The organism is Mesorhizobium sp. WSM2561, assembly GCF_000513915.1.
Lineage (GTDB): Bacteria > Pseudomonadota > Alphaproteobacteria > Rhizobiales > Rhizobiaceae > Mesorhizobium > Mesorhizobium muleiense.
Genome location: NZ_AZUX01000048.1, coordinates 1 through 47,228 on the forward strand (window position 1 = coordinate 1; position 47,228 = coordinate 47,228).

General features: G+C 60.9%; 38 protein-coding genes and 5 pseudogenes. 15 read left to right on the forward strand and 28 right to left on the reverse strand.

All coding sequences use genetic code 11. The annotated features are described in order from the left end of the window. The 7 genes and pseudogenes from nodD1 to glmS form a co-directional block, all read right to left on the reverse strand. Positions 1–255 (reverse strand): annotated as a pseudogene (nodD1, locus tag M727_RS37825) (transcriptional regulator NodD1); the annotation flags it as partial. Positions 256–818: 563 nt separating this feature from the next. Continuing rightward, on the reverse strand, positions 819–1,307 hold the full coding sequence (locus tag M727_RS42550; RefSeq protein WP_198032715.1) for a hypothetical protein: 489 nt from the start codon (positions 1,305–1,307) through the stop codon (positions 819–821). Further along, complete coding sequence (cysN, locus tag M727_RS0128395; protein WP_027155461.1) at positions 1,234–3,171, reverse strand: sulfate adenylyltransferase subunit CysN; 1,938 nt, start codon at positions 3,169–3,171, stop codon at positions 1,234–1,236. The genes M727_RS42550 and cysN overlap by 74 nt, the downstream gene beginning before the upstream one ends. Positions 3,172–3,173: 2 nt before the next feature. After that, on the reverse strand, positions 3,174–4,079 hold the full coding sequence (cysD, locus tag M727_RS0128400; protein WP_027155462.1) for a sulfate adenylyltransferase subunit CysD: 906 nt from the start codon (positions 4,077–4,079) through the stop codon (positions 3,174–3,176). A 339-nt stretch (positions 4,080–4,418) separates the two neighbouring features. Continuing rightward, positions 4,419–4,613 (reverse strand): hypothetical protein, encoded by a 195-nt coding sequence (locus tag M727_RS41860; protein WP_156941661.1) that lies wholly within the window; start codon positions 4,611–4,613, stop codon positions 4,419–4,421. A gap of 26 nt (positions 4,614–4,639) precedes the next feature. Continuing rightward, a pseudogene (groEL, locus tag M727_RS0128410) lies at positions 4,640–4,956 on the reverse strand (chaperonin GroEL); the annotation flags it as partial. Positions 4,957–5,058: 102 nt separating this feature from the next. Continuing rightward, on the reverse strand, positions 5,059–6,885 hold the full coding sequence (glmS, locus tag M727_RS0128415; protein WP_027155465.1) for a glutamine--fructose-6-phosphate transaminase (isomerizing): 1,827 nt from the start codon (positions 6,883–6,885) through the stop codon (positions 5,059–5,061). Positions 6,886–8,173: 1,288 nt separating this feature from the next. Between glmS and hemN the strand changes: the two genes are divergently transcribed. Continuing rightward, positions 8,174–9,508, forward strand: coding sequence for an oxygen-independent coproporphyrinogen III oxidase (gene hemN / locus M727_RS0128425; protein ID WP_027155467.1), 1,335 nt, complete (start codon positions 8,174–8,176; stop codon positions 9,506–9,508). A gap of 690 nt (positions 9,509–10,198) precedes the next feature. Here the strand turns inward: hemN and M727_RS40700 are convergent. The 7 genes and pseudogenes from M727_RS40700 to panD all read right to left on the reverse strand — a co-directional run bounded on the left by M727_RS40700 (position 10,199) and on the right by panD (position 16,945). Continuing rightward, positions 10,199–10,795 (reverse strand): sugar O-acetyltransferase, encoded by a 597-nt coding sequence (locus tag M727_RS40700; RefSeq protein WP_084646940.1) that lies wholly within the window; start codon positions 10,793–10,795, stop codon positions 10,199–10,201. A 607-nt stretch (positions 10,796–11,402) separates the two neighbouring features. Continuing rightward, positions 11,403–12,386: a beta-ketoacyl-ACP synthase III gene (locus tag M727_RS0128435; protein ID WP_027155468.1), complete on the reverse strand. Its 984-nt coding sequence runs from the start codon at positions 12,384–12,386 to the stop codon at positions 11,403–11,405. Continuing rightward, the gene (locus M727_RS0128440) at positions 12,383–13,645 is read right to left on the reverse strand and encodes an adenosylmethionine--8-amino-7-oxononanoate transaminase (protein ID WP_027155469.1); all 1,263 of its coding nucleotides are present in this window, start codon (positions 13,643–13,645) and stop codon (positions 12,383–12,385) included. Before M727_RS0128440 ends, M727_RS0128435 begins: the two co-directional genes overlap by 4 nt. Then, a complete protein-coding gene (bioD, locus tag M727_RS0128445) occupies positions 13,642–14,280 on the reverse strand; it encodes a dethiobiotin synthase (RefSeq protein WP_027155470.1) in 639 nt (212 codons plus the stop codon). The genes M727_RS0128440 and bioD overlap by 4 nt, the downstream gene beginning before the upstream one ends. After that, positions 14,277–15,419 carry an 8-amino-7-oxononanoate synthase gene (locus M727_RS0128450; protein WP_027155471.1) on the reverse strand — a complete coding sequence of 381 codons (1,143 nt, stop codon included), beginning with the start codon at positions 15,417–15,419 and terminating at the stop codon, positions 14,277–14,279. Before M727_RS0128450 ends, bioD begins: the two co-directional genes overlap by 4 nt. Next, positions 15,416–16,414, reverse strand: a complete 999-nt coding sequence (gene bioB, locus M727_RS0128455) for a biotin synthase BioB (RefSeq protein WP_027155472.1) — start codon at positions 16,412–16,414, stop codon at positions 15,416–15,418. Before bioB ends, M727_RS0128450 begins: the two co-directional genes overlap by 4 nt. A gap of 77 nt (positions 16,415–16,491) precedes the next feature. Further along, positions 16,492–16,945: pseudogene (gene panD, locus M727_RS37835) on the reverse strand (aspartate 1-decarboxylase). Between the two features lie 95 nt (positions 16,946–17,040). Between panD and M727_RS41865 the strand changes: the two are divergent. Next, the gene (locus tag M727_RS41865) at positions 17,041–17,217 is read left to right on the forward strand and encodes a hypothetical protein (protein ID WP_156941662.1); all 177 of its coding nucleotides are present in this window, start codon (positions 17,041–17,043) and stop codon (positions 17,215–17,217) included. Between the two features lie 118 nt (positions 17,218–17,335). Here M727_RS41865 and nadC read toward each other — a convergent pair whose 3' ends face one another. From nadC to M727_RS0128485, 4 genes are all read right to left on the reverse strand, one after another. Next, the gene (gene nadC / locus M727_RS0128470; protein ID WP_027155473.1) at positions 17,336–18,217 is read right to left on the reverse strand and encodes a carboxylating nicotinate-nucleotide diphosphorylase; all 882 of its coding nucleotides are present in this window, start codon (positions 18,215–18,217) and stop codon (positions 17,336–17,338) included. 1 nt (position 18,218) lies between these two features. Continuing rightward, positions 18,219–19,760: an L-aspartate oxidase gene (locus M727_RS0128475; RefSeq protein WP_027155474.1), complete on the reverse strand. Its 1,542-nt coding sequence runs from the start codon at positions 19,758–19,760 to the stop codon at positions 18,219–18,221. After that, complete coding sequence (gene nadA / locus M727_RS0128480) at positions 19,757–20,731, reverse strand: quinolinate synthase NadA (RefSeq protein WP_027155475.1); 975 nt, start codon at positions 20,729–20,731, stop codon at positions 19,757–19,759. Before nadA ends, M727_RS0128475 begins: the two co-directional genes overlap by 4 nt. A gap of 64 nt (positions 20,732–20,795) precedes the next feature. Continuing rightward, positions 20,796–21,761, reverse strand: a complete 966-nt coding sequence (locus M727_RS0128485) for a membrane protein (protein ID WP_027155476.1) — start codon at positions 21,759–21,761, stop codon at positions 20,796–20,798. 391 nt (positions 21,762–22,152) lie between these two features. Here M727_RS0128485 and M727_RS0128495 point away from each other — a divergent pair, with 391 nt between their 5' ends. After that, positions 22,153–22,365: a cold-shock protein gene (locus M727_RS0128495; RefSeq protein WP_027155477.1), complete on the forward strand. Its 213-nt coding sequence runs from the start codon at positions 22,153–22,155 to the stop codon at positions 22,363–22,365. Between the two features lie 118 nt (positions 22,366–22,483). On the opposite strand, the gene M727_RS0128500 is transcribed toward M727_RS0128495, so the two are convergent. Beyond that, positions 22,484–22,945, reverse strand: a complete 462-nt coding sequence (locus M727_RS0128500) for a MucR family transcriptional regulator (RefSeq protein WP_027155478.1) — start codon at positions 22,943–22,945, stop codon at positions 22,484–22,486. A 350-nt stretch (positions 22,946–23,295) separates the two neighbouring features. Between M727_RS0128500 and M727_RS37840 the strand changes: the two are divergent. Together M727_RS37840 and M727_RS0128515 are read left to right on the forward strand one after the other, a co-directional pair. Then, positions 23,296–24,882: pseudogene (locus M727_RS37840) on the forward strand (MFS transporter). Positions 24,883–25,399: 517 nt separating this feature from the next. Continuing rightward, entirely contained in the window at positions 25,400–25,681 is a 282-nt protein-coding gene (locus M727_RS0128515; protein ID WP_027155479.1) for a hypothetical protein, read from the forward strand. A gap of 19 nt (positions 25,682–25,700) precedes the next feature. Here the strand turns inward: M727_RS0128515 and M727_RS41870 are convergent, their stop codons facing one another. The 4 genes and pseudogenes from M727_RS41870 to hemA all read right to left on the reverse strand — a co-directional run bounded on the left by M727_RS41870 (position 25,701) and on the right by hemA (position 29,686). Further along, positions 25,701–25,931 carry a hypothetical protein gene (locus M727_RS41870; RefSeq protein WP_156941663.1) on the reverse strand — a complete coding sequence of 77 codons (231 nt, stop codon included), beginning with the start codon at positions 25,929–25,931 and terminating at the stop codon, positions 25,701–25,703. Positions 25,932–26,115: 184 nt separating this feature from the next. Further along, a complete protein-coding gene (locus tag M727_RS0128525) occupies positions 26,116–27,351 on the reverse strand; it encodes an acetyl-CoA carboxylase biotin carboxylase subunit family protein (protein WP_027155480.1) in 1,236 nt (411 codons plus the stop codon). Between the two features lie 525 nt (positions 27,352–27,876). Further along, positions 27,877–28,199: pseudogene (locus tag M727_RS40705) on the reverse strand (transposase); the annotation flags it as partial. A gap of 275 nt (positions 28,200–28,474) precedes the next feature. Continuing rightward, positions 28,475–29,686 carry a 5-aminolevulinate synthase gene (hemA, locus tag M727_RS0128540; protein ID WP_027155482.1) on the reverse strand — a complete coding sequence of 404 codons (1,212 nt, stop codon included), beginning with the start codon at positions 29,684–29,686 and terminating at the stop codon, positions 28,475–28,477. 636 nt (positions 29,687–30,322) lie between these two features. Between hemA and M727_RS0128545 the strand changes: the two genes are divergently transcribed. Further along, a complete protein-coding gene (locus M727_RS0128545) occupies positions 30,323–30,982 on the forward strand; it encodes an FCD domain-containing protein (protein ID WP_245269034.1) in 660 nt (219 codons plus the stop codon). A gap of 12 nt (positions 30,983–30,994) precedes the next feature. Here M727_RS0128545 and M727_RS0128550 read toward each other — a convergent pair whose 3' ends face one another. Next, the gene (locus tag M727_RS0128550) at positions 30,995–31,747 is read right to left on the reverse strand and encodes an SDR family oxidoreductase (protein ID WP_027155484.1); all 753 of its coding nucleotides are present in this window, start codon (positions 31,745–31,747) and stop codon (positions 30,995–30,997) included. A 438-nt stretch (positions 31,748–32,185) separates the two neighbouring features. Here M727_RS0128550 and torT point away from each other — a divergent pair, with 438 nt between their 5' ends. The 6 genes from torT to M727_RS0128585 all read left to right on the forward strand — a co-directional run bounded on the left by torT (position 32,186) and on the right by M727_RS0128585 (position 40,679). After that, entirely contained in the window at positions 32,186–33,256 is a 1,071-nt protein-coding gene (gene torT / locus M727_RS0128560) for a TMAO reductase system periplasmic protein TorT (RefSeq protein WP_084646941.1), read from the forward strand. An 86-nt stretch (positions 33,257–33,342) separates the two neighbouring features. Then, on the forward strand, positions 33,343–34,827 hold the full coding sequence (locus tag M727_RS0128565) for a sugar ABC transporter ATP-binding protein (protein ID WP_245269035.1): 1,485 nt from the start codon (positions 33,343–33,345) through the stop codon (positions 34,825–34,827). Next, positions 34,824–35,798, forward strand: a complete 975-nt coding sequence (locus M727_RS0128570; protein WP_027155487.1) for an ABC transporter permease — start codon at positions 34,824–34,826, stop codon at positions 35,796–35,798. Before M727_RS0128565 ends, M727_RS0128570 begins: the two co-directional genes overlap by 4 nt. Then, positions 35,791–36,780 (forward strand): ABC transporter permease, encoded by a 990-nt coding sequence (locus M727_RS0128575; protein ID WP_036263782.1) that lies wholly within the window; start codon positions 35,791–35,793, stop codon positions 36,778–36,780. The genes M727_RS0128570 and M727_RS0128575 overlap by 8 nt, the downstream gene beginning before the upstream one ends. Positions 36,781–36,796: 16 nt before the next feature. Next, entirely contained in the window at positions 36,797–38,857 is a 2,061-nt protein-coding gene (locus M727_RS0128580; protein ID WP_027155489.1) for a hydantoinase/oxoprolinase family protein, read from the forward strand. Positions 38,858–38,885: 28 nt separating this feature from the next. Then, positions 38,886–40,679, forward strand: coding sequence for a hydantoinase B/oxoprolinase family protein (locus M727_RS0128585; RefSeq protein ID WP_027155490.1), 1,794 nt, complete (start codon positions 38,886–38,888; stop codon positions 40,677–40,679). Between the two features lie 45 nt (positions 40,680–40,724). On the opposite strand, the gene M727_RS0128590 is transcribed toward M727_RS0128585, so the two are convergent. From M727_RS0128590 to M727_RS0128605, 4 genes are all read right to left on the reverse strand, one after another. Beyond that, on the reverse strand, positions 40,725–41,408 hold the full coding sequence (locus M727_RS0128590; RefSeq protein WP_027155491.1) for a GntR family transcriptional regulator: 684 nt from the start codon (positions 41,406–41,408) through the stop codon (positions 40,725–40,727). 87 nt (positions 41,409–41,495) lie between these two features. Next, positions 41,496–42,809: an aspartate aminotransferase family protein gene (locus M727_RS0128595; RefSeq protein WP_027155492.1), complete on the reverse strand. Its 1,314-nt coding sequence runs from the start codon at positions 42,807–42,809 to the stop codon at positions 41,496–41,498. 35 nt (positions 42,810–42,844) lie between these two features. Then, positions 42,845–43,822 (reverse strand): transketolase C-terminal domain-containing protein, encoded by a 978-nt coding sequence (locus tag M727_RS0128600; protein ID WP_027155493.1) that lies wholly within the window; start codon positions 43,820–43,822, stop codon positions 42,845–42,847. Continuing rightward, positions 43,819–44,700 (reverse strand): transketolase, encoded by an 882-nt coding sequence (locus M727_RS0128605; RefSeq protein WP_051505782.1) that lies wholly within the window; start codon positions 44,698–44,700, stop codon positions 43,819–43,821. Before M727_RS0128605 ends, M727_RS0128600 begins: the two co-directional genes overlap by 4 nt. A 99-nt stretch (positions 44,701–44,799) precedes the next feature. Between M727_RS0128605 and M727_RS37845 the strand changes: the two genes are divergently transcribed. From M727_RS37845 to M727_RS0128620, 3 genes are all read left to right on the forward strand, one after another. Continuing rightward, on the forward strand, positions 44,800–46,179 hold the full coding sequence (locus M727_RS37845) for an aminotransferase (protein ID WP_036263785.1): 1,380 nt from the start codon (positions 44,800–44,802) through the stop codon (positions 46,177–46,179). 8 nt (positions 46,180–46,187) lie between these two features. Next, positions 46,188–46,409, forward strand: coding sequence for a hypothetical protein (locus M727_RS0128615; protein WP_156941664.1), 222 nt, complete (start codon positions 46,188–46,190; stop codon positions 46,407–46,409). Between the two features lie 210 nt (positions 46,410–46,619). Then, positions 46,620–47,228 (forward strand): aldehyde dehydrogenase family protein (locus tag M727_RS0128620; RefSeq protein ID WP_027155496.1); only part of this gene is annotated, 609 nt, incomplete at its 3' end.

A 47,228-nucleotide genomic window follows, 5' to 3' on the forward strand; every position in this document is an offset into this window, starting at 1 on the left:
AATGATGGAGAGCTGGACGTGTAGCAGCGCCTCGCGGACGGCGGGAGCAAGCCCCTCCGCACGGGGTGTTGGGACAAGTTCGCGGCCCCTCATCGTAAATAGCTCATCACGGAAAAAGTCGCGCAACCGGCCGACGGCCGCGCTCATGGCGGGCTGGCTCAGATTGATGCTGCGTGCGGCAGCGGTGAGNTTNCGCTCNTTCATNANNGCGTCNAGCGCGACGAGGAGGTTTAGATCAAGGCCTTTGAAGCGCACGTGTTCATTTATCCATAGCGTGGATGGGAACCATCGAAACAATCAATTTTACGGCTTTTATGGAGTGCTGTATAGAAAAATGTCAGTTCAGAAAATAGCATTCAGACATGTAAGAACCTGTCTAGAAAAGTTTTGGCGGCCAGAGCATCCGGAGACCCCCTTGGTTTTTTGGACGGACGGTGGTTGCCGGTAGGTGTGATTCTGTCGCCGATCACCCGGTTATCTTCCCCTGATCATAATTATAGTTCAATAGGTTAGTGGATGCGTGGATCTACCTCCACACAAAGCCCCCCGTGCTCCAATAGTGATCTCGTCGAAGGGGTTGAGCAGCTGGCGCGGTCGTGAATCCAACGGGTTGTCGAAACCTGATTGGAGAGACCTGATGTGGACGCCAGCTACTCGCTGCAGCATAGCCGCCAAAGCCTGCGTTACCAAACCGGTGCACACCGGCTGAGACGGGCCGTGCGCAGAGACCAATGACACGCCGACATAGAGGAAGTTCCAACCCACTCCGAGAAGATGAGGGCTCTCGCGACTGAAGCCCGTTCCGGTCAGCGACGTGGTTACATTGCCGGCGAGGGGACCACGCCCGTCACCATGATGCAGAAGACTTCCAAGCGGGCAATCAGAGATCCGGCGAAAAGGACGGCAGGAACATGCTGAGAAAGTCGAGTTGTCGACGGATTGCGCTGCGTAGTCTTCGAGTTTGTCTTCTCCGCGGCACTCCGCAACAGCTCTGCTTTGATGACCAGCACCGGCACCACACCGGCGGAGATTTCCTCTTCCGCCACACCGGCGATGCCGGCCAGCGCCTCGCGCAGCTCTTCAAGGATCACCCGCTCGGCGGCGCGGTCGGCCTCGGTCACGGGAGAGGCGTCGGCTTTCGACTCAAACACCATTCCGGCATCGAACATCGCCATGATGGCGCGGCTGGCCGCAAGCGCCAGACCTTCGAAAAGGGCCAGAATTGCCGCCTTGTCAGATGGATCCACTTTCGTCGTCAACAGGTCGTTGGACGATATTGCGTTCATGGAGCGATCTTTCGAGCGCATCTACCATCTCTTCCGGCGTTTTGCCGGTCGTTTGTAGCCGTATTTCGGCGTTTTCCGGCTGTTCGTAAGGCGAATCCAGGCCGGTGAAGTTCTTTATCTCGCCGCCGAGCGCTTTCGCATAGAGCCCTTTCGGATCGCGTGCGGCGCATTCATCGAACGGCGTATCGACGAACACCTCGATGAACTCGCCCTCGCCCATCATTTCGCGCGCCATGCGGCGCTCGGCGAGAAACGGCGAGATGAAGGAGACGATCACCATCAGGCCGGCGTCGACCATCAGGCGCGCCACTTCGGCGACGCGGCGGATGTTTTCGACACGGTCCTCGTCGGTGAAGCCGAGATCGCGATTAAGGCCGTGGCGGACATTATCGCCGTCGAGAATGTAGGTGTGGCGACCGCTTGCATGCAGCTTCTTCTCGAGCAGATTGGCGATGGTCGACTTGCCCGAGCCAGAAAGCCCCGTGAGCCAGAGAACCGCCGGCTTCTGGTGCTTGGCCGCAGCGCGGGCGCTCTTCGTCACTTCCAGCGACTGCCAGTGGATGTTGTCGGCGCGGCGCAGCCGATGCAGGATCATGCCGGCCCCGACGGTCGCATTGGTGATGCGATCGATCAGGATGAACGCACCGGTGGTGCGGTTTTCGGCGAAGCTGTCGAAGGCGATAGGCGACTGCGCCGAGATGTTGACGACGCCGACCTCATTCATCGCCAGCGATTTCGCCGCTTCCTGCGCGAAGTCATTGACATTGACGCGGTATTTCAATTCCGAAATGGTCGCGCTCGCCTGGTCGGTTTCGGTGCGCAATATGTATGAGCGGCCGGGCAGAAGCGCCTGCTCGTCGAACCAGACGAGGTTGGCGGCGAACTGGTCGGCGACCTGCGGCCGTGCTTCGGGCGCAACCAGGAGATTGCCGCGCGAAACCTCGATCTCGTCTTCCAGGACTATGGTGACCGCCTGCCCTTCCACCGCCCATTCGAGATCGCCGGCTTGTGCGACGATGCGCTTGACCCGCGACTGCTTGCCGGATTTCGCGACAACGACTACGTCGCCCTCCGCAACCGAGCCCGACGCGACCGTTCCCGCGAAGCCGCGGAAATCGAGATTCGGCCGGTTTACATACTGCACGGGAAACCGGAACGGCTGTTCGCTCGCTTCGCCGATTGCCACCATTTCCAGGTGATCGATCAGGGTCGGGCCCGCATACCAGCCGGTCAGCGTCGAGCGCCGGGAGACGTTGTCGCCGAAGCGAGCTGACATCGGGATCGGCACGATCGACGAGAAGCCGAGATCCTTCGCGAATTCCGTGTAGTCGGCGACGGTCTCAGCAAATACGTCGCGGTCGAAGCCAACCAGATCGATTTTGTTGACCGCGAGCACTACGTGGCGGATGCCGAGCAGCGAAGCGATGATCGAATGGCGCCGCGTCTGGCGCAGTACGCCCTGACGGGCATCGATCAGCACTATGGCGAGGTCGGCCGTCGAAGCGCCCGTCGCCATGTTGCGCGTATATTGTTCGTGGCCGGGCGTGTCGGCGACGATGAACTTGCGCTTCGGCGTGGCGAAGAAGCGATAGGCGACGTCGATAGTAATGCCCTGCTCGCGCTCGGCCTCGAGGCCGTCGACCAGCAGCGCGAAGTCGACGTCGTCGCCGGTGGTGCCGTGCTTGCGTGAATCGCGCTCGAGCGCGGCAAGCTGGTCCTCGAAAATCTGCCTGGTGTCGGAAAGCAGGCGCCCGATCAGCGTCGACTTGCCGTCGTCGACCGAACCGCAGGTCAGGAAGCGCAGCAGCGACTTCTCTTCCTGGTCGGCAATGAACTCGCGGGCGGTATCGGCCTCGACGAGATTTTCTGCCAGTAGGGGGCGCATTCTCAGAAATAGCCTTCGCGCTTCTTTTTTTCCATCGAGCCGGCCTCGTCCCGGTCGATCAGCCGGCCCTGGCGTTCCGAGGTTCGGGCAATCAGCATCTCATTGACGATGCTTTCGAGATCGCCGGCGTCGGAATCGATAGCCCCCGTCAGCGGATAGCAGCCGAGCGTCCTAAAGCGGACCAGGCGGTTCTCTATGACCTCGCCGGCCCGGAGCTTCATGCGGTCGTCGTCGCGCATGATCAGCATGCCGTCGCGCTCGACCACCGGCCGCTTCTCGGCGAAATACAGCGGCACGATCGGGATTTCCTCGCGCAAGATGTATTGCCAGATGTCGAGCTCGGTCCAGTTGGACAGCGGGAAGACGCGGATCGATTCACCGGGCGAGATCCGTGTGTTGTAGATCTTCCACATTTCCGGACGCTGGTTCTTGGGATCCCAGACGTGGTGCGCATTGCGGAACGAGAAGATGCGCTCCTTGGCGCGCGACTTCTCCTCGTCGCGGCGGGCGCCGCCAAAGGCCGCGTCGAAGCCGTATTTGTCGAGCGCCTGGCGCAGGCCCACCGTTTTCATGACATGGGTGTGGGTGTTCGAGCCGTGATCGAACGGGTTGATGCCGTCGCGCACGCCGTCTTGATTGACGTGCACAAGAAGGTCGAAGCCCAGTTTCTCGGCCATCGAGTCGCGAAACTCGATCATCTCGCCGAATTTCCAGGTCGTGTCGACGTGTAGGAATGGAAATGGCGGCTTAGCCGGATAGAAGGCTTTCATCGCCAAGTGCAGAAGCACCGAAGAATCCTTACCCACCGAATAAAGCATCACCGGTTTGGCAAACGTCGCCGCGACCTCACGGAAAATATGGATGGCCTCGGCCTCGAGGCGTTGCAGATGCGTCAAAGGTACATTCATGGCGGCGGGCTACACGCAAAATCTCGCGATCGAGGGAACTGATTCCCCCTGAAGTAACCTTATCGATGCAGTATTCCGCGAGATGGGTAAAATTGATTGTTTGGATAAAAGCCATCCAGGAAGCGAATAGTGGCAAACGTGTAGTGGCTCTCACCGAGAACAAAACAACCGCTGCTTGCGCTCGTGACAGTTTTGCGATGACCATTGGAAGATCTGCGGCATCGCCAGCACAAGGTTCATTTGTCTTGCTTGTTTACCTTCAGGCTGACGGGCCTCGCCTGGCCGTTCGAGTGGCTGTAGTCCAGTTACACTCTTCGAAGGTGGGGGTTCGACGCGTTGCTATATACACCGGGCGGGCGGCCGATAAATTCGGTAAAGATCGTCGGTGCCACGCCTTGCGAGATCGCCTGTGGCGAGTTCAATCAGCTCGCCCCCCTTGGTCAGATCTGCGGTGGATTGGGCATAGCCCATGATCACATTCGGACCGCGATAGATCAGCTCACCCTCAATATCTGCTTCAGCAATCTCGCCCACCTGAGCCGTCGCGCAGCAGAAGCGTCCCCGTCGACGATGATGATGTTCTCCTTGGAGATCGACATCCTCTTGGCGCGGCCGAGCATGTTGATGCCGACATTCTCGAGCTTGTGCCAAGGTCTTCCTAGATGACCCGGCCAACGGTCGGGACGGCGATGTCTTCCAGCATGGCCTTGCGGCGATCACCGGAGCCCGGCGCTTTGACGGCGGCGATCTTCAGGCCGCCCCGCAGCTTGTTGACGACCAACGTCGCCAGGGGCTCGCCTTCGACGTTTTCCGAGATGATGAGCAGCGGCTTCGGGGTCTGCACGACGGCCTCGAGGATCGGCAGCATGGCCTGCAGGTCTTCCAGATCGGTGACCAGCGGAGGATATGTCAGATCGCAACGCGGCGGCCGTCACAGCCGACATGGAGTCACAACGTCGTCACGTTTCCGGCCTGATGATTATTCGACAGTGACCGATTTTGCCAGATTGCGCGGCTGGTCAACGTCCGTCCCCATGAAGACGGCCGTGTGATAGGCAAGGAGTTGAACCGGCAAGGAGAAGATCATCGGTGCAATGATCTCGTCGACGTTGGGAAGCATGATCGTGTGCATCGTGTCGAGTTTGGATGCGGCCGCACCTCTTTCGTCCGTAATCAGGATGATGCGGCCGCCGCGTGCCGCCACTTCCTGCATGTTGGAGACGGTCTTTTCGAAGAAGCGATCGTGGGGCGCGATGACGATGACGCGCATGTTTTCGTCGACCAGCGCGATCGGGCCGTGCTTCAGCTCGCCCGCGGCATAGCCTTCCGCGTGGATATAGGAAATCTCCTTGAGCTTCAGGGCGCCTTCCATAGCCAGCGGGAAGCTGGTGCCGCGGCCGAGATAGAGCACGTCGCGGCATTTCGACAGCTCCCGGGACAGGAGTTCGATCATCGGCTGGAGGCTGTTCAGCACCTGGCCCATAATGCGGGGCATCTCGGCCAAGCTCTTGACGAGCGCCTGCTCCTCATCGTGGCTGACGGTGCCTCGCGCCTTGCCGGCACTGATCGCAAGCGCGGCGAGAACGGCAAGCTGGCAGGTGAAAACCTTCGTGGAAGCGACACCGATCTCCGGGCCGGCCAGGATCGGAAAGACTACGTCGGATTCCCGGGCAATCGTCGAGTCGCGAGTATTGACTACGGCGCCGATCTTCAGGCCATGCTCCTTGCAATAGCGGAGCGATGCCAGCGTGTCGGCGGTCTCGCCCGATTGCGAGATGAAGAGTGCTGCCGACTGCGGCGACAGTGGGATCTCGCGGTAGCGGAACTCCGACGCGACGTCGATTTCTACCGGCAGGCGCGCATAGCGTTCGAACCAGTATTTGCCGATCAGGCCCGCCAGATAGGCCGTGCCGCAGGCGGAGATGGCAAGGCTCGGCACCTTGGCGAAATCGATCGCGCTGGAAACGGGCGCGACGCGGTTGTCGATGAGGTTGACGTAGTGGCCGAGAGCCTGGGCTACGACAGCCGGCTGCTCGTAGATCTCCTTCTCCATGAAATGGCGATGATTGCCCTTGTCGACCAGATAGGCCCTCGCCATCGAGACCTGGCGCGGGCGGGTGACGACGTTGCCATCCATGTCGAAGATATGGACGCCCGACTTGCCGATCACCGCCCAATCGCCGTCGATCAGATAGGTGATTTCATTGGTGAAAGGGGCCAGGGCGATGGCATCAGAGCCGAGGAACATTTCGCCATTGCCATGGCCGATCGCCAGAGGGGGACCGTTGCGGGCCGCCATGATAGTCGACGGATCATCTTCGAAGAGAATAGCGACAGCATAGGAACCCCTCAGCCGCTTCAGCATCGCGTACATCGCCTCGCGCGGTCCCATCCCATCCCGGCGAAGTATTGCCAGGAGATGCGCGACGACCTCGGTGTCGGTCTCGGTCTGGAACTCGACGCCGGCAGCGGCCAGTTCGTCCTTCAACTCAGCAAAATTTTCGATGATGCCATTGTGCACCACTGCGATGCCGTCGGTGAAATGTGGGTGGGCGTTGCGTTCCGTTGGCGCGCCATGCGTCGCCCAGCGCGTATGGCCGATCCCGATAGTGCCGGTAAGAGGCTGTTCTTTCAGCCTTGCCTCGAGATTGACGAGCTTGCCCTCGGCGCGCCGCCGATGAAGCGCTCCACCGTCGATGGTCGCGACACCCGCCGAATCATAGCCCCGATATTCCAGACGTTTCAACGCATCGACCAGCCGTTCCGCGACCGGCTGCTGCCCGACGATGCCCACAATCCCGCACATACTCTCTTCGCGCTCCTTCCACGCCGATCGCGGCGTTCGCAAATTCCACACCTGAGCTCGCCACATCAGAAGGGCGCAGATCACATCAAACAGGCGATGATTTCTTCGGTGCGCATCAGCTGCTATCGTCGATCGACCGCGATACCCCTGATTTCATTAGATCAGCGATGTCTAATGCTACTCAACAGATTGGTGAAGTTGATTCTTTGGATCACACCCATTCGCGCCATGAATGCCTGGACAACGCCGCTGGTATTGCAACGTTTGGCGATCTCCTGGCCAACGGCGATCTCGTCCGCTATGGCCGCCGCATACTCCGGGACTACAATATTCTGCATGCTAGATAACTTGCGCCGGCCCATTTGCGCCTCTAAGGTGGTCTGGGGTTTGAAAGCCGGGGGCGGGCATGGCGTTCGTCGTTTGTGCGTTATCGCTCTTGGCGCAACGTCACTTTGTTGGCTCATGCCCAGGGCGCCTGCGATCCAAACTACACAGGTAATTGCGTCCCCATAGCCAGTGATGTCGATTGCTCATCCGGGACCGGCAATGGACCAGCGTATGTAAGCGGACCAGTCATTGTCGTAGGTTCAGATATCTATGATCTCGACCGCGATCACGACGGGATAGGCTGCGAAAACGGCTAGAGCCGCGCTATCCACCCGTAGGAATGACGCGAACTACCTCGCCAATCGCTTCGGCCGGTCTTTCCGATATTCCTCGATAGTTGCGCGCACACGGTTTGAACTACGGCGGGTCGCGTCCTCGCAGGCGCGATTTCCTAGCGGGTTTTCTTCTTCAATCCGCTGCCTCCAAAGTATCTCCGCAAACATGACTGAGACAAGTTCATCGGTGTCCATCGTGTCGCGGAGATTGGCACTTGCGGGCAGGCTGCGCCCGGCCGACGGGATAGGGGCGGCTGTCCAACAAGGATGCGGCCAATCGGGCTACGTCAGATTTTTCGAGGGATCGTACTTGCCTGTCCTGTTCCTCTCAACAAGTGAACAGAAACACTCCTTGGCATGCCGGCTGAAAGAGAGTCGCAGGTCAGTAGTGCTCAACTGCACTCGAGGCCCGACGCACATCAACCGAAGATGTCAATTTAGAGGGCCGGAACGGCACGCGGTGGCTCGGCGGCAATATGATTGTCAGGGGTAGCGACTGCTCCCGCAGTCAGCGGCTAGCGCCGAATTCAGATTTCTGGCTAAGGCGGACCGATTTGACATAGCGCAAAGACGCCATAGAGCGCAGCGGTCAGGATAATGCCGATCTGAGGAAGGAACAGGGACCATTGCAAAGCTCAATCCTGACAAAATATGGCAACGCTGGTCCGCCTTGGTATACCATCTATCCGGCTGCTCCGCAGTTCTCTGCAGCGGTCGGCGCCGAGGCTTGTGAGGAATGGCTAAGAGGCCTGCCGGCTGACGAGCCCGTGTCGCTCTATCTCCATATTCCGTTCTGCCGCTCAATGTGCTGGTATTGCGGATTCCCCACCACCGTCGCTTCCTGGGATTCACCGATCCTCGACTATCTGGCGGTTCTGCGTGAGGAGCTCCGTTTGGTCGCGGAGCAAGCGCCACAGGAGCTGCCCGTGAGCGACGTGCACTTCGGCGGCGGAACGCCGACCCTCATCGGACCTGCGGAGTTCCTGACCCTAGTGGAACTCTTGCGCCACCGTTTTGCGTTTAGGAAAACGGCTACGATCGCCGTCGAGATCGACCCGCGCACATTCACGGCCGAGATGGCCGAAGCCTTAGGGGCAGCCGGCGTGACCCGCGCGAGCCTTGGCGTGCAGAGCTTCGATCCCCTTGTTCAAAAAACGATCAATCGGGTCCAGAGTGAAGCGCAGACGACAGCCGCTGTCGAAAACCTACGCCGGCACGGAGTGAACCGCATCAATTTCGACCTTCTCTACGGTCTTCCCAAGCAGACAGTGCAGTCCTGCGTCCAGACCGCGGCCGCGGCGGCCGCCATGCGCCCCAACCGACTTGCGGTGTTCGGCTACGCGCATGTTCCGTCTTTTAAGAAAAACCAGCGCCTGATCGAGGAGGCCGCGCTGCCGGACATCGCTGCCCGCGCCGAACAGGCCGCGGCCGTGGCAGAGACGTTGGTTGCAGCAGGCTACCGCCAGATCGGACTTGACCATTTCGCCTTGCCGGACGACCAACTCACGCTGGTGCAGCAAGCCGGTCGCTTGCGGCGTAACTCCCTGGGTTACTCGGCCGACACCCCCAAAACCGTGATCGGCTTCGGTGCGTCGGCCATTGGCCGTCTCGGAGATGGTTATGTCCAGAACGAAGTTGCAACCCGTACCTACAGCCGCCACATCAGAGCTGGCAGTCTGGCGACAGCAAAAGGCTGCCGACTCACCGACGAAGACCGCGTCCGAGCCGCAATCATCGAGCGGCTAATGTGCGATTTGGAGGCCGATGTGCCGGCAATCTGTGCCGCCCACGGGTTTGACCCGGTCCCTCTTCTCAATTCAGCTGAACGCCTGGCCATGCTCGCCAAGGACGGGATAGTGGACATCGAAAAGGGGTGCATCCGCGTGAGGCAGGAGCACCGCTTTGTGACTCGGGCTGTTGCTGCTGCATTCGACGCTTATCTCGATCGCTCACTCTGTTAAGAGAGCGGATCCAAAAGCACATACTCGTCGCCGGCCGATGGAGAAATCGCTGTGAGGTCGCTGGGCTTGTGTGAGCCATCGAGCGGTTTCGGGCGAAAGAGATTGACGCCCTTATTTCTTATCGAAGAGTGCTACCAGATGCGTGGCGGGTGCCGCATAGCTCAACAGTCACAGATCCACCAGCACGCGGCCGAGCCGGATGGCAGTTCTGAGGTCTGGCAGGTGACCCAGCAGCGTACACGTCGGCTTTGAGGACATCTCATTCGCCTTCGTCCAAATGCCAGATATCTGTGCGAGCATCTTAAAAGTGTCCGGGACTTACTGAATCACGCAAGCTGAACCTTTCGCGCTCGCCGCTCGGAGGGGAACACCGCAGCTCCGCGGGAGGGAAGGCACCACAACAACGTCGCGCTCAAGATCCGCACGCCTATGGAGGGCTGCTTCATGCGCCTAATAAGGCGACCGCTGCGCCCTTTTGGCGGTGAGCTGATCGCGCTGGAGCAACCACGAACAGTAGCCAGCTCACAGCACCGCGGGACGATCCTGAGGGTTACCTAGTCGGAACGAGAACCGAGCAGGGCCTGACCTCCATCAGTAGCGTGGTCGCAATCGAATTGCCTGCCCTTCTACATCTTTGCTGCGCCTTTCACACTGACCGGCCTTGGAAAGGACGAGTTGCGACCTTACAGCTTAGTCGCTAGCTGGCGAGTAGGTTTCGCGCTCATTGGCAGAGATTTCTCGGATCACGCGACAAGGATTACCAGCTGCAAACACTCCAGCTGGAATGTCGCGTGTTACGACACTGCCTGCACCGATCACAGTGCCTGATCCGATGGTCACGCCAGGCAGGATAATTGCCCCGGCCCCCACCCAAACGTCTGATCCAATCTCAACCGGCTTTCCGTACAGCTGCTTGCGGCGAAGGGCAGCATCAAGTGGATGCATCGGTGTCAGGATCTGGACGCCTGGACCAAAAAGCGCGTAGTCACCTATACGAACACGGCAAGCATCCAGAACTATGCAGTTAAAATTGAAAAATACTTGTGCACCCAACTCTATGTTGGAACCGTAGTCGCAGAAAAAGGGTGGCTGTATAGACACAGTGTCTCCACCTTTCCCGAAAATATGTTTGCAAAGGTTCCGTCGTAGATCTTCATCCGCATCGCTTGATGAGTTTATCTTCTGGCACAAGTCTCTTATCCTGTATCTCTCTGCAACGAGATAAGGATCGAGAACATTGTAAGGCTCTCCGGCCAACATTTTCTCGGTTTCTGTGCGTAGGCCCATCTATAAAATCCCAACTTCTAAACAGTTTCGTCTATTTGGTTTCTAATTCAAGGTTCTGCCTACTGGTTGGATAAGGTAACTTGAAGTAGGCTCTCTGTCACCAGGGATAGAAAAGGAATTTCCGGCCTGCAAAATTCCATCGGGGGCGCAACTACGTATGTCAAACGCTGCAATCAAAACGCATCGTGCCCTTCACGACCGCCCGCGAGTTCAGGGCCGGCCTTCGCGAAGGCAGCTGTCCGTTGCCGCGAAGCTGTTTGCGGCCGTTGGAAAGCGGTTGCTGACCCTCATTCACCTGATGGACGGCGACAAAACGGTGACGGACCTGATCTCTCTGGTGGGTGGTACCCCGACTACCCTTTCATCTGAGCGATATGGCCGAACTCGGGATCGTCCAATGCCGCACTAAAGGCAGATATTCGTGTACGTCGGAAGACGCAGAAATGGTCCTTCGCGTCCTCGTGGATCGTCCGCGGCCATGTCGGCGAATTCGAGATGGTCGGCCAGGTTCCCGTTCACTTCCCAGCCCAGCCTGTTTCAAGGGGCGACGGACCGAACTCTACAAAATGTGATCGTCCAGCGCCATCAAAACACAGATCGGTCCGGGCTAAAAGCCAACCACCAATGCCCCACCGGCGAGGCCGGCACCGGCCGCCGCCAGCAGCAATTTCTTGCCCCGCTGAATCGGATTGGCGCTGTGCGCGATCGACAGCGACAGCGGAATGGTTGCGGCTGACGAGTTGCCATAATTGCTGATGGTTTTGACGATGCGGGAGTCCTCGATGCCGAGCGACTTGCCGACCGCGTCGCAGATACGGGCATTTGCCTGGTGAGGCACAAAGCGGGCCACGTCTGCCGGCGTGAGGCCGGCTGCCATCAGCGCCTGCCTGGAACAGTGGCTCATCATCTCCACAGCTTTGAAGAAGACTTCTCGGCCGTTCGCGATGGTCATGCGGGTTTCGGCGATATCAATCTCGTCAGCAAACGGACGGTTGCTGCCGCCCGCCGGAATATGGATCAGGCCATAAGCGGAGCCGTCCGAGGCAAGCGAGGAGCCGAGTATGCCATGGCCGGGATTCCCTGAAGGGGCGAGCACCACCGCACCTGCGGCATCGGCGAACAGCACGGCACTTGCACGTTCGGCCGGATTGATCCGACGGCTCAATATGTTGGCTGCGATGACGATGGCTGGCTTGTTGTGCAGGCGGACAAATCCGTCGGCAAAGGTCATGGCATAGATGAATCCCGCGCACGCACCGGCAAGGTCGACCGCGCCGGCATTTTCGAGGCCAAGCCTGTGCGCTACCAATGGTGCGCTGGGCGGCAGGAGGTGATCCGGCGTCGAAGTGGCGAGCAAAAGCAGACCGATGTCCTTGCGATCAACACCTGCTGCCTTCAACGCCATGTCGCCTGCTTGTGTCGCCAGGCCGGAGAGCGTGTCGTCTGGTTCTGCCCAGAAGCGTGACCGGATTCCGGTGCGCCCCTCGATCCAGCCGGTTTCCAGACCGAGGCTCGCCTCGATCTCCGCATTGCCAACCTTGCGCGCTGGCAAGTGATGGCCAAAGCCTCTGATGCGCGCCGTGCGTTTCATATGCCGTCGCTCGCAAGATCGGCTGCGTCGTCTATTGTCCCGTAGAGTTGGTCGAGTTTGTCCGATGTCACACAATAAGGTGGCAGCACGTAGATGACATTGCCAAGTGGTCTTATTAGCAACCCGCGCTCGAGGAAGAAGGCGCGCAGCCTTGGGCCGACCTCGGCCAGATAGCCTGCAGTGCCGACGCGCAGGTCGAGCGCGGCAATTGTGCCTGTCGCACGCACATTCTCAAAGCGCGGATCCTTGTCGAACCGCGCAACCTTGTCCGCCTGCATCCGCGACAGGGCGGCCACACGCTCCGCCACGGGGTCATCCTTCCAGATGGCGATATTCGCAAGTGCCGCCGCGCAAGCGATTGGATTTGCCGTGTAAGAACTTGAATGGAAGAAGGTCCTGGCCCGATCCCGGGAAAAATGGGCGCGGAAGATCGCATCGGTGGCAAGCGTCGCCGCAAGCGGCAACGAGCCACCAGTCAGACCCTTGGACGTGCACAATATGTCGGGCGCGATCGCCGCCTGTTCGCAGGCGAACGTGGTACCGGTGCGGCCCCAGCCGGTCATGACTTCGTCGGCAATGACAAGCGTTTCAGAATGCTCGGCAATGCGTTTAAGCTCGGCAAGAACCCAGGCAGGATACATGAGCATCCCGCCGGCGCCGAGTACCAGCGGCTCGATGATCAGTGCAGCAACCCCGCGGCCGCGCGTCAGCTGTTCGAAGATGTCGAGCGTTTTCTGCTCGTGGCCTGCGGTGGGGAAGGGGATGGTGTCGACCGCAAACAGCAAGGGCTCATAGGCTGCATTGAAGACGCCACGCGCGCCGACGCTCATCGTGCCGATCGTGTCGCCATGATAGCTGTGCTCCATAACGACGATGCGCGAGCGCGGCGCGCCGTTGTTGCGGTGAAAGCCGAGCGCCATTTTCAGCGCCACCTCGACACTGGTCGAGCCGCTGTCGGAATAAAAGACCCAATCGAGACCCGCGGGCGTCATGTCGACCAGGGCCGAGGCCAATTGCTCTGCGGGCTCGTGGCTGAGCCCGGCAAAGATCACCTGGTCGAGTGTCTCGGTCGCGTGTCGGATCGCCGCCATGATCTTTGGATGGCGGTGGCCGTGCGTGATGACCCACCAGGAGGAGATGGCATCGAGGATGGTCCTTCCGTCAGCCGTTTCCAGATAAGCGCCCCCGGTCCGCGCGATCGACGGCATGGCCGGTTCGAGCGCGTGCTGGGTGAAGGGGTGCCAGACAGCGGAGCTCATGGCCGGATTTTCTCGAAGTCGTCGGCATTGAATGAGGTGCGCATGGCGGCGGAGAGTGTACTGGGCGTCAGGGATTCCAGGAGCGGCAGACGCCCAAGCACGCGAACTTTGCCCAATTCGGCGATCGTTTTTTGCGTGTCGACCATCCTGTCGCCGACGAACGCGATGCCGAGCAGGGGTATCGAGCGGGAGCGAAGAGCCTCGACGGAAAGCAGCGTATGATTGATGGTGCCGAGGGTGGTGCGGGCGCAGAGCACCACCGGCGCGTTCCATCGCGCGAAGACGTCGATGTAGAGCGCGCGCCTGTTGAGCGGCACCATCAGCCCGCCGGCGCCTTCCACAACCAGTGGTCTGTCCGTCGCGGGCAGTGACAGTGCCTGTGCATCGATTTCCACGCCGTCCAACTTGGCGGCAAGATGTGGCGATAGCGGCTGGCGGAGGCGCCAGGCTTCCGGCAGCACACGAACTGCAGGCAGATCGGCGAGCAGGGAAACAACCTCGCTGTCGGTTTCTTCGCAGGTGCCCGATTGCACGGGCTTCCAGTAAATGCCGTCAAGCAGGCCGGTCAGCCCCGCCGCGAACACCGTCTTGCCGACGCCGGTGTCGGTGCCGGTGACAACGATCTGGACCGTCATGGCGTGCGCTCCCATTCCGCGGCAAGCGCATCGAACAGCGCCGAAACGTCGGCCTCGCCGACATTCAGCGTCAGCGAGATGCGCAGCCTCGCGGTGCCTTCTGGCACGGTTGGCGGACGGATGCCGCGCACGTCGAACCCGCGCGCCTGCAACGCCTCAGCCAGCGCCATGGCGCGGGCATTGTCGCCGACGATGACGGGCAGGATCTGCGAGCCGCTCGCAGGCAGGCCCAGCGCCTCGGCCCTCTTGCCTGCAAGCGCGACCAGGCTGGCCAGCCGCTCACGTCGCTCCGGCTCATCGGCGACGATGGCGAGGGCCGTTGCCGCCGCCACTGCCATGAGCGGCGAGGGTGCGGTGGCATAGATGAAGGGACGGCAGCGGTTGACGAGATAATCGCAAAGCACAGCCGGCGCGGTGACCAGCGCCCCCGATCCTCCCAACGCCTTGCCGCAGGTGTGCAGCACCAGGACATTATCGCGGCCCTCGAGATGGTGGGCGAGACCGCGCCCGCCGGGACCATAGACGCCGGTGGCGTGCGCCTCGTCGGCGAACAGGAATGCATCGTGACGGTCGGCGACCTCGATCAGTTCGCCCAGCGGAGCCCGGTCGCCATCCATGCTGTAGAGGCTCTCGACCACGATCCAGACACGACCGCTGCCGCCCTTTGCACGCCAGGCACGGATTGCGTCGTTTACCGCATCGGCATCGTTGTGCGTGGCTTCCATCACTTCGGCACGGCCCGCTTGTGCCCCCTCGTGCGCGCTGGCATGGTTGAGTTCGTCCAGCACGATCAGGTCGCCCTTCTGGGGCAAGGTCGTCAGCACCGCGAAATTGGCGACATAGCCGCTGCCGAAAAACAAAGCGCGCTCGGCCCCGAAGAAGTCAGCCGCCTTGGCTTCGAGCGCCTCGTGCTCAGGCGTGTTGCCGCGCAACAGCCGCGAGCCGGTCGCACCGACAGGCGTGCCGGCGGCGAGCGCTGCCGCAAGCGCCTGCGCCATGCGTCTTGAGCGCGCCAGGCCGAGATAGTCGTTGGAGGCGAAGTCGAGCCCTGAGCGGGTGCTCAAGGTCCGCAATCGGTTCTTGCGGGCGAGCCCGCGCAGGCTGGCCTCGTAGCGGTCGAGCAACACCCGCCCGTTCACAGGGCTTTGCGCGCAATCGGCTTGATGCCGAGCCGGCGCAACAGGGCACTGTCCTTGCATTCTTCGGGATTTCCGGCGGTCAGCAACGTGTCGCCGACGAAGATGGAGTTTGCCCCGGCAAAGAAGCACAGCGCCTGCATCTCATCGCTCATCGCCGTACGGCCGGCGGATAGGCGCACATCGGACTTCGGCATCAGGACGCGGGCGAGTGCGATGATGCGAACGAATTCGATCGGCTCGATCGGTGGCGCCTCGGCCAGCGGCGTGCCGGGCATAGGAATCAGCATGTTGATCGGCACGCTCTCGGGCGGCTCCGGCAGGTTGGCAAGCATCACCAGCATGTCGATACGGTCGGCCTTCTCCTCGCCCATGCCGACAATGCCGCCGCAACAGACATTGATGCCGGCCTCGCGGACATTGGCGAGCGTTTCCAGCCGGTCGGCAAAGGTCCGGGTCGAGATGATCTCTTTATAATATCGCTCGGAGGTGTCGACGTTGTGGTTGTAATAGTCGAGGCCGGCCTCCTTGAGCCGGTGCGCTTGGTCGAGGTCGAGCATGCCCAGCGTCATGCATGTCTCCATGCCGAGAGCCTTCACACCCTCGACCATGGCGACGACGGCGCCCATGTCGCGGGCCTTTGGGCTGCGCCAGGCGGCTCCCATGCAGTAGCGCGTGGCACCTGCGTTCCGCGCCTTTCTGGCCTCGGCGATGACGCGTTGAACATCCAGCAACTTGGAGGCCTCGAGGCCCGATTGGTGCTGCGCGGATTGGCTGCAATAGCCGCAATCTTCCGGGCAGCCGCCGGTCTTGATCGAGAGGAGGCGCGACAGCTGCACCTGGTTTCGGTCGAAATTCTGGCGATGAATCGTCTGCGCCAGGAAGAGCAGGTCGTTGAAGGGCAAGTCGTGGATAGCCTCAGCCGCCTCGCGGGTCCATTGCTGGGACACTCCGTCGGCTGAGCTTGCCGCAGCGTTCGGGTACAATTCGCTGTTCATTCCACCTCCATTGTAAAAAGCGTTCGCTGTGCGTCCCGTTCAGCGGAGAAGTCCTTGGCCTCGGCCGGCCTGATCCGTCATGACCTGCCCACCAGCGCTGGTACGGGCAGGGCATTGCTGGCCTCGTCGAGGATGGAAAAGCTGTAGCCTTCGTCGCCGTTGCGTCTGACCGAAAAGGTCAGTCGATCAACGAGGCGATTGTCCTTGTCAAAGGTCAGCACGCGCGGGTTAAGCGCGGTCAACTCTGTCTCCTGGATATAAACTGAGTTGCAGATGATGACTTGATCGCCAGCCTGGCAGGTGCGCGCCGCAGCCCCGTTGAGGATGCAGCAGCGCGATCCGCGCTCACCGAGGATCACATAGGTCGAGATCCGTGCGCCCGAATTCTTGTTCCAGATCTCGACGAATTCCATCGGCAGGATGCCTGCTTCCTCGCAATGGTCAGGGTCGAAGTGTGTTTGAGCCATGGTAGTCCAGGTTGGCTTCGGAGACGTATATGCCGTGGAGCTTGCCGGCGACGAGTTTGCGCATGCGTTTTCTCCAGAACGACTTGCAGTCCTGGTCCACGCGTCTCGCGCTCCTTGGTCGTCTCGGCGCCTATCGCAGGGTCTCTTGGCCTTGAGCGGATGAACGCTCGCGTCACAGGATTCCGTGAAGGCGACATCCAGAAGATAGCCGATAAGCTCCAGCCCGTGAGAGGCCGCCAACTGGCGCATCTCGTCCAGCCGGCAGATGATGAGGCCAAGAGCTTCGACGCGACCTTCTGTTCCTTGCTGGCCGCTCGCACCCGCCTCGGCCGTTGAAACGCGTCGCCTGGCAGCGAGCAGGCTTGCGTCGGCAGTCGGTGGAACTGCGGGGGTATTGGCGCAGGTTGGTCTGCGGCCAAAGGAGTTCCTGCGATCCCGATCCATGACCTCTTCCTCAGTTCAGATGCCTGCTGCAATTCCGGTCGGCTGGCATGTCGAGGCCGATGTCGAGGATGGGAGCGCTGTGGGTGAGCCAGCCGACCGAAATGAGGTCGACGCCGGTCGCCGCAATTGCCGCAGCGCTGGCCCGCGTTATCCGACCGGAGGCTTCAGTCACAGCGCGGCCGCCGACCATCGCCACAGCCTGGGAAAGCTCCTCGACCGACATGTTGTCGAGGAGGACGGCGTCGACGCTCGCCTGGAGCGCCATCTCGAGCTGTTCCAGCGTGTCGACCTCGACCTCGATCTTGACCATGTGGCCAACGGCGCCGCGCGCCCGCTCGATTGCAGTGCGGATATCGCCGGCAATGGCGATGTGGTTGTCCTTGATGAGCACGGCGTCGTCGAGCGCGAAGCGGTGATTGGCGCCGCCGCCGGCGCGCACGGCGTATTTCTCCAGCGCACGCAGGCCCGGCGTCGTCTTTCGCGTGCACACGATCTTTGCGTTATGGCCGCGCACCGCGGTTACGAGCGAGGCCGTGGCCGTTGCGATGCCGCTCAGCTTGCAAAGAAAATTGAGCGCTGTCCGCTCGGCCGTCAGCAGGCTGCGCGCCGGCCCGTTTACGATGGCGATGGTTTCGCCGACTGACACTTTGCCACCCTCGGGACACCGCAACTGCATGCTGATCCCGGGATCGATCAGCAGAAAGGCAAACATGACCAGATCGAGCCCGGCAACAACGCCAGCCTGCCGGGCATTCAACGCAAACGTCGTCTTGCAATCGGCAGGGATGATCGCATCGCTCGTTAAGTCGCCGGCTCTGCCCAGATCTTCCAGAAGGGCATTGCGGACAATCGGCTCCATGATGATCTGCGGAAGCGGTGCAAGGGAAGTCATATCAACAGCTCCGTTCGGATGCGTGCCAGTTGAGCGCGACGGCATTCTCAAAGCCTGTGCACAGCGTCAGTCGCGAGGGAAGGGCGTTCGCATGGCGCCCGGGAAAATCGGATCGGTAATGGGATCCGCGGCTTTCCTCGCGCCGCAATGCCGCGATCGCGATCAACAGCGCAACCAGCGCCGGGTCGGCCGCCGCCGTCTCGCTGACGGCGATCGGCAGCAAGTTAGCGACCGCTTCGCGCATCGCCTTGCCATTGCGGACAATGCCAAGCGCATTGGAGGCGCGTTCGCGTATAGACGAAGGGTCGGGTCCCAGTGGAACGATTGCGGGTAGCCTGGGCCACTGCCAGCCCGCGCAAGTGCCGGCGACGCTTTTAGCAACCCAGGCAGCTGTCACAACCGCTTCGGCCAGCGAGTTGCTGGCGAGCCGGTTGGCGCCATGCAGTCCGGTGCATGCGACTTCGCCGCATGCCCACAGGCCGGAGACGGAACTGCGCCCTTCCGAGTCAACCGCCACGCCGCCCATGTGATAGTGAGCCGCAGGACGCACCGGGATCGGCTCCATGGCCGGATCGATGCCGGCCTGCTTGCAAGCCGCATCGATCGCCGGGAAACGTTTTGCGAATTTTAGGCCGAGGCATTGCCGGGCGTCGAGATACACACGATGCCCGCAGGCGAGTTGATCGGAGATCGCCCGCGCCACCACATCGCGCGATGCGAGCTCGGCGCCGGGCGTGTCGGCAAGGAAGCGATGGCCATGCTCATCCACCAGCACCGCGCCTTCGCCGCGCACCGCTTCACTGACAAGCGGCATCGGCCGGCGCGAAGTATCGAGTGCGGTCGGGTGAAACTGCACGAATTCGAGATCGGCGAGCTCCGCGCCGGCGCAGGCGGCGAGTGCCAGGCCGTGCCCGTTGGAGGAAAGCGGGTTCGTTGTGTCGTGAAAGAGGCCGCCGATACCGCCCGTCGCCAGAACCACGCGCCGCGTGGGCAATGCGAGGACTCCTGTGTGTAGGACCCCCAAAAGTCCGACAATGCTGCCCTCCGCGACGACGAGGCGATGGGCTGTCATGCCTTCCATGATCGTGATCGAACGCGTCCGCCGCGCCACGGCCAGCAGCGCCCGGAACAGCTCGCGGCCAGTGGCGTCGCCCGCGGCGTGCACGATTCTGCGTCGCGAATGGGCCGCCTCCAGGCCAAGCCGCAGCTTCCCGTCCAATGCGCGGTCGAAGGGAGCACCTAGACGAATGAGGCGGTCGATGGCTGAGGGTAGGGCCTCGACAACCCGCCTGGCCACCGCTTCGTCGCAAAGACCATCGCCGGCGGCAAGCGTATCGGCGAGGTGCAGCTCGGGACTGTCGTCCTCCCCGAGGCTGGCTGCGACCCCGCCCTGAGCGAGCGTGCTCGAGGCATCCGTTCCAAGTGGCGTGCTGGAGAGAAGGATGACCGGCTGCGGCGCCAGATGAAGCGCCGTCATCAGGCCGGCGAGGCCCGCGCCGATGATGACAGGCGCCCCGCGAATGTCATGGATGTCCGGCGTCATACGAAGAGCATGCGCTCGACGGCCCAGCGGCCCCGCTCAGCGACACGCGGATCGATCGTGACGATGTGACGGTTTTCCTCGAGCGCGGTCCGGATCTTGGCGAGCGTGATGCGCTTCATGTGCGGGCAGAGATTGCATGGGCGCACGAAATCCACGTCCGGATGCTCGACCGCGACGTTGTCGCTCATCGAGCATTCCGTCATCAACACCACACGCGCCGGTTTATGCCGCCCGACATAGTCGGACATGGCCGCCGTCGAGCCGGCGAAATCGGCTTCGGCAACGACCTCCGGCGGACATTCGGGATGCGCAAGCACGATGACGCCCGGATGCGCGTCCCGCAGTTCGCGAATGTCGGCCCCCGTGAAGCGTTCATGTACTTCGCAGCGTCCCTTCCAGGCTATAATCTCGACCTTTGTCTGCGCTGCGATGTTCTTTGCCAGATATTCGTCGGGCAGCATGATCACGCGCGGCGCGCCGAGCGATTTCACCACTGCGAGCGCATTGCCGGAGGTGCAGCAGATGTCGGACTCTGCCTTCACGGCCGCGGACGTGTTGACGTAGGTGATGACCGGAACACCGGGATAGCGCTGCCGCATCAGGCGCACGTCCTCGGCCGTGATCGAGTCGGCCAGAGAACAGCCGGCGGCAAGATCTGGAATGAGCACGGTCTTGCCGGGATTGAGAAGCTTGGCGGTTTCCGCCATGAAATGCACGCCAGCGAGCACGATCACTTCAGCCTCGACCGTCATGGCCTCGCGGGCGAGCGCCAGGCTGTCGCCGACGATGTCGGCCACGCAATGGAAGATTTCTGGGGTCTGGTAGTTGTGCGCCAGGATGACGGCGTTGCGCTCGCGCTTCAGCGCCAGGATGGCGTCGATGTCATCGGCAAACGCCGGCCATTCGATCGACGGGATCACCCGCCGGACGCGCTCATAAAGCGACGCGGCCGTAGGTAACGCGCCAATCATCCGCGCCTCCGCTTATATTCCGAGTGACAATAAGCGGTTTATATCTACGGTGACTATAACGCTGTCAAGCCCGCGTCAGTGGCAATTTTGTCCCAGCAACAGCCCTGTCGTCGAGGACGTCGCGGCGGAAGCGATAGAGCTTTGCCGGCCGGCCGCCCGTATCGAGGGACGTCTCGCCGGTCTCCTCGACCAGCTCCTGCTGCTCGACAAGCCTGCGGAAGTTCGGCTTGTTGATGAGCCTGCCAGCAAGGGCCTCGACGGTTCGCTGCAGCTGGAGCAGCGTGAAGGTCGGCCGCATGAGCTCGAACACCACCGGCCGGTATTTGATCTTGGAGCGCAGCCGCGCGATCCCTGTCGCCAAGATACGGCGATGGTCGGCGACCATCGCCTTGCCCGACACGACCGCCGGGAGAGTTGTTTCCGGCCCGCCACCGGCCTCTTCGACCAGCGCGGCCTCATAGAGCAGCTCGTAGCGCTGGAGAGTGAGGTCTTCGTTCCAGGCACGGCCGTCGAAGGCGAAGGCAATCGCGGCGCGTTGTCGGCGTTCGCGCCGCGCGGCAGCGTTGCTGGCGCCCTTCGCCCAGGCAATCAGGCGCGGCCGCAAGACATTCAGCGCCTCCGGCGTGCCGGATCGATGGTCTTCCAAGGGAAAATACTCATACCAGCTTTTCCAGTGGGACTTGCCCGGCACCGCCATAGCTTCCTGCCGGGTCAGCGCGAGATAGCTGATGGAGATGTTGCGCTGCTCGCGCGCGGCGCTGATCCGGTCGCGGTCGGCGAACGTATAGAGCTGCTCGATGTAGCCCAGCGGGTGGCCTGTTTGTTGTTCGACCCAGCCCCTCAGCCCCGACTGCAGCGAACGGTGACTGAGCTCGAACGGACCGGAGGGCAGCGCATCCCGCTGCCCGACGGTGAGCACGCACGGCTCTCGGTCGGTCACGGCAGCGACCACCGCGATCAAGTCCACATTGATGTCGCGGCCCTTCCGGGAGGCGCTGCTCTTTTTGGTTTGTGTTGCCTGGTCGTGCATGTTCTGGGGCGTGGCCGCGCGCCACGCTATTAAACCGATTGAATGAAGGTGGACTATGCTGGGCCGCGCGTCAACCGCGTACCCGTAGGGTCCTTTTTGTTCTTCGCACTTGCACAAATCTATGCCAAACGCGACACCCGCGGTGGCTAACGCCAGAAAAGGAGGGAGATCGAGAGCTCATAGAGCGCGATCACGAAGGCCAAGGCTCTGTCGCTCGCAGACATCCTCGCGCGCAAACTCCCGTTTGGGCGCATCCGAACGCGGCAATCGATTTTCCACGATCGGGGGGTCTTGCGATTTCTTGATTTTGCTGCGCCTATCTCCCGGTCTCAACGTTAACCGGGTTGGCGATAAGCCAACCTCCGCTGCAATCGTTGCAAAGGAAAAATGAATGGCGACAGGAACTGTGAAGTGGTTCAACAGCACGAAGGGCTTCGGGTTCATCCAACCCGATGGGGGTGGCCCGGACGTTTTTGTCCACATTTCCGCTGTGGAGCGTGCGGGTCTTTCGACGCTCGCTGACGGCCAAAAGGTCAATTACGAGATCGAGCAGGACCGCCGCACCGGGAAATCCTCAGCCGGCAATCTCAGCAAAGTAAGCTGACTGCCTCTTGCGCATGCGTAGGAGCAACCGACGGCGAGCCTGTACGTCTTAAAACCGGACCGTTCGGAGCGAAAGGCGGGGTTCTCCCGGCCTTTCGGTCAGCGCGCCCGAACAACGCTCAAGCCGCGCCGTTTTTGCCGGCCCTCTTTGCAGGTACAGCCTGTTCGGTCTGACCAGGCTTTCTACCGAGGCCCATGGTCTTGGCTAAAGCAGAGCGCGCCGCGGCATAATTCGGGGCTACCATCGGATAGTCTGCCGGCAGGCCCCACTTGGCGCGGTATTCGTCGGGCGCAAGGCCATAGTGGGTCGCGAGATGCCGCTTCAGCGACTTGAACTTTTTTCCGTCCTCCAGGCTGATGATGTAGTCGGGCGTGACCGACTTCCTGATGGGAACGGCAGGCCGGCGGGCTTCAGGCTTCGCGAGGGGGCCGCCGATCGTGCCCTTCAGCGCGGCATGCACTTGGTCGATCAGGGCCGGAAGCTCGCCCACGGGGACTGGATTGTTCGAAACGTAGGCAGATACGACGTCGGCGGTAAGCTCGATGAGGGCGTCGGTATTGTCCTCGGCTTCTTCTGTCACGCAATGCTCCTGATTTGATGGCTTCTGCGAAGTTCAGCTTGATTAATGAAGGCAGCCACAGAACGCAACGAAAGTTGCGTCAGATCTCCCCTCAACACCGTCTTCTCAAAGCGCGGCGCGAGCCATAGGCGCATGAAATGGTACATCGCCACCGCTCAAACCTTCCAGCAGAACCGATCGATTGGGCCGCTGAGGCGCTTTGGCTATGGATGGCCAGGTCTTTCCAGCAGAACGGTTTCGTTTTGGCTTTGAAACAGCCATCGAAAATTACTTGGGCTCGGCACCTATAATGCCCTGATCCTGCCACTCTCCATAGGCAAGTGCGCCAAAGGAGAAATCTCCAGCTTGATCTGTCCACGAAAAGAGAGGCTCGGCCCAATGACGCGGCTTCGGTTTCGTCGGCGACGTTTGCACCGCTGGAGAACCCCACCTTTCGTGCGATCTGGCTTGCCGCACAGGTGTCCAGCCTGGGCTGGCTGATGCAGACCGTTGCGATCAGCTGGCTGATGGCAACCATTTCGACTTCGGACGTAATGGTCGCCTTGGTGCAGACCTCCACGACGTTGCCCGTATTCATCCTTTCGATCTTCGCCGGGGCGATTGCGGACAATTTCAGCCGCCGCAATGTCATGGCGCTCGGCTGTGCGTGATAGTGTCCTCGTCGATCATGCTGACTGCTCTTGTCGGACTGGGGGTTTACAATCCCGTGGATGATCCTCGCCTTCAGCTGCCTGGCCGGATGTGGCGCTGCCTTCACTGATCCGGCCTGGCACGCCTCGGTTGGCGACATCCTGCGAAAGCGCGAAGTTCCGGCCGCGGTCACGCTGATCTCGGTCGGCTACAACGCCATGCGAAGCATCGGTCCGGCGCTCGGCGGCGTCGTTGTCGCCTCGTTCGGACCACTGACGGCTTTCGCCGTGGCGACGCTGACCTATTTCGCGATGCTGTGGGCTATTGGCCTCTGCAAATGGAGCGGTCGCTCTTCGCCTCTTCCCCGTGAGCCAATGGGCACGGCCATTCATGACGGAGCGCGCTTCACGGCGCTGTCGGGAGAGATCAAGGCGGCAATCGCGCGGGGAACCCTATTTGGGCTGACGAGCATCTCGATCCTAGCGCTGCTCCCCCTGGTCGCCCGTGATCAGCTGGGAGGAGGCCCGATTGCTTATGGCACCCTGATGGCCGGATTTGGCGCCGGCGCCTTGTGCGCCGGCATTTCCAACAACGCGCTGAGACGGTCGCTGTCGCAGGAGCGGCTGACAACACTGGCATGCATCGCCTGCGCCGCCTGCTGCTTGGCTCTTGCTTCCACGTCTTCGCTGGTCGTGGCGGCTATTGCCTTGACGCTGGGCGGCGCAGGCTGGGTCGTCACCTGGACGGGGCTAGACGTCAGCGTGCAATTGTCGAGCCCACGCTGGGTCGTTGGTCGCACGCTCTCGATCTACTCTGCCCTTTCCTCGGGCGGCATTGCGGCCGGCAGCTGGCTATGGCGCGTGGTGGCCGAGAACTATCGTCAATGGAAAGACTCCGACCAGGATTCTCTTGGCTTCGAAACGCCACACCTCGCCCTCGACCTGAAATCGAGAAGCGGCCCGATCGTCGTCAAGATCGAATACTCAATACCTGAGCCGAACGTCGAAGCTTTCCTGGACCCCATGCGGGAACGACGCCGGGTGCAAAGCCGGGTCGGCGCTCGGCACTGGAACCTTCAGCGCGATCTGCAGGAGCCGTTGCATTGGACAGAGACATTCCGCACGCCGACCTGGATGGACTACCTTCGCCTGAACCATCGCCTCACAGGGGCGGACAAGGAGCTGGACCAGCGCCTCCTCGAATTGCATGTGGGAGAGCTTCCACCTCGCACCAAGCTTGCCATTGAGCGGCCGACCGAGGTGACCCGTAGGCGGGATCAGTCGGCAAGCTTCTTTTTCCGACGATGAACTCATCAAAGGGTCGGCTGTCCCTGCCCTGACGGATGGCGGGGCATCTCGCTTGCGGAGCTCTATTTTTGCGATCGCTGACTGCTCAAAGTGAACGCCTTTACAATGACGGTATAAGCCGCCGTGAAGTTCGAGGGAGATCGAGCGCGGCTCGCCGATCACTGCCGGCAGCTCTACTGATGCAGCGAAGATTAGCTTAGACCTTGTTGACATAAATAGGATGCTTACGCGGAGGTCATCGCAAGTTAAGGAGGGTGGTTTCTAAATTGAATCTCTCTCGCTTTGGCTATCTCGCTCGGCGGCAAGCCGAGCAAAGATGCCCGCAGGCGAATTTCCCGACTGATGCGAGCTTCGAGTTCGGCAGTTGGGGATCGCCACTGAGCCCTTTGCATCACTGCATCGGGGTCGCAGAAGCTCCCACGTCACCTTGGCAGAACGAGCCTGGACGCTGCCAGCCTCATCTTCGCCATCCTCGCAAAATATGCGGCACCATGGCTTGCGATAGGAGTGCCTTTTGATGATCAGAATTCTTGCGGCGGTAGGTGCCCTAACGCTGGTCGGCTCGCTCGCTATTCCGGCAGCGGCACAAGAGACGTTCCGTGGCTACGAGTGTACTGATGATTGCTCCGGACATGAGGCCGGCTACGATTGGGCGGCAAGGAACGACATTACTGACGAACGCGATTGCGATGGAGACAGCCAATCTTTCAACGAAGGCTGCCAGGCGTACGTCGACGAGCAGGATGCAGCTGGGAACCGACCGGACGATGAAAACGATGACGGAGACAACGACGAATAAGTATTCGGGTCGCGGCTAATCAGGCCACTTCTTGGTAGGGAAGCCCGGTCTTGATGTCGATCACCGACCAGGTTCCGTCGGGGCCGCTCTCTATATCGAAACGTTCAGTCACCATCGAGCCAGCATACACGGCTGATGACGTCGGCCAACCCTCGGGGATGGTGCCAAAGGCGCAATCAGCTTCATCATGCCCGATGATCTTACCAGAATGCCCTTCTGGCTCAGGGCGGACGCAGCAGATCGCAGGCAAGTAATTTGAGGTTCGCGTGAAGAGCAGCGGAAATGTATTGTAGACGCAATATATCGTCTGGGCCTAGCGGTGCACGGCAAATGAGGAGAGACGAATGTTAGGGCCTCGCGGCGGCACTTCCATTCTCTCGCACCACTCTTTGCCACGTGGTGGTCCTTGCCGATATAGCATAGGGATAGACATGTTATTCACCAACGGCCGGAAAAGGGGTGATCGACCAATCGATCAAGTCGACGGCGCGCTGAAGGGCACCCTCCGTTTCAGCAAGGCTAGGTGAAGTGACAATGACATGTCCGATCCAATCTCGGAAATCGCCCTTCCTGACGATCGGCGTCTTGGGTTCAACATTCAATTTGACCTCGGCGACACCTGGTATAGCAGCCGCTTGAGTGTCGCCACCGATCCAGTCGAGGATGCCATCTTGATCGGGAAGTAGGAACCGCGCGGCCGCAGTGTGCGAATGCCTTTTGCGCAGGTTCCATTCCTCGCCAATGACAAGCTTGATGTGCTCGATGACGAGATCGAGACCGTAAGCCAATTGAACCAGTTGAGGATCGGGCATGCCACCTAGGCGCGGATTGACTTCAATGACGACCGGGCCACGCATCGTCCACCGGAGTTCAATGTTCGTTGGCCCCCAGCCAAGGCCGAGAGCTCGCAAACAGCTCAGCGAAACGTCGGCCAGGCGCTTCTGCTCGTCATCCGTCAGCAGGGCGGGATAAGTGCATTCGCGAATGACGAAATGCGGGAGGGGACCAAAGTCATTGGTGCAAATCCCAACGACCTCATTTCCCATTATATTAGTGCTATAGAACGGGCCTTGTGCGAATTCTTCGACGAGTATTCTCGGCGTAGTCCGCCATATATGCTTTCCGCCCAACAGATAGGTCATATGTTCGGCCAACTCATCGAGCTTTCGGCACAATCGGACACCGCAGCTGCCGCTGCCCGCGGCTGGCTTAACAATCACCGGCAGGCCGATCTCCGCAGCCGAGCTTTCTACCTCGGCCGCATTCGTGGCCAACCGATAGGCAGGTATTGGAACGCCGGCCTGCGCGAGGAGCTGACGTTGAGTGAATTTGTCGCCGCATCGTTCAATCGATTTAGGATTCGGTCCCGGGAGATCGAAATGTTGGCAGAGCTTGCCAACTGTCGCATAGACCGACTCGTGGTCCCCTGCAAAGCCAGTAATGCCAGCAATGTCGTAGGTCGCACGCAGCCGGGAACATTCGCGGATCAACGCCTCGAAATTGTCAGTATCGACACGGATTGCCTCAATTCCTTCTGTCGCAAGATAGGCGTACCGAGCTGGATCGGCTGACAGAGTAATTGGATGAAGACCAAGACGCTGAGCTGCTTGGACGTATAGCAGACCAATACCCCTATGGCCTTCAACCAAGATGAGTGCTCTTCTTACCATTTTCTGTTACTTCCGATGTTGCGTGCTGTGCGGCGGTCCGAGCGCAATCGGGATCGACTTTTTCGGCCGTGCCTGACCTCAGACTTGCGGTGAACGTACCATTGTCAACGACTGGCGGTCGTAAAGACCTTGTAAATTGATTTGAAGGATCTGTTGCAACGCTTTGGTTACCGGCGGTGTCGCAGGAGGGCCTCATTGCACATCGGAGGGGTGCCCCCTTTCAAGGGAGCTGTGATCTTGCGGGCCTACAATCAAAGCCAGCTAGCGTCTTAGGCTTTTTTGCTTGCCCGTGAGCTTGCGCTCCGCGCCCGGGGCACGGCTCTTATGAGCGCTGCCTCCAGACCCATCTCTTTTGATTGCCAGGTTCCGGGTGAATCAAAAGATAAATCCACTACTTGACGGGCAGCCCCCAACTGGGCCCCCCCGAAAAGCATGGCCAGTACCTTGCCTTCATGTGGGCCTATAGCCAATCAACGGTCGAGCGTCGGCTGAACGAGACATGCAGCACTACTTCGGTGTCACCGATTTCCGCAGATCGGATTTCATGTTCTGCTGCACCGATTTCGGCACTTTGTCGAAGATATTGACGAGCTTGTCCTGCCAGAATCGCTGGTGACGGGTTGCAGGAAAGACCTCCTCGAGGGCTTTCCAGAAGCCGAGCGCGCCGTCGCCCACAGCGATCTCCGGGGCGATGGAAAGTCCGCGCGCCTTCAGGCCGACTAGCAACTCGCGCAAGCTCTGGGTGCTCTCACGCACACCACAAGGAAGCCGATCAGCTCCTTCCGGCCTTCCGGCATCGCGCCAATGACGACCAGCACGCAGGCCGCATCGTCCTCCATGCGTGCCTGCGTCATCACCCAGCTGCCGCCACAGTTCATCAACAGCCTGCCCACTCTTCAACCCGCCCAATCCTCTGTGCAGAGGTACGTCTAGCGGATATCAGCTCTTTAATGGCCTACGATCCAACATCTCATCGACGGGATGGACGCCGCCGTCGCCGTAGCCGTAGCATTGCGTGTGCGCTCCCGGGTTTATTCTTCAAAATGCGCTCAACCACTGGGGTCTGTCCGGCTGGCACCGTCAGGACTGAGGCCGCGCCGCCTATCGTCCGCTGCTTTACGACTCAAGCAACCTTGGCAAGATTGTCCCGCAGGAGAACCTGGCTGAGCGCATCGACAAACGTACGAATATCTGTCGTGCTATGGGCGGGCGTAACCGTCACCCTAAAGCGTTCGGTTCCCGCCGGAACACTCGGCGCTAGAATTGGCTGAAGGTATATCCCGTGCTGATCCAAAAGCTGACGGGAGGCTTCCTTGCAACGGGATGGATCACCGATCAGCAGGGGAACGATGTGGCTTTCAGTCGGCATGACCGGGATGCCCGCCTGTTTCAGCAATCCCATTAAAAGGTTTGTTTGGCGACGTAGAGCAATTCGTTCAGAATCTGAGCCGCGAAGATGGCGGAGCGCAGCCAGCGCACCCGCCGCCACCGCTGGCGCAAGCGCCGTGGTGAAAATGAAACCAGTCGAGAAGCTTCGTATGCTATCAACAATGGAAGCCGGTCCGGTCACATAGCCGCCCATCGAGCCGAACGCTTTACCAAGCGTCCCTTCGATGATGGTTGGACGACTCATGATGCCACGTTCCGCGGCAATACCGGCGCCTTCCGGACCGTACAACCCCGACGCGTGAACTTCATCCAGAAACGTCATTGCGCCAAATTCGTCCGCCGCGTCACAGATATCTTTGATCGGCGAGATGTCACCATCCATTGAATACACTGATTCAAAAACAACGATCTTGGGTCTTGCAGGGTCTACACTGCCCAGAAGTTCCCTCAGATGCACAACATTATTATGCCGGAAGACGCGCTTTTCCGCCCGGCTGTTGCGGCATCCACTGATAATCGAGGCATGGTTGTGCGCGTCGGAAAATATAACTGTGTTCGGCATCAACGATGCTAATGTACTCAATGATGAATCGTTCGAGCTGAAGCCGGAAACAAAAATCAATCCTGCTTCCTTATCGTGAAAATCCGCAAGCTCCCGCTCGAGCAGGACATGATAATGATTGGTGCCACCAATGTTGCGGGATCCACCCGATCCTGCGCCGTTGGCATCGATGGCGCGCTTCATCGCCGACAGCACTTTGGGGTGCTGCCCCATGCCAAGATAATCGTTAGTGCACCAAATGGTAACCTCTTTTCGGCCGTCAGGCCCATTGAGCCAGGCCTTAGGGAAGTTGCCAGACTGACGCTCCAGATCGGCAAATTCACGATAGTCGCCGCAGCCTTTGAGTTGTTCGATACGTTCGGCGAAATATTGCACATAGTCCATGTCAATCTCCGGTTGGGGAACCGTTTTTTCCGGCGCACACGTGCGTGCACGCCGCCAACGCCCGTCGCATCCTCAACAAGCACCAGCAAATTGGTTTTCGGTTAACCCGCTTGCCCGGGTTGGAGCCGCTGTAGTAGTCGAAAATAAGCTCTAAAATCGAGTAATTAAAAGTTAAAAGTTGTTAAATTGCCCGTCAAAGAGAATGAAATTTTAACAGATTGCAGAGTGCCGCAATGCTCCTTTAGTACACCCATCATCTCCACATCATCTCATACAAACGCTCGACGGCATGGCTCCGCTCCTACCCCGCCTCTGTTGTCCATCTGATTGCCAGGACCCTCCCGGTTACTTGACGTTCATATTCCTGCAACAATCATTTCACGATCGGCAATAAAAGCGTTACTCGTTTTACAATACGTTATTATAAAATTGACTTGGAGCGCGCGCACTAAAAACTATATTTGGCCCCCAATGATATCTTATAATTGTTGTCATTTTGTGAAATGCGTGTACTTCAACCCCCGCCCGCCTGATCGGACAGCGTGACGATTTCGACATTGGGGGCGCTTTCTTCAGCCGTTGTTTGAACCCCGGCCCCGGACAGAGACGAGGAGAATTCCGATGGGCGTTTTGGAGATGCAGCCCGGTGAGGTGGGTAGCCTCTCCGCCCGGATTTACAACAAGGTGCGGGAAGGCTTGATCATCGGCAATTTCGCACCGGGCGATCGCCTCCTCATGCAGGATATTGCAGAGCAGCTCGGAACCAGCATTACGCCGGTGCGTGAAGCTTGTCTGCGGCTCGTCAGCGAGCAGGCGCTCGAATTGCGCTCTGGCAGGTTCGTTGCGGTGCCGGACCTCAGCCGCGCCCGCTACATCCAGATCAAGCTGATCCGCACGGCGCTTGAAGGGCTGGCGACAGAACACGCTGTCGACCATGTCACCCCCGCCGATCTCGAACAGCTTGAGAGCTTCCGCGTCTCATTCGTAAAAAGCGAAAAGGCCGGCAATCTCGAGGAAACGCGATCCTCCAATCGCGCTTTTCACTTCGGCGTCTACCGCCTGTCGCGTATGCCGATGTTGATCGGACAGATCGAAAGCATGTGGGCCTCGATGGGTCCAATCCTCAACGTCTACTACCGGGAAATTCCGCGTGGTTATACCGGCGCGGATGAACATGACCATCTCATCGAGGCATTGAGGGCTGGCAACAAAAAGAAGGCTCGCGAGGCGATCGAGAACGACATCAAGCGGGGCTCGCCGATTCTGCGCTATTTCGAGGAGCGCGGCTCCCACTGAGCTGAACGCCCTCTAAGCACCATCGACCTGTGCGACACGCGGCGTACGCAGGCCGGCCGTTTCCCCGCCGTCTACAGTCACCACCGTGCCGTTGACGTAGGTCGATTGATCCGAAAGCAACCAAGCGACGACATCCGCGACCTCTTCAGGGGCACCGAAGCGGTTGGCAGGGATTCGCAGTTCGAGCTGCTTCTTGCGCAGTGGATTGCTTATGATCCCGCCCATCATGCGCGTTTCGATCTGGCCGGGGCAGACAGCGTTGAAGCGGACCTCCTCGCCGAATTCCAGCGCGAGCGCCTGCGTAAGGCCGATGACCGCAGCCTTCGAGGCGCAGTAGGCGGCGAGCCCTTCTTCGCCCGTCTTTCCGGCAATGCTGGCGATATTGACGACTGAACCCCTCCCGTGCCGCAAGCCTTCGAGCGCATGGCGGATGAAGAAAAAGGCGCTGCGTGCATTGACAGCCAGGACCTCATCCCAATCGTCCTGTGTGGCGGAGGCGAAGGCAATGCGCTTCGACATGCCGGCGTTGTTCACGAGGCCCGCGAGCCGACCGTCGCCAAGTTCAAGCGCGCGGTCGATGACACTGCGGCAATGGTCTTCACGTATGACGTCACCGGTGACGAACGTGACGCCGTGATTGGCGCGTTCGAGCATCGCGCCCGCTTCTGCATCTCGGCCGGTGGCCACCACTCTGGAACCGGCAGACGCAAGTTTCTCCACGCAGGCCCGCCCTATCCCGTGCGTGGCACCTGTTACGATGATCATTCCAATTCACTCCATTACGCATTTGCGACCGCTCGGTTTTCGGCGGCTCGCTTCTGGGCCAATGCACCACATCAAACGGAAACGATGATTAGCAACGTGGACGACGGTCCTCAAGCGCCGCGCCGTCGACAGAACCGCTAGTTTTCTCCGGCCTCGTCTACGGCGTCGTGATGCCGGCCGGCAGCGGCGAAATCGGGATTGAAGACCCCCGACCGGGCTGAAAACAGCATCAGCTAATGAAAGCCCTATTGACTTATAACTTATAAGTAGTAGTCTGGCGCCGTGAATGAGCAATAGCGCGGACGGACCGGAAGGCGCCCGCGCCTAGACGGTGACTTCGACGCATCAGCAAATCTTCTGCTCCCAAGGCAGACTGGGGGAGCCGGCGAAATCGCCGGCTCCCGGACCCGGGGAACCACATAGAAAAAGGGGAATTACATGACCAAAAAACGCGCTTTCCAATCCGTCCTCGCTGCGGCTTTCCTGTCGGGTGTAGCCGTCCTGCCCAATGCCGCCCAGGCCAAGGACTGGTGGCCCTTTAAGATCAACGCGGCCAAGGGCGGCGATCTGAAGAAAGTGGAGACCATAGACTACGTCCCGCTGGAGAAGGCGGAGAAGCCCTGGAACCTGTGCGTTTTGTTTCCGCATCTCAAGGACAGCTACTGGGTCTCGGTCGACTATGGCATAGTGGAAGAAGCAAAGCGCCTTGGTGTCAAGGTGACGGTGTTGCAGGCCGGGGGCTACGACGCGCTGCCCAAGCAGCTGTCGCAATATGATGACTGCGTGGCGTCTGGCGCTCAGGGCATCCTCGTCGCCGCCATCTCGGAGGCAGGTCTTGCCGCCAAGCTGAAGGAAGGCACAGCCAAGGGCCTGGTCCAGATCGCTGTCGCCAACCCCATTCTCGAAACCCCGATCACCGCGCGCATCACCCCCGACACCTACCAGAAGGGTTTCCAGGAAGGTGAATACCTCAAGAAGTACCTCGGCGATAAAAAGACCACCGCAATCGGCCTGCCGGGCCCGCAGGGTTCGGGTTGGGCGGAGAGCTACATGGCGGGCTTCCGCGACAGCACCAAAACCGGAAACATCAAGCTCGCGGCCGAGCTCTATGGTGAGCCCGGGGTTCCGCAGAGCCTACGCCTCGTCGAGGATGCCCTGCAGACCTATCCCGACCTCAACGTCATCTGGGGTGGGGCCGCGGCTGCGGAGGCCGCCGTCAGCGCCGTCGCCGACGCCGGCCGTGACGATGTCGTCATCATGTCGTCCTATGAGAACCAGACGATGATGAAGCTGGTGAAGGAAGGCAAGGTGCTTGGCTTCGCCGCCGAATATCCGGTAATGATGGGGCGCATCAGTGTAGACCTCGCGGTGCGTGCCTTGGAAAAGAAGGACTATGAGAAGGTTCTGCTGGTCGCACCGGGCATTGTGACCAAGGACAACATCGACAAGATCGACCCGACACAGATTTTCGCGCCCGATGGGTGGAAGCCTGAATTTTCGGTACAATAGTCGCATCTTCAATGGGCGGCGGGCCTCAGCCGGCCGCCCTTTTTGCTTCGATGTCGGTGGTGTCAACGATGCTTGAACTTACGGGAATGACCAAGCGTTTCGGGGGCGTGGTCGCGCTTGATGGCGTTGATTTCACGCTGCTGAGCGGGGAGGTCCATGCCCTTCTCGGCGAAAACGGCGCCGGCAAGTCGACGCTTATCAATCTGATAGCGGGAACCTACGGTTGGACCGAGGGCTCGTGCCGTATCGACGGCGAAGCTATTCCCGCGCTTACCCCTCAGAAATCGCGCGATGCCGGGGTCGCGGCGGTGTTCCAGGAATTCAGTCTCGTCCCGGACCTCACGGTCGAGGAGAACCTGTTTCTCGGACGCGAGTTGAAAGGAAGGCTTTTCCTGAACCGCCGCGCGATGCGCGCCCGCGCGGAGGAACGCTTCTGCGAAATAGGCTTTCACGTACAGCTGGACAGCAAGATCGAAACGCTGACCCGTGCGCAGAAGCAGATGGTCGAGATTGCCAAGGGCATGCTCTCGAACGCGAAGATTCTCATCCTCGACGAACCGACCGCGTCGCTTACCGACGGCGAAGCGGAAAAACTCTTCGCCGCTATCGCCGGCCTCAAGGCGCGTGGCGTTGGCATCATCTATGTCTCGCATCGCATGGCGGAGATAAGGCGGCTGGCGGACCGCGTCACGGTTTTGCGAGGAGGGCGCAAGATCGGCACCCTGGCCATCGCCGCGGCCTCCGATGCGGAGCTCATCGAGATGATGGTCGGCCAGCCGGTGGAAAAACTGTACCCCTCAATCAGCCAAAGCCCCGCCGAGATCGTGCTGGCGACTAGAAGACTGAATGTGTCCAGCACCGTAGTCGATGCCTCCATTACGGTCAGGGCTGGAGAAATCGTCGGGCTGGCCGGCCTGGTTGGCTGCGGCCGCAGCGAACTTTGCCGGGCCGTGTTCGGCCTGGAGCGGGTGACGTCCGGTGAGATCGAACTTCATGGCGCGGCGGTTCGAGCACCCGCGCCGCACAGCATGTTGCGTGCCGGACTATGTTATTATCCGGCCGATCGCGGCGCCGAAGGATTGGCCCTCAGCCGCCCGGGCCGCGAGAACGTGACCATGGCCGCCCTGGATGATCCGAGACTGTCCCACGGCGGACTGCTCAAGTCCTGGCGTGAGCGCCGGGCGATAGCCGCGCCGTTGAAGACACTGGGTCTGCGACCGATGGCGCCCGAACGCGCGGCGTCGTCCTTTTCAGGCGGTAACCAGCAGAAACTTGTGCTGGCGCGGGGTCTGATGCGGCCGGTCACGGTTCATATTTTCGACGAACCCACGGTTGGTATCGACGTCGGCGCAAAAAGCGAGGTCTACCGGCTTATGAAAAGCCTGGTGGAGAAAGGCGCGGCGATTCTGCTGTCATCGTCCGAACTGCCTGAGCTCGTTCACCTGGCCAACCGCGTCTATGTCATGCGCGAAGGGCGCATAGTCGCCGAACTCAAAGCCGACGGCATCACCGAGGCCACCGTGCTACGACACTATTTCGACGCCGATAGCGTCGCCATGGAGGCGGCATGAGCACCGACGCGCTGCGGCGACGCTTTCTGGAAACGGGCGGGATCGTCATCCTGCTTCTGGTCGCGGTCGCAGCGGCGGCCGCGATCATCGAACCGCGTTTCCTGAACCGCCTCAATATCCTCAACGTCCTGCGCAATTTTTCCTTCCTGGCGGTTCCAGCGATCGGCCAGATGATCGTCATGACAACGGGCGGCTTCGATCTTTCAGTCGGCGCCACCATGGCGTTGGCGTCCGTGGTCACGGCTGCGGCGATGGCCGCGATGCCGGAGGCGCAAGGGGTCCAACTGCTGGTGCCGGTTGCGCTGGCTTTGGCCACTGGCGCCTGTGTTGGCCTGATAAACGGCGCGCTGGTGGCGCGCCTCGCCCTGTCACCTTTCATGGTGACATTGGCGTCGTTGTCGATCGTCGCCGGGATTACGCTCTACTACACGCAGGGCATCCCGATATACGGCGTTTCCGACGCCTTCGTCGACGCCATCGGGCGCGGGCGGGTGCTTGGGCTGCCACCGGTCTTGCTGCTCGCGATAGCGGTGATTGTCATCGCCATCATTCTGCAGCGCCGGACCGCGCTCGGGCGCCATTTCTACGCTGTCGGCGGCAACGCCGTCGCCGCCCGGCTGTCGGGAGTGCGCACCCACCGTGTACTGATAACCGCCTATGTGCTGTCCGGTCTCCTGGCGGCGCTCACCGGCGTCCTGATCACCGCCCGCATCGGCTCCGGCCAGTCCACGATCGGCGGTACGCTGGGACTGGAGACGATCGCCGCGGCGGTGATCGGCGGCGTTTCACTGCGCGGCGGTTCCGGCCGTGCCGAGAACGTCGCAATGGCGGCGCTATGTTTGGCGATCATCGCCAATGCGATGAACCTCACGCAGATCGACAGCAAATTCCAGACGCTGGTGCTGGGTAGCGTGCTCATCGGCGCGCTGGCTTTCGACCGTATCGTTCAGGGGAGGCGGGCCAATGTCTGATCGACCAGACATCGCGGCTCCGGTCGTGCTTGACCGCGCACGCCCGGATATCCGACAGCTTGCCACGCAGGCCAGGCTGCCGGCCGTCATAGTCCTGGCTCTGCTGGTTCTCGGTCTGATCGATCCGCGCATTGTCTCGAGCGGCAATCTCTGGAATCTGGCGATCCAGACCAGCTATCTAGCGCTCTTCGCCATGGCGCAGACCATGGTGCTGCTGACGCGGGGCTTCGACCTGTCGCTTGGTTTTACCGTCTCGCTCGTCAGCGTCATATCGGCGATGGTGATGACCGGAACCGGGGATATGCCGATCCTGTGGGGAATCGCCGCCGGCCTCGGCGTGGGCCTGCTGATCGGCGGGCTGAACGGCTTCCTGATCGCTGGTATCGGCATCAATCCACTGGTGACGACGCTCGGCATGGCAAACATAGTCATGGCGCTGGCATCTACCGTCAGCGACGGCTTTCCCGTGCCGGGCATTCCCGAGGCCTTCACGGACGCCCTGGCGGAGGGACGGCTGATCGGCGTCCCGGTGCCCATCGTGTTCGCCGCGCTGTGTTTCTCGCTGCTGTTCCTGGTCCTGCGCTTCACTGTGTTCGGCCGCGGCCTGTACCTGATCGGCGCTAACCCTCGCGCGGCGACGGCGGCGGGCGTTCGGACCGGACGCGTGGTTGCGATCGACTATGTGGTCTGCTCGCTGCTGGCCGCGATCGGCGCCATGCTGCTCACCGCGCGCACGGGATCGGGAGAGCCCAATCTCGGCGGCAACCTGACACTGGAATCGATAGCGGCGGCCGTGGTTGGTGGCGTGCGCCTCACCGGCGGAGAAGGAGGCGTCACCGCCGCTCTGCTCGGTGCTCTGTTCATCACAGTCATTTCCAACGCCATGAATCTCATGCAGGTCGACGGCTATTTGCAGCAGGTTCTTTTGGGCCTGATCATTCTGGCAAGCCTGATACTCGGCCGCGATCACAAGAAACGCTAACAGCTCCGGACCTTAAATGGCATATCAAGTCTGCATCGACATCGGCGGAACTTTCACCGATTGCCTGGTTTCCGAGCCCGGTGGGAAGATCTCGATCTTCAAATCGCCGACGACGCCCGGCGAATTCGAGAAAGGATTCATCAATGTGCTGCACGTCGCGGCCGCCGGATATGGGCTCGATCCCGCGACGTTCATGGCCGAGATCGACCTGATCGTGCACGGCTCGACCGTTTCGACCAACGCGCTCGTCGAGCGCAAAACTGTCAAGGTAGGGCTGATCCTCAACGAAGGACACCAAGACATCCTTGTCCTGCGCGAGGGGCCGCGCAAGGGTGCCTTCCAGTGGCGGCTCGACTATCCCGAGCCTTACGTTCCGCGCCACCTGACGAAGACGGCGCGGGGCCGCGTCGATGCGCGCGGACGGGAGCTCACGCCTTTGTCGAAATCCGATGTCGAGTCGGCGATCGCTGACTTCCGGCGCTATGGCGTCGAGGCGATAGCAGTCGGTTTGCTCTGGTCGGTCGTCAATCCCATCCATGAAATGATGGTGCACGATATTATCGCGCAGGCATGGCCGGAGATTCCGGTCACCCTCAGTCACGAAGTCAATCCGATGTCGCGCGAGTACAAGCGCATCATCGCGGCCGCCATCGACGCATCGATCAATCCCATCGTGCGCACCTATATCGAGGAATTGCGGCAAGCGCTTTCGCGGGCGGGTTTTCAGGGCGAGTTGCTGCTGGCCAACTGTGTTGGCGGAATGATGCCTCCCGCCGAGATGCTGCGGCGGCCGATCTACAGCGTCATGTCGGGGCCGACGCTGGCGCCAATGGCCGCGCTGGCGCTCAGCGACGAGGCCAATGTCATCGTCGGCGACATGGGCGGCACCACCTTCGACGTCTCGGCTCTGCGTGACCACCAGATCATCGTGACCCCGGACAGCATGATCCACGACGATTCGCTGGGCATCGCGAAAGTCGATGTTAGATCGGTTGGCGCCGGCGGCGGGTCCATAGCTTGGGTCGACGATGGCGGCCTGCTGCGGGTCGGTCCCCAAAGCGCTGGCGCGCGGCCGGGGCCGGCATGCTACGGGGCGGGGGGTACCGAGCCGACTGTTACCGATGCCAATGTCGTGCTCGGCATCATTGACCCGGACTATTTTCTTGGTGGGCGGATCAAGATAAGCCGCGAACTGGCCGAGAAAGCGGTCGCGGGAATCGCCACGCGGCTCGGCATCTCGCTGCTCGACGCGGCTTACGCCATCCAGACCACCAGCAACCACAACATGGTCGGTGCCATCGAGGAAATCACCATTCGCGAAGGCATCAACCCGCGCGACAGTTTCTTTGTCTGCGGTGGCGGCGCGACCGCCATTCACATCGCCGAGATGGCCGACATATTGGGGTTGAAACGCTACATGATTCCCCGCTTCATGGCCGGATTGAGCGCGTTCGGCGGGTTGATCTCGGATATCTCGCGCGAGGAAAGCGCGGTTTTCCTGACCTCGACACGGCGCTTCGACGCCGCCGGCGTCTCCGATATCCTGGCGCGGTTGAAGGTGTCGGGCGAGGCATTCCTCGAACAGGCCGGCGTTGAGCCTGACCTGCGGCGATTCGAATTCTCCTTTCTTGGTCGTTACGAATACCAGTCCTGGGAGATTGAGGTCCATTTCGAGGCCGATGAGGCGCGCCTCGACACGGCGAAACTGCCAGGACTTGTCGAAGCGTTCCATCAGATGCACGAACGCATCTATTCAATCAGATCCGATCGCGACGTCGTTGAATTCACCAACTGGAAGCTGCGCGCGGTGGGCAAGCGCGTTAATCAGGACGCCTGGAAGGACTTCAGGCTGGCCAACCAGGCGATGGCGCCCGTCGCCAAAGCCCATCGGCCAGTTTTTCTGCATGAAGCGCGTCGGACGAGCCAATTGCCGGTCTACGACTTAGATCAGCTGGGCGCGGGAGCCGCGCTTAACGGCCCCTGTTTGGTGGAGGCGACGACGTTCACCGCTTTCCTCAAGGACAAGCATCGCGGGCGCGTCGACCCGCAAGGCAACATCGTCGTGACCGTCGATTGACTCAACCCCACGAGCAAGGCTTTATCAAATGGATTCACCTGTCATTCGCCCGGAGACGCCAACGCGCCGCGTCGATCCGTTCCTGATGTCGGTTCTCAAGAGCCGGTTCGAGGCCGTCGTCCGGGAGATGACGCTGGTGGTGATGCGAGCCAGCCGCTCGGCGGTGATCAAGAACGCCCGCGACCTGAGCTGCGCGATCCTGACTTACGACCATCGTCTCGTTTCCACCGAGGACGCGCTGCCTATCCACGTCATGTCGATGGATTTGGCGACGCGTCCGATAACGGAGCTGTTCGACGATATCGCCGACGGCGACATTTTCCTCAACAACTGCCCATACACGGGCGGTACCCATCATGCCGACCTAATCATGGCGATGCCGATCTTTTTCGATGGCAAGCCGCTGTTCTGGGCCGTGGCGCTCTCCCATCACGCCGACACCGGCGCGCCGACACCTTCGACCTATCTGCCATTCGCCAAAAACATTTATGAGGAAGGAATCCACTTTCCCTGCGTGCGTGTGGTCGAACAGCACAGGGAGAAGCAGGACATTCTGCGTATCGGCATGATGCGCAATCGGGTTCCAGACATCTGGCTCGGCGACGTCCGCGCCCAGATCGGCGCCTGCAGGACCGGTCGACGCCGTCTGCTGGAACTGCTCGAAAAATACGGTCGCGACACACTCGTGGCTTTTGTCGAGGACTGGTTCGACTACGGTGCGCGGCGCGCCATGGCCGAGATCGCCAAATTGCCGAAGGGCAAGTTCTCCTACGAGGTCCGCCATGACCCTGTCCCCGGCGTGGCGGAGGGGGGCATCCCGGTCAGGATCACCATCGATGTCGACCCCGAAGCCGGCGAGATCACGGTCGATGTGCGTGACAACATGGATAATGTCCCGGGCGGTCTCAACCTGTCGGAAAACACTTGCACGGGCTCGTGCCGAATCGGCGTCTTCAACAATCTCGACGACGGCATCCCGCACAACGAGGGTGCTAAGAGCCGCATCAAGGTCTTGATGCGTGAGGGAAGCGTGGTCGGCAGACCGCGCTACCCGGTTGGCACCTCGGTGGCGACCACCAATGTCAACGACCGGTTGATCATCGCCGGCAATTGCGTGTTCTCGACGATGGGAGAACCCTATGGCCAGGCCGAGAGCGGCTCGCACCTGCCGGCGGGGATAGGCGTGATTTCGGGCAAGGATCCGTTCAAGGATGGGCAGCCCTACGTCAACCAGGTCTTCATTGGCTACGCCGGCGGCGGAGCGCGTCACGGCTATGATGGCTGGCTGACATATTGCGGGCCGGCGAATGGCGGCCTGATCGCACTGGATTCCGTGGAGGTGGATGAATCCATGTATCCCATCATCATTGAATCGCGCGGCGTGGTGGCGGACACGCAAGGCATTGGCGAGTTCGAGGGCGCTCCCGCCGTGGGCGGCGTCTTCTATCCCGTCGACCACGAGATGACACTGGTCTACTCGGCCGACGGCACAACCTTTCCGCCGCGTGGCGTGCTCGGCGGCGGTGATGCCAAAGCCAGTCGGAGTGCTAAACGCGGGACGGATGGCAGGCTCGTCGAACTGCCGGCGTTCCATGAGGAGGCGTGTCGCGCTGGCGAGCGCATCGAGTTCGTCGCCTGCGGCGGCGGCGGCTATGGCGAACCGACCAAGCGTGACGCTCGGCGTGTCGCGGCCAGCGTCGGCCGCGGCTGGCTGAGCAGCGAAGCGGCCCGCGAGTCCTATAAGGTAGCGTTGGTGCTCGACGCTGAGCAAGGCATCTGGGTCGTCGACCAGGATGCTACCGCCCGCCTCCGGGCAGCCTGAGCCAACGCGAAGGGAGGCCCGCCGGCGAATGACCGACGGCTTGGATCACGCCCGCTTGGCGGCCGCGTCCTGCTCGTCGAAATACCGCAACAGGTTCATGCCGCCGCGCACGATGTCGCGTTCGATCGCCTTACGCGCCACTTTCTTGTTGCGGGCACGGAACGCTTCGATCAGCGTCGCGTGCTCCTCCGCGCCGATATAGTCGTTCTCGGCCTGCTGATAATACACGTTGAGGATCGGGCCCATCGATACCCACAGGCTTTCGATCTGCGCGATCAGCATGTCCATCTTGGACAGGCGATAGACGCCGAAGTGGAATTCGCGATTGGCGCGGCGGGCGCGTTCGGCATCGCCGGATGTTTCGCCGGCCACGAAATCACGATGGATCTCGACAAGCCTTTCGATGTCCGCGTCCGAAACATGCTCAACGGCGAGCTCGGCCGCTAGTCCCTCGAGCGCGATACGAATGAGCCTGACCTGCCAGTAACGCGACCGGGTCAGCTCTGGAACGGTGACGAACCGCCCCGAACGCAGTTCCAGCGCCTGCTCGCTGACGAGCCTGAAGCAGGCCTCCCGCACAGGCGTGACGCTGGTGCCCAGCCGTTGCGCCAGATCCTGCATCAAGAGCCTTTCGCCTGGCCGGAAATTGCCCGCGATCAGGGCTTCGCGCAGCGAGATATAGGTTCTTGCCGACAGACTGCCTTGCTCGATTGGCTGCATCGTGCTCATGGATCACCGCTGCAATGTTGGGCCGCACCGAATCGGCAACGGATATGAGAAGCTCTTATATCCTATAAGTCCGGTTCCGAAATACGTTTAGGCGCGCGTGGTGTTTCTGGTCGACAGCCGGCGCAGAATAGTCTCGATGACATCTAACGACTTCTCGACCGTCGCCCTGTCATGGCTTCCCGAAAGGTAGAGACGCTTCAGCGGGAGCGGCTGGCCGATCATTCGATTCGCTATCATCTCCTTGCGGAATGCGAGATCGAAGGCATCGTCGTTGCGCAGCAGGTCCTGGTAGTCGCGGTAGGGACCGCTGAGGAAATAGATCAGCCATACCGAACCAAACCCGGCGCTCTGCGCGCGCAGGCCAAGGCGATCGAGAATGCCGTCCAGCTCCGCTCGCATGAAAGCGCCAAGTGCGAAAAGACGTTCATAAAAGCCTGGTTTCGACAGCTCGTCGATCGTCGCCTGCATGGCGGCGAGCGTCGACGGTGTCCCGTTGAAAGTACCGCCCATGAACACGGATCCTTCCCCGGTCCGGCCGACGAGCTCCATAAGGTCGCGACGGCCGGCGACCAGGCCGACCGGATAACCCGACGAAGCCGCCTTGCCGAAAGTCGCCAGATCAGGCGTGATGCCGGCGATCGACTGATACCCGCCGAGCGCGTGACGAAAGCCGGTGATGACCTCATCAAAGATCAGCACGACGCCATGATCGCTGGTCAGACGACGCAGGTCCCGAAGGAAAACATCTGTCGCGATCACCGATCCCATATTGTGCGCTATAGGCTCGATGATGATCGCCGCGACCTCGCCGGGATTGGCGTGGAGATAGTCCTCGACGACCTGGGCATCGTTATAAGGCAGCACGACGGTGTGACGGGCGGCGTCTTCAAGGATGCCGGCGCTGATTGGATCATACTTGCCGACCGCCTGCGCGTGCGACTGCACGTTCATGGCGACATAGTCATGCCAGCCATGATAGCCGCCTTGAAACTTGATGATCCGTTTGCGACCGGTGGCGGCACGGGCAAGGCGCAGGGCGTGATAGGTTGCCTCCGATCCCGAGTTGCAGAAGGCGACGAGATCCGCGCACGGGATGCAGTCGACTAGCGCCTCCGCCACCTCGATCTCGAGCCGCATCGTTCCCGCGCCGACAAGATCGATGTCCTCGGAGACTGTCGCGATGCGTTCGCGCACCGCCGGATGACAGTGGCCAAGCACGTTGGCGCCGAAGCCGCAATGGTAGTCGGTATACTGGTGTCCGTCGACGTCGTAGAGAAACGCACCCTGCGCCCGGGCGAAGACATGCGGTGCGCCGAGCCTGCGGCTCGGGCTGAGCAGTCCGCCGGGCATCACTGCGCTGGCGCGCTCGATGAGTGACGTGGTGTTGTCGTGATTGATCATCTGAAATCCGTACTTCGCTGTGATAGTCCGTCGGTTCAGCCGAGCGCTTCGAGGGCGGTGGCCTCGATTCCCGCCGGGTCCAACCGGTAGTGCTTGTACAGATGCGTCGGCGGCGCGATCAGACTGTATTCGTCACGGATGCCATGGCGTATCAGCCGTGCCGGGCTGCCCGCCTCCGCCAGGATCTCCGCCACCGCACCGCCCAGACCGCCTAGGATGTTGTGTTCCTCGATCGTCAGAATGAAGCGGGAGTGGGCCGCGGCTGCCAGCACGGCCTTGGTATCCAGCGGCTTGATCGTATGCATGTCGATCAGTCCCACGGATTTGCCCCCCGCGCGCAACGCGCGGTAGGCCTCCCGTGAGGGATGGACCGTCGAGCCGCAGGCGATGATGGTCAGGTCCGACCCTTCGCCGTGGACGATTGCCTTGCCGAACTGGAAGTCGACGCCGTCTTCATAGACCACCGGTTCCTGGCCGCGGCCAATGCGGAAGTAAATAGGCTGCGCATGGTTGACCGAAGCCTTGACGGCAGCCGCCAGTTGCGGGCCGTCGGCCGGCGCGACGACCGTGAGGTCGGCGATGCTTCGCATGATGGCAAGATCTTCCGTCGCATGGTGGGAGGTGCCGTAGAAGCCGAGTGAAATGCCGGCATGATGACCGATCAGCCGCACCGGCAGGGCCGAATAGGCGACGTCGGTCCGGATCTGTTCGCAGCACAGCAACGCGAGGAAGGAAGCGAATGTAGCGACGAACGGCATCGCGCCGGTGGTGGCCATGCCGGCAGCGGCCGAAACCATGTTCTGCTCGGAAATGCCGAATTGCGTGAAGCGCTCCGGAAAGCGTTGCGCGAACCGAACCAGCCCGTTTGAATATTGCAGGTCGGCCGTGCCCACCAAGATGGGATGACCGTCTTCAACCAGATTAATGAGTGCGTTGGCCAAGTAGCTCAGGCCAGGTGCGCGTGCGTTGATCTGGCGGTATTGCCAGGAGTTGGGATCGATCGGGCCGTTCATTGCGCTTTGCCTCCACGCTTGATTTCATCGGCAGCCAAGGCCTCGTCCGAGGGCGCCAGATAGCCCAGATGCCAGCCGGGTTCGGTTTCCATGTAACCGACGCCCTTACCTTTGGAGGTTTTGGCTATGATGCAGACGGGCCGAGTTCGATTTGTCTCGGCCTTCAGCTGTCTCAGAAGCGTCGCGAGCGCCACGACGTCATGACCGTCGACCTCGTGCACCTGCCAGCCGAATGCTGCCCATTTGTCTGTCAACGGCTCTATACCGATGATGTCGTCAACCTGACCGTCGAGCTGGTATCCGTTACGGTCGACAATGGCGATCAGGTTGCCGGCCTTGTGGTGGGCCGCGGATAGTGCAGCTTCCCAAACCTGGCCCTCCTGCATCTCGCCGTCGCCGAGCAGGACATAAACGTCAAATTGCCGGTCAGCCGCGCGACCGCCAAGTGCCATGCCGAGGCCACCGGACAGGGCATGACCGATCGAGCCGGAGCTGAAATCGACGCCGGGCACCTTACGCATGTCAGGATGATCGCCAAGCGGATTACCCAGCCGGGTATAGCCATCGAGAACGTCCTTGGAGAAGAAACCCCAGTCGACCAGCAGTGGATAGAGGCCTACCGCGGCGTGTCCCTTGCCCATAAGGAAGCGGTCGCGATCCGGCCATTGCGGCTCGCCGCGCTTGAGCCGCATCGCATCGTAGTAGAGCGTGGCGAATATCTCGGCGCAGGAAAACACCGACGAATAGTGGCCAACCTTGGCGATCTGGATGAGGCGCAGCGTCTCGAGCCGTACGAACTCGGCCTTGTCCCGCAAAAGGGCGATCTGCTCGTCGTCGGGTCGTAAGGCGATATCTGATGGGGTGGATGGGTTGGGCATTGAGCGTGACTCCCAGGATCATTTTTACTCGACAACTTATAAGTTATAAGATATTTATCGCTTTCGCAATCGCCCATCCGGTCGCGAAGGAGAATTTTGATGAAGAACGAATCGCGCGTGCTGGACATGGCCAGGCACTTTCATTCCCAAACGGATCCGCGCCTGCATGAGGATCATGGTCCGTTGACGATCATGGCCGGCGAGGGCGCGACCATCATCGATGACGCCGGCAACCGCTATATCGAGGGGATGGGCGGACTCTGGTGTGCCTCGCTCGGCTTCAGCGACAGCCGGCTGGCTGACGCGGCTGACCGCCAGATGCGCAAACTGGCCGTCTACCACACCTTCAACCACCGCTCGAACGAGCCTGCCGTCGAACTCGTCGAACAGCTCGCCGCGTTGGCGCCATTCGACGACGCGCGCGTTTTTCTGGTCGGCTCCGGTTCGGAAGCCAATGACACGATGGTCAAGCTCGCCTGGTATTACCAAGCCGCGCGGGGGCGTCCTGACAAGTGCAAGATCATCAGCAGGTTCGGCGCCTTCCACGGCAGTACAGTCATGGGCGCCGCGTTGAGCGGTCTGCCACACATGCACAAGTCGTTCAATCTCCCGCAGCTTCCAGTCATCTTCGCAGCGAGGCCGTTCCACTATTTTGAAAGCCTGTCGAATGAGACAGAAAGGGACTACGCCACCCGCTTGGCGCAGGAACTCGAGGAGCTAATCCTTGCGGAAGGTCCGGACACCATTGCTGCGATGATCGCGGAGCCGGTTATGGGCGCCGGAGGCGTACTGGTGCCGCCGGAAGACTATTTTCCCAAGATTCAGGCGATCCTGCGCAAGTATGACATCCTCATGCTGTCCGATGAAGTGGTATGTGGATTCGGACGCACCGGAAACTGGTTCGGGAGCCAGACGTTCGGCATGGAACCGGACATGCTGTCGATCGCCAAGGGGCTGTCATCGGGTCATCTGCCCATCGGCGGCGTCCTCATTTCCGATAAGGTTTATCAATGCGTCGCGGATGAGGCCCACAAGGTCGGCGTGTTCGGCCACGGTTTCACCTATTCCGGTCATCCGGTGACCGCCGCCGTCGCCGCCGAGGCGATCCGGATTTACCGCGAGATCGATCTCGTGAGCCAGGCGCGCCGTCTGGGCGAGTACCTGCATCGTGCGCTCGCCGACGCGCTCGGCGACCATCCGCTTGTCGGTGAGGTCCGCGGCCGCGGCTTCATCGCTGCGGTTCAGATCGTCGAGAATCGTGCCGCCCGTCGCGTCTTCGCGCCGGAGCTGCGAATTGGCGCCGATGTCGAGCGGCGGTGCCGCGAGCACGGCGTCATGATCCGCAATATGGGAGACGTGCTTGCAATATGTCCGCCATATATAATCACCGAAAGCGAGATCGACGCCTTGGTCGACGGCATTCGTTCTGCACTCGACGGCGCCGCTGCTGCGAATTCCCGGGTCGGTCGGGTGGCATGACTTCCGGCATGAAGGCCGACTGCTTCACTTCAATGCAAATGATCGATCAAGCGAATCTGGCGCGGGCGGGCCAGGTCAGCTCAACCGAGTTGGTCGAAGCCGCGATCGCCTGTCTAACGGCCGTCAATCTCGATCTCAATGCGGCGATCCTTGATCTGTCAGACGATGCGCGTCGCGAATGCCGACCAACGCACCTTTTGGCAGGGCAAAGCGGCGGACGCACTCGCTGAACAGGCCGAGCCGTTCAATCAGTTTCTCTATTCACGCGGCAGCGGCATCCTCGGGGCCGACTATATCCAAGACCTAGTTTGTTTCATTCGGTCGGCGTTGCGCTCTTCCTGCGAGGATCCGATGCTGACGCCGATGCTCGACACTTCGCCGCCACTGCGAGCCGCCGCACAGCGGATAGTGATCACTATAAGCCGAACGGAGGCTAGACCATGCTTCAGAAAACCAGCCATTTCATGCGCCAGGCCAATCTCATCAATGGCGAGTGGGTGCAGGCCGACAGCGGCCAGACGGTCGACGTCAACAATCCGGCCACCGGCCTCAAGATCGGCACCGTGCCGAAGTCGGGCGAGGTCGAGACGCGCCGCGCCATCGAAGCCGCCGACGCCGCTTTCAAGACATGGCGCAAGACCACTGCGCTCGAGCGTTCGAAGTTGTTGCGCAAGCTGCATGACGCGATGATGGACAATCAGGATGTGCTGGCCGAGCTGCTGACCATCGAGCAGGGCAAGTCGCTGTTCGAATCGAAGGGCGAGATCGGTTCGGCAGCCTCNTACATATTGTGGTTCGCCGAAGAAGGCCGCCGCACCTATGGCGATGTCGTGCCGTCGCCCTGGGCGGACCGCCGCATCCTGGTGACCAAGGAGCCGGTCGGCGTCATCGCCGCCATCACGCCGTGGAATTTCCCGTCCTCGATGCTGGCCCGCAAGCTCGGCCCAGCACTTGCCGCCGGCTGCACCGCGGTGGTCAAACCGGCGTCGCAGACGCCTTATTCCGGCCTCGCCTGGGGCGCGCTCGCCGAGGAAGTCGGCTTCCCCAAG

Bases quoted from the DNA above. Each gene is read 5' to 3' on its own strand.
- M727_RS0128440 (WP_027155469.1), bottom strand. From the start codon at position 13,645: ATGAGCTCCGCTGTCTGGCACCCCTTCACCCAGCACGCGCTCGAACCG.
- nadC (WP_027155473.1), bottom strand. From the start codon at position 18,217: ATGACTTCCCTTGCACCGCTTCCGCAGATCATCATGGAGCCGATTGTC.
- bioD (WP_027155470.1), bottom strand. From the start codon at position 14,280: ATGACGGTCCAGATCGTTGTCACCGGCACCGACACCGGCGTCGGCAAG.
- bioB (WP_027155472.1), bottom strand. From the start codon at position 16,414: ATGAACAGCGAATTGTACCCGAACGCTGCGGCAAGCTCAGCCGACGGA.
- M727_RS41865 (WP_156941662.1), top strand. From the start codon at position 17,041: ATGAACGCTCGCGTCACAGGATTCCGTGAAGGCGACATCCAGAAGATA.
- M727_RS0128585 (WP_027155490.1), top strand. From the start codon at position 38,886: ATGGATTCACCTGTCATTCGCCCGGAGACGCCAACGCGCCGCGTCGAT.
- M727_RS0128550 (WP_027155484.1), bottom strand. From the start codon at position 31,747: ATGATCATCGTAACAGGTGCCACGCACGGGATAGGGCGGGCCTGCGTG.
- nadA (WP_027155475.1), bottom strand. From the start codon at position 20,731: ATGATTGGCGCGTTACCTACGGCCGCGTCGCTTTATGAGCGCGTCCGG.
- M727_RS0128600 (WP_027155493.1), bottom strand. From the start codon at position 43,822: ATGAACGGCCCGATCGATCCCAACTCCTGGCAATACCGCCAGATCAAC.
- M727_RS0128485 (WP_027155476.1), bottom strand. From the start codon at position 21,761: ATGCACGACCAGGCAACACAAACCAAAAAGAGCAGCGCCTCCCGGAAG.
- M727_RS0128545 (WP_245269034.1), top strand. From the start codon at position 30,323: ATGCAGCCCGGTGAGGTGGGTAGCCTCTCCGCCCGGATTTACAACAAG.
- M727_RS0128615 (WP_156941664.1), top strand. From the start codon at position 46,188: ATGAAGGCCGACTGCTTCACTTCAATGCAAATGATCGATCAAGCGAAT.
- M727_RS0128605 (WP_051505782.1), bottom strand. From the start codon at position 44,700: ATGCCCAACCCATCCACCCCATCAGATATCGCCTTACGACCCGACGAC.
- M727_RS0128475 (WP_027155474.1), bottom strand. From the start codon at position 19,760: ATGACGCCGGACATCCATGACATTCGCGGGGCGCCTGTCATCATCGGC.
- M727_RS0128575 (WP_036263782.1), top strand. From the start codon at position 35,791: ATGTCTGATCGACCAGACATCGCGGCTCCGGTCGTGCTTGACCGCGCA.
- cysN (WP_027155461.1), bottom strand. From the start codon at position 3,171: ATGCGCCCCCTACTGGCAGAAAATCTCGTCGAGGCCGATACCGCCCGC.
- M727_RS0128570 (WP_027155487.1), top strand. From the start codon at position 34,824: ATGAGCACCGACGCGCTGCGGCGACGCTTTCTGGAAACGGGCGGGATC.
- M727_RS40700 (WP_084646940.1), bottom strand. From the start codon at position 10,795: ATGGGCCTACGCACAGAAACCGAGAAAATGTTGGCCGGAGAGCCTTAC.
- M727_RS0128580 (WP_027155489.1), top strand. From the start codon at position 36,797: ATGGCATATCAAGTCTGCATCGACATCGGCGGAACTTTCACCGATTGC.
- M727_RS0128515 (WP_027155479.1), top strand. From the start codon at position 25,400: ATGATCAGAATTCTTGCGGCGGTAGGTGCCCTAACGCTGGTCGGCTCG.
- M727_RS0128435 (WP_027155468.1), bottom strand. From the start codon at position 12,386: ATGAAACGCACGGCGCGCATCAGAGGCTTTGGCCATCACTTGCCAGCG.
- cysD (WP_027155462.1), bottom strand. From the start codon at position 4,079: ATGAATGTACCTTTGACGCATCTGCAACGCCTCGAGGCCGAGGCCATC.
- M727_RS0128495 (WP_027155477.1), top strand. From the start codon at position 22,153: ATGGCGACAGGAACTGTGAAGTGGTTCAACAGCACGAAGGGCTTCGGG.
- M727_RS0128525 (WP_027155480.1), bottom strand. From the start codon at position 27,351: ATGGTAAGAAGAGCACTCATCTTGGTTGAAGGCCATAGGGGTATTGGT.
- M727_RS37845 (WP_036263785.1), top strand. From the start codon at position 44,800: ATGAAGAACGAATCGCGCGTGCTGGACATGGCCAGGCACTTTCATTCC.
- hemA (WP_027155482.1), bottom strand. From the start codon at position 29,686: ATGGACTATGTGCAATATTTCGCCGAACGTATCGAACAACTCAAAGGC.
- glmS (WP_027155465.1), bottom strand. From the start codon at position 6,885: ATGTGCGGGATTGTGGGCATCGTCGGGCAGCAGCCGGTCGCGGAACGG.
- torT (WP_084646941.1), top strand. From the start codon at position 32,186: ATGACCAAAAAACGCGCTTTCCAATCCGTCCTCGCTGCGGCTTTCCTG.
- M727_RS0128590 (WP_027155491.1), bottom strand. From the start codon at position 41,408: ATGAGCACGATGCAGCCAATCGAGCAAGGCAGTCTGTCGGCAAGAACC.
- M727_RS42550 (WP_198032715.1), bottom strand. From the start codon at position 1,307: ATGCGCTCGAAAGATCGCTCCATGAACGCAATATCGTCCAACGACCTG.
- M727_RS0128565 (WP_245269035.1), top strand. From the start codon at position 33,343: ATGACCAAGCGTTTCGGGGGCGTGGTCGCGCTTGATGGCGTTGATTTC.
- M727_RS0128595 (WP_027155492.1), bottom strand. From the start codon at position 42,809: ATGATCAATCACGACAACACCACGTCACTCATCGAGCGCGCCAGCGCA.